55 protein-coding genes and 1 riboswitch (2 of these 56 cut by a window edge) are annotated in these 57,671 nt (G+C 44.7%); of the genes, 10 read left to right on the top strand and 45 right to left on the bottom strand.

Going from position 1 to position 57,671, the window contains the following annotated elements; all coding sequences use genetic code 11:
* Positions 1-1,443, bottom strand: the 5' portion of a protein-coding gene (locus MKY99_RS06330) for an ATP-binding protein (RefSeq protein ID WP_339269367.1). It extends 1,683 nt beyond the left edge of the window; 1,443 of the gene's 3,126 nt are visible here — the first part of the coding sequence; it begins with the start codon at positions 1,441-1,443; its stop codon lies beyond the left edge, outside the window.
* A 440-nt stretch (positions 1,444-1,883) separates the two neighbouring features.
* On the opposite strand from MKY99_RS06330, the gene MKY99_RS06325 reads away from it, so the two are divergent.
* Positions 1,884-2,663 carry an alpha/beta hydrolase gene (locus MKY99_RS06325; RefSeq protein WP_339269365.1) on the top strand — a complete coding sequence of 260 codons (780 nt, stop codon included), beginning with the start codon at positions 1,884-1,886 and terminating at the stop codon, positions 2,661-2,663.
* 160 nt (positions 2,664-2,823) lie between these two features.
* Here MKY99_RS06325 and MKY99_RS06320 read toward each other — a convergent pair whose 3' ends face one another.
* The 10 genes from MKY99_RS06320 to MKY99_RS06275 form a co-directional block, all read right to left on the bottom strand.
* Positions 2,824-3,789 carry a nitronate monooxygenase gene (locus MKY99_RS06320; protein WP_339271517.1) on the bottom strand — a complete coding sequence of 322 codons (966 nt, stop codon included), beginning with the start codon at positions 3,787-3,789 and terminating at the stop codon, positions 2,824-2,826.
* Between the two features lie 6 nt (positions 3,790-3,795).
* Positions 3,796-4,599 carry an energy-coupling factor transporter transmembrane component T gene (locus tag MKY99_RS06315; RefSeq protein ID WP_339269363.1) on the bottom strand — a complete coding sequence of 268 codons (804 nt, stop codon included), beginning with the start codon at positions 4,597-4,599 and terminating at the stop codon, positions 3,796-3,798.
* A complete protein-coding gene (locus tag MKY99_RS06310; protein ID WP_339269362.1) occupies positions 4,592-5,449 on the bottom strand; it encodes an ATP-binding cassette domain-containing protein in 858 nt (285 codons plus the stop codon). Before MKY99_RS06310 ends, MKY99_RS06315 begins: the two co-directional genes overlap by 8 nt.
* Complete coding sequence (locus MKY99_RS06305) at positions 5,434-6,234, bottom strand: energy-coupling factor transporter ATPase (RefSeq protein ID WP_339269360.1); 801 nt, start codon at positions 6,232-6,234, stop codon at positions 5,434-5,436. Before MKY99_RS06305 ends, MKY99_RS06310 begins: the two co-directional genes overlap by 16 nt.
* Entirely contained in the window at positions 6,235-7,056 is an 822-nt protein-coding gene (locus tag MKY99_RS06300) for an SDR family NAD(P)-dependent oxidoreductase (protein ID WP_339269358.1), read from the bottom strand. It lies immediately after the preceding gene.
* A 2-nt stretch (positions 7,057-7,058) separates the two neighbouring features.
* Positions 7,059-7,400 (bottom strand): MaoC family dehydratase, encoded by a 342-nt coding sequence (locus MKY99_RS06295; protein WP_339269357.1) that lies wholly within the window; start codon positions 7,398-7,400, stop codon positions 7,059-7,061.
* Positions 7,375-7,776 (bottom strand): MaoC family dehydratase N-terminal domain-containing protein, encoded by a 402-nt coding sequence (locus tag MKY99_RS06290; protein ID WP_339269355.1) that lies wholly within the window; start codon positions 7,774-7,776, stop codon positions 7,375-7,377. Before MKY99_RS06290 ends, MKY99_RS06295 begins: the two co-directional genes overlap by 26 nt.
* Positions 7,773-8,924 carry a thiolase family protein gene (locus MKY99_RS06285; protein WP_339269354.1) on the bottom strand — a complete coding sequence of 384 codons (1,152 nt, stop codon included), beginning with the start codon at positions 8,922-8,924 and terminating at the stop codon, positions 7,773-7,775. The genes MKY99_RS06290 and MKY99_RS06285 overlap by 4 nt, the downstream gene beginning before the upstream one ends.
* Positions 8,921-10,402 (bottom strand): AMP-binding protein, encoded by a 1,482-nt coding sequence (locus MKY99_RS06280; protein ID WP_339269353.1) that lies wholly within the window; start codon positions 10,400-10,402, stop codon positions 8,921-8,923. Before MKY99_RS06280 ends, MKY99_RS06285 begins: the two co-directional genes overlap by 4 nt.
* A 209-nt stretch (positions 10,403-10,611) precedes the next feature.
* Positions 10,612-11,325 (bottom strand): queuosine precursor transporter, encoded by a 714-nt coding sequence (locus tag MKY99_RS06275; RefSeq protein WP_042185630.1) that lies wholly within the window; start codon positions 11,323-11,325, stop codon positions 10,612-10,614.
* 10 nt (positions 11,326-11,335) lie between these two features.
* Positions 11,336-11,381, bottom strand: a riboswitch (PreQ1 riboswitch).
* 343 nt (positions 11,382-11,724) lie between these two features.
* Between MKY99_RS06275 and MKY99_RS06270 the strand changes: the two genes are divergently transcribed.
* Positions 11,725-13,413 (top strand): methyl-accepting chemotaxis protein, encoded by a 1,689-nt coding sequence (locus MKY99_RS06270; RefSeq protein ID WP_042185629.1) that lies wholly within the window; start codon positions 11,725-11,727, stop codon positions 13,411-13,413.
* A 58-nt stretch (positions 13,414-13,471) separates the two neighbouring features.
* Here the strand turns inward: MKY99_RS06270 and MKY99_RS06265 are convergent, their stop codons facing one another.
* The 8 genes from MKY99_RS06265 to MKY99_RS06230 all read right to left on the bottom strand — a co-directional run bounded on the left by MKY99_RS06265 (position 13,472) and on the right by MKY99_RS06230 (position 20,721).
* Entirely contained in the window at positions 13,472-13,798 is a 327-nt protein-coding gene (locus MKY99_RS06265) for a YnfA family protein (RefSeq protein WP_339269350.1), read from the bottom strand.
* A 190-nt stretch (positions 13,799-13,988) separates the two neighbouring features.
* On the bottom strand, positions 13,989-14,804 hold the full coding sequence (gene cobS / locus MKY99_RS06260) for an adenosylcobinamide-GDP ribazoletransferase (RefSeq protein ID WP_339269348.1): 816 nt from the start codon (positions 14,802-14,804) through the stop codon (positions 13,989-13,991).
* Positions 14,801-15,349: a bifunctional adenosylcobinamide kinase/adenosylcobinamide-phosphate guanylyltransferase gene (gene cobU, locus MKY99_RS06255; RefSeq protein WP_076284100.1), complete on the bottom strand. Its 549-nt coding sequence runs from the start codon at positions 15,347-15,349 to the stop codon at positions 14,801-14,803. The genes cobS and cobU overlap by 4 nt, the downstream gene beginning before the upstream one ends.
* Positions 15,346-16,407 carry a nicotinate-nucleotide--dimethylbenzimidazole phosphoribosyltransferase gene (cobT, locus tag MKY99_RS06250; protein ID WP_339269346.1) on the bottom strand — a complete coding sequence of 354 codons (1,062 nt, stop codon included), beginning with the start codon at positions 16,405-16,407 and terminating at the stop codon, positions 15,346-15,348. The genes cobU and cobT overlap by 4 nt, the downstream gene beginning before the upstream one ends.
* A gap of 92 nt (positions 16,408-16,499) precedes the next feature.
* Positions 16,500-17,663 (bottom strand): aminotransferase class I/II-fold pyridoxal phosphate-dependent enzyme, encoded by a 1,164-nt coding sequence (locus MKY99_RS06245; protein ID WP_339269344.1) that lies wholly within the window; start codon positions 17,661-17,663, stop codon positions 16,500-16,502.
* Positions 17,656-18,588: a D-alanine--D-alanine ligase gene (locus tag MKY99_RS06240; protein ID WP_339271515.1), complete on the bottom strand. Its 933-nt coding sequence runs from the start codon at positions 18,586-18,588 to the stop codon at positions 17,656-17,658. The genes MKY99_RS06245 and MKY99_RS06240 overlap by 8 nt, the downstream gene beginning before the upstream one ends.
* A 19-nt stretch (positions 18,589-18,607) precedes the next feature.
* Positions 18,608-20,059 (bottom strand): PLP-dependent aminotransferase family protein, encoded by a 1,452-nt coding sequence (locus MKY99_RS06235; protein WP_042185623.1) that lies wholly within the window; start codon positions 20,057-20,059, stop codon positions 18,608-18,610.
* Positions 20,060-20,184: 125 nt separating this feature from the next.
* Positions 20,185-20,721, bottom strand: coding sequence for an ATP-binding protein (locus MKY99_RS06230; RefSeq protein WP_042185621.1), 537 nt, complete (start codon positions 20,719-20,721; stop codon positions 20,185-20,187).
* A gap of 177 nt (positions 20,722-20,898) precedes the next feature.
* Between MKY99_RS06230 and catA the strand changes: the two genes are divergently transcribed.
* Complete coding sequence (catA, locus tag MKY99_RS06225; RefSeq protein ID WP_076298268.1) at positions 20,899-21,558, top strand: type A chloramphenicol O-acetyltransferase; 660 nt, start codon at positions 20,899-20,901, stop codon at positions 21,556-21,558.
* Positions 21,559-21,664: 106 nt separating this feature from the next.
* Here the strand turns inward: catA and MKY99_RS06220 are convergent, their stop codons facing one another.
* From MKY99_RS06220 to MKY99_RS06195, 6 genes are all read right to left on the bottom strand, one after another.
* The gene (locus MKY99_RS06220; RefSeq protein ID WP_339269342.1) at positions 21,665-22,345 is read right to left on the bottom strand and encodes a histidine phosphatase family protein; all 681 of its coding nucleotides are present in this window, start codon (positions 22,343-22,345) and stop codon (positions 21,665-21,667) included.
* Complete coding sequence (gene cbiB, locus MKY99_RS06215) at positions 22,330-23,289, bottom strand: adenosylcobinamide-phosphate synthase CbiB (RefSeq protein ID WP_339269340.1); 960 nt, start codon at positions 23,287-23,289, stop codon at positions 22,330-22,332. Before cbiB ends, MKY99_RS06220 begins: the two co-directional genes overlap by 16 nt.
* Before the next feature lie 49 nt (positions 23,290-23,338).
* Positions 23,339-24,118 (bottom strand): adenosylcobinamide amidohydrolase, encoded by a 780-nt coding sequence (locus MKY99_RS06210; RefSeq protein ID WP_339269338.1) that lies wholly within the window; start codon positions 24,116-24,118, stop codon positions 23,339-23,341.
* Between the two features lie 574 nt (positions 24,119-24,692).
* Positions 24,693-25,781 carry a threonine-phosphate decarboxylase gene (locus MKY99_RS06205; RefSeq protein WP_339269336.1) on the bottom strand — a complete coding sequence of 363 codons (1,089 nt, stop codon included), beginning with the start codon at positions 25,779-25,781 and terminating at the stop codon, positions 24,693-24,695.
* Positions 25,782-26,041: 260 nt separating this feature from the next.
* Entirely contained in the window at positions 26,042-26,788 is a 747-nt protein-coding gene (gene map, locus MKY99_RS06200) for a type I methionyl aminopeptidase (protein ID WP_339269334.1), read from the bottom strand.
* Positions 26,789-26,795: 7 nt separating this feature from the next.
* Positions 26,796-27,380, bottom strand: coding sequence for a TetR/AcrR family transcriptional regulator (locus tag MKY99_RS06195; protein WP_339269333.1), 585 nt, complete (start codon positions 27,378-27,380; stop codon positions 26,796-26,798).
* Between the two features lie 282 nt (positions 27,381-27,662).
* On the opposite strand from MKY99_RS06195, the gene MKY99_RS06190 reads away from it, so the two are divergent.
* Positions 27,663-28,664: a lipoate--protein ligase gene (locus MKY99_RS06190; protein ID WP_042185606.1), complete on the top strand. Its 1,002-nt coding sequence runs from the start codon at positions 27,663-27,665 to the stop codon at positions 28,662-28,664.
* An 85-nt stretch (positions 28,665-28,749) separates the two neighbouring features.
* On the opposite strand, the gene MKY99_RS06185 is transcribed toward MKY99_RS06190, so the two are convergent.
* Entirely contained in the window at positions 28,750-29,463 is a 714-nt protein-coding gene (locus tag MKY99_RS06185) for a metal-dependent hydrolase (RefSeq protein WP_076298272.1), read from the bottom strand.
* A 229-nt stretch (positions 29,464-29,692) separates the two neighbouring features.
* On the opposite strand from MKY99_RS06185, the gene MKY99_RS06180 reads away from it, so the two are divergent.
* Together MKY99_RS06180 and MKY99_RS06175 are read left to right on the top strand one after the other, a co-directional pair.
* On the top strand, positions 29,693-30,640 hold the full coding sequence (locus MKY99_RS06180; protein WP_076284092.1) for a DMT family transporter: 948 nt from the start codon (positions 29,693-29,695) through the stop codon (positions 30,638-30,640).
* Between the two features lie 12 nt (positions 30,641-30,652).
* On the top strand, positions 30,653-31,456 hold the full coding sequence (locus MKY99_RS06175) for a Cof-type HAD-IIB family hydrolase (protein ID WP_060624902.1): 804 nt from the start codon (positions 30,653-30,655) through the stop codon (positions 31,454-31,456).
* 176 nt (positions 31,457-31,632) lie between these two features.
* Here MKY99_RS06175 and MKY99_RS06170 read toward each other — a convergent pair whose 3' ends face one another.
* Entirely contained in the window at positions 31,633-33,399 is a 1,767-nt protein-coding gene (locus MKY99_RS06170; RefSeq protein ID WP_339269329.1) for an ABC transporter ATP-binding protein, read from the bottom strand.
* Between the two features lie 321 nt (positions 33,400-33,720).
* Here MKY99_RS06170 and MKY99_RS06165 point away from each other — a divergent pair, with 321 nt between their 5' ends.
* Positions 33,721-34,938, top strand: a complete 1,218-nt coding sequence (locus MKY99_RS06165) for a sugar efflux transporter (protein ID WP_339269327.1) — start codon at positions 33,721-33,723, stop codon at positions 34,936-34,938.
* A gap of 29 nt (positions 34,939-34,967) precedes the next feature.
* Here the strand turns inward: MKY99_RS06165 and MKY99_RS06160 are convergent, their stop codons facing one another.
* The 5 genes from MKY99_RS06160 to cysT all read right to left on the bottom strand — a co-directional run bounded on the left by MKY99_RS06160 (position 34,968) and on the right by cysT (position 40,033).
* On the bottom strand, positions 34,968-35,759 hold the full coding sequence (locus tag MKY99_RS06160; RefSeq protein WP_339269325.1) for an MBL fold metallo-hydrolase: 792 nt from the start codon (positions 35,757-35,759) through the stop codon (positions 34,968-34,970).
* A gap of 209 nt (positions 35,760-35,968) precedes the next feature.
* Positions 35,969-37,036, bottom strand: coding sequence for a sulfate ABC transporter substrate-binding protein (locus tag MKY99_RS06155; protein ID WP_339269323.1), 1,068 nt, complete (start codon positions 37,034-37,036; stop codon positions 35,969-35,971).
* Between the two features lie 321 nt (positions 37,037-37,357).
* Entirely contained in the window at positions 37,358-38,422 is a 1,065-nt protein-coding gene (gene cysA / locus MKY99_RS06150) for a sulfate ABC transporter ATP-binding protein (RefSeq protein ID WP_042124940.1), read from the bottom strand.
* A 1-nt stretch (position 38,423) separates the two neighbouring features.
* The gene (locus MKY99_RS06145; RefSeq protein ID WP_042124938.1) at positions 38,424-39,221 is read right to left on the bottom strand and encodes a sulfate ABC transporter permease subunit; all 798 of its coding nucleotides are present in this window, start codon (positions 39,219-39,221) and stop codon (positions 38,424-38,426) included.
* Positions 39,218-40,033 (bottom strand): sulfate ABC transporter permease subunit CysT, encoded by an 816-nt coding sequence (gene cysT / locus MKY99_RS06140; RefSeq protein ID WP_042185592.1) that lies wholly within the window; start codon positions 40,031-40,033, stop codon positions 39,218-39,220. Before cysT ends, MKY99_RS06145 begins: the two co-directional genes overlap by 4 nt.
* 206 nt (positions 40,034-40,239) lie before the next feature.
* Between cysT and MKY99_RS06135 the strand changes: the two genes are divergently transcribed.
* Positions 40,240-40,641 (top strand): secondary thiamine-phosphate synthase enzyme YjbQ, encoded by a 402-nt coding sequence (locus MKY99_RS06135; RefSeq protein WP_339269321.1) that lies wholly within the window; start codon positions 40,240-40,242, stop codon positions 40,639-40,641.
* A 141-nt stretch (positions 40,642-40,782) separates the two neighbouring features.
* Here the strand turns inward: MKY99_RS06135 and MKY99_RS06130 are convergent, their stop codons facing one another.
* The 3 genes from MKY99_RS06130 to MKY99_RS06120 form a co-directional block, all read right to left on the bottom strand.
* Positions 40,783-41,364: a TetR/AcrR family transcriptional regulator gene (locus tag MKY99_RS06130; protein WP_339269319.1), complete on the bottom strand. Its 582-nt coding sequence runs from the start codon at positions 41,362-41,364 to the stop codon at positions 40,783-40,785.
* A 4-nt stretch (positions 41,365-41,368) separates the two neighbouring features.
* Positions 41,369-42,001, bottom strand: a complete 633-nt coding sequence (locus tag MKY99_RS06125) for a YigZ family protein (RefSeq protein WP_042185585.1) — start codon at positions 41,999-42,001, stop codon at positions 41,369-41,371.
* A gap of 131 nt (positions 42,002-42,132) precedes the next feature.
* On the bottom strand, positions 42,133-43,488 hold the full coding sequence (locus MKY99_RS06120; RefSeq protein WP_042185583.1) for a glucose-6-phosphate isomerase: 1,356 nt from the start codon (positions 43,486-43,488) through the stop codon (positions 42,133-42,135).
* Between the two features lie 234 nt (positions 43,489-43,722).
* On the opposite strand from MKY99_RS06120, the gene MKY99_RS06115 reads away from it, so the two are divergent.
* Positions 43,723-44,622, top strand: coding sequence for an NAD(P)-dependent oxidoreductase (locus tag MKY99_RS06115; RefSeq protein WP_339269316.1), 900 nt, complete (start codon positions 43,723-43,725; stop codon positions 44,620-44,622).
* Between the two features lie 189 nt (positions 44,623-44,811).
* Here the strand turns inward: MKY99_RS06115 and MKY99_RS06110 are convergent, their stop codons facing one another.
* Positions 44,812-45,129 carry a pyrimidine/purine nucleoside phosphorylase gene (locus MKY99_RS06110; protein ID WP_042185578.1) on the bottom strand — a complete coding sequence of 106 codons (318 nt, stop codon included), beginning with the start codon at positions 45,127-45,129 and terminating at the stop codon, positions 44,812-44,814.
* A 33-nt stretch (positions 45,130-45,162) separates the two neighbouring features.
* A complete protein-coding gene (gene tkt, locus MKY99_RS06105) occupies positions 45,163-47,205 on the bottom strand; it encodes a transketolase (RefSeq protein ID WP_339269314.1) in 2,043 nt (680 codons plus the stop codon).
* Positions 47,206-47,507: 302 nt separating this feature from the next.
* Here tkt and MKY99_RS06100 point away from each other — a divergent pair, with 302 nt between their 5' ends.
* Entirely contained in the window at positions 47,508-48,140 is a 633-nt protein-coding gene (locus MKY99_RS06100) for a hypothetical protein (RefSeq protein ID WP_042124922.1), read from the top strand.
* A gap of 66 nt (positions 48,141-48,206) precedes the next feature.
* On the opposite strand, the gene MKY99_RS06095 is transcribed toward MKY99_RS06100, so the two are convergent.
* From MKY99_RS06095 to MKY99_RS06060, 8 genes are all read right to left on the bottom strand, one after another.
* Positions 48,207-48,986, bottom strand: coding sequence for a GNAT family N-acetyltransferase (locus tag MKY99_RS06095; protein ID WP_339245651.1), 780 nt, complete (start codon positions 48,984-48,986; stop codon positions 48,207-48,209).
* A gap of 95 nt (positions 48,987-49,081) precedes the next feature.
* Entirely contained in the window at positions 49,082-52,912 is a 3,831-nt protein-coding gene (locus tag MKY99_RS06090; RefSeq protein ID WP_339269312.1) for a hypothetical protein, read from the bottom strand.
* Positions 52,913-52,925: 13 nt separating this feature from the next.
* Complete coding sequence (locus tag MKY99_RS06085; RefSeq protein WP_339269311.1) at positions 52,926-55,196, bottom strand: PKD domain-containing protein; 2,271 nt, start codon at positions 55,194-55,196, stop codon at positions 52,926-52,928.
* 3 nt (positions 55,197-55,199) lie between these two features.
* Positions 55,200-55,865 (bottom strand): hypothetical protein, encoded by a 666-nt coding sequence (locus tag MKY99_RS06080; RefSeq protein WP_339269309.1) that lies wholly within the window; start codon positions 55,863-55,865, stop codon positions 55,200-55,202.
* 34 nt (positions 55,866-55,899) lie between these two features.
* Complete coding sequence (locus tag MKY99_RS06075; RefSeq protein ID WP_339269308.1) at positions 55,900-56,397, bottom strand: hypothetical protein; 498 nt, start codon at positions 56,395-56,397, stop codon at positions 55,900-55,902.
* Positions 56,398-56,417: 20 nt separating this feature from the next.
* Positions 56,418-56,798, bottom strand: coding sequence for a hypothetical protein (locus tag MKY99_RS06070; RefSeq protein ID WP_339269306.1), 381 nt, complete (start codon positions 56,796-56,798; stop codon positions 56,418-56,420).
* 166 nt (positions 56,799-56,964) lie between these two features.
* Positions 56,965-57,174, bottom strand: a complete 210-nt coding sequence (locus tag MKY99_RS06065; RefSeq protein ID WP_042185565.1) for a hypothetical protein — start codon at positions 57,172-57,174, stop codon at positions 56,965-56,967.
* Positions 57,175-57,230: 56 nt separating this feature from the next.
* Positions 57,231-57,671: the 3' portion of a hypothetical protein gene (locus MKY99_RS06060; RefSeq protein ID WP_339269304.1), read on the bottom strand. The gene runs 429 nt beyond the window's last position; only the last 441 of its 870 coding nucleotides appear in the window; its start codon lies beyond the right edge, outside the window; its stop codon occupies positions 57,231-57,233.

Genomic DNA, 57,671 nt, shown 5'->3' with positions numbered 1-57,671 from the left:
TCGACGTCCTACAGATAAACCTGTTTCAAGCTCTTTGATACTCCTTTCCTGCAACAAATGCCGCTCCCGTTTTAAAACGGATTGTGACATATTAAGAATACTATGAAGCGGATTTTTAAATTCATGAGAAGTATTTGCTAGGAATTGATCTTTATGGTCATTCATCCTTTGCAATGTTGTCGCAAGCTCTTTCGTGTTCGCATGCATGATAAAATAATCTTTAAACCATACAGAGGCTAAACAAGCTATCGCAATAATCAAATCGAACGGATAATAGACAAGACTCAAACCGCTATCCAGCAAGATTAACGACCAAAGAGCATAGTTCATCAACGCAAGAAAAGAGAAAAGCAGTAAAAGATTGCTCTTTAAATCTTTAATTACTTTTTTAAACATCGTAATCAGCGTTATAACTGCAGCAGTACCACCTAATACATAATAAATAGGGAAGAGCATGATCACCTGAGTTGGATTTAAAAACAACGTGATGCCGGCAGTCCCTAGATTCATTATTTTATAGACAGGGTACATCCTACGCCAATATGGAAGCTCGCGATGATTCGTACACTGGAGCAAAGCATAGGCTGCAATAACGAAAGCAATATTAGTCAGCCTAAAATCCCAATCAATTCCAATGTAAAATAACTGATGGAACAACTTCTCATCCGTACTAAAGACACTCGTGATCGTTACACATAATGCAAGCAAACTAAAATAAAGCAGCTTCTTTTCCTTATTTCCTATTAAATACAAAATAAGTGCATAGACAGCGTGCATAATAAAAATAATTGCTGCTAAAAACTGCATAAAAATGGAAGCCTTCATCTCTTTGGCAATGGCTTCTTCTGAACCGAATTTTATGGATCGGACAATGCCCCCGCTTCGACTATCCACATAATTTGCCGCCTGAATCACGAGTTCGATTACACCGTTGTCATCTGCTGTAAAGGTTGTAGAATAAGGTAGGTCCTTCGAAATATATTCATCCTTTGTTGTCGCCACCTGTCCGGATTTAGTAAGTAATCGACCGTTTACATATAATTCTGATGCAGTGCGAACACTGGGTACACGAATACTATAATTAAGATGCTTCGCCGGGTCTACATAAAGAAGCAAACGATAAGAGCCATACCCGTATGGAGATGGCTTGTCAGCATGCAAAACTTCACTCCATCCTCCCGGTACCTGAATGTGTCTTGGCGCATTATCGCCTAACATTTGTTGCCGACTACCATCTATCAACCATTGCGAGGGATAAAACTCCCATTCCCCATCAAGTAAGTGAATGCTGCCATCTTCTGCATTCCAATTGCGTAAATCGAATTGCCCATTATGAATTGACGCCTGTTTGGGATATTGAAACGCTTCCATCCATAAAATGCGAAAACCGGTTAAAATAACTAATATGAAAACTAGCAATAATATTATATAGCTCTTTTTCATTTGATATTTGGATGAGTGAGTTTCCACGAAGTATTTCTCCCCTAGTCATTTTCTTCTAAGACATTTAAATAAGTGCTCTCCATAATTTACCACAGTTAATATAGGAGAAACAGACGATAAAGACATCTTGATGTCTATTATATAGAAATACCGACTTGGAATTTCGCGAGTTTGTTGTTCACAAGAAAACTATAGCATGTTCTTTTCAACTAAACTGCCAGTTAGTTGAACAAATAAAAAAAACGGCTGCCTAAGCAACCGCTGTTCCACTAACGTACCCCGTGAGCTCAATGATCTGAAGAAATTGTTTCACTCAAGCTATTCCTCAGAAATCTCTACGTACTATCTTAACCCAATTTGACGCTGAAATTAGGCATTAACCTTGCCTAGGGCGAATATCTTAACGGGGGAAATACATTAAAAAAAATGAGGCGATACACTTGGGATACTTCGTTACTGTGGAACCGGGCGTAAAAGTATTTATAGAGGACATCAATCCGAAGGGAAATAAAACGATACTTTTTATTCATGGCTGGCCGCTAAACCATAACCAGTTCGAATATCAGTTCATTTTCCTTCCTAAGCTCGGATATCGTTGTATCGGAATGGACTGGAGAGGATATGGCAATTCGGATAAACCATTCGATGGTTACGGTTTCGATAGATTAGCAGATGATCTTCGTATGGTCATCGAAGCGTTACAGCTAAAAAACATAACACTGGCAGGACACTCTACCGGAGGAGCGATCTCAATTCGTTATATGGCTCGTTATAAAGGGTACGGGGTATCTAAACTCGTCCTGATCGACGCTGCGTCTCCATCAAGCGTTCCAAAAGAATTTACGAATAAAATCATCGAAGAGACAAACAATGACCGTCCGAAAATGCTGCAAAACCAAACGGAGAGCTTTTTCTTTCAGTACATTTCTGAAGCGAAATCCGAATGGTTCTTTCTAATGGGTTTACAAGCTGCGAATTGGTCGACCTCCGCCATTATGGTCACGTTAAGAGACGAGAATGTTTACAACGATCTTGGACAAATCGATGTGCCCACATTAATTATTCATGGAATTCATGATAAAGTCGTTCCGTTTACCCAAGCTCAGGAAACTAATAAGCTGATTAAAAATTCGCAATTAGTTCCATTCCAATACAGCGGCCATTGCCCTTTTTTGGAGGAGCGTGATAGATTCAACCAACTATTATCTTCTTTTGCATAACGCCTCGGATTAGCCGCACCATCGCTCCCCATAAATATAGTCCGATAATGCCCGATGATTGAGCAAACCTGCTCGTTAGCTTAATAAAGCAGCGTCAATCTGATACCTATCTTTCAGTTCATTAATTCATCTTTTGGATACAACTGCTCTGCTGACATCTTCACGCCTGCATTCCCCACATCCCGCGAATCGACTCTGCGTCTTTGACCATCCTGCCGACTAGTTCCGAGACCGTAGGGGTATCATGGATCAACCCTGTCACTTGGCCTGCCCAGCCGATGCCCTCTTCTTTGACATCATCATAAATCCAGCGCTTATTGGCTGCACCGCTAATATATTCTTTTAAGGCTTCATAAGTCGGAGTCACACGCTCAATTTCGAGAATCTTATCTATGTACTCACTACGCAATACTCGCGCGGGCGCTCCGATAGAGCGTTTGATTACGACTGTATCTGACTCGGAGCTTTCTACTAGGGCTTTTTTATAAGAAGCAGCCGCATGAACACATTCAACCGTAGCAACGAATCGTGTGCCCATTTCAATTCCCTCAGCCCCCAGTGCATGGGCCGCCATCCATCCGCGGCCATCCCCGATCCCGCCTGAAGCAATCACAGGAATATCAACCGCATCAACTACTTGAGGAACGAGCACCATAGTCCCTACATCATCACGTCCCAAGTGGCCTCCTCCCTCCTGCCCAACAACAATAACTGCGGAAGCACCTAATTGTTCAGCTTTTTGGGCTTGTCTACGTGAAGAGACGAGCACGAGCGTTTTAATATCAGTCTGCTGTAGCATTTCCAGTATTGGGGCCGGATTCCCACCGGTGAGACTCACCACGGTAACCTTCTCGTCGATGGCGACCTGTACCCGATCTTCATAACCGATACCATGTACACCGATGGCAAAATTAACGCCAAAAGGCTTGTCCGTCAAAGTACGTACCCGTTCTATTTCTGAACGTAAAGCCTCTGCACTTGGAAGACTCATCGCTGTAACCTGACCCAATCCACCGGCATTCGAAACGGCAGCGGCGAGGTCTGCGTAACCTAAATAAGCAAGTCCACCTTGAATAATAGGATACTCTATGTGCAATAACTCCGTAATACGGGTGTTCCATTTCATCTTCATCTACACCTTTCCTATCTTTAACCACAGCAGAATCATAGCAAATAAAAGAGCAATTCCCCCTGCCAGATAATCCATTTTCCGGAATTGCAAAACCCTATAAGAAGTTCTTCCTTTACCATTTCCATAAGCACGCGCATCAATCGCATAGCTCAGCTGTTCAGCACGTTGAATCGTCGTGAAGAGCAAAGGAATAATGATCGGGACATAAGCAAATATCCGTTTAGGTAGTGATAATGCTGTAAGATCATAACCTCTAGCCTTTTGTGCGAGAAGAATACGATCCAGCTCCTCCTTAATGGTAGGAATAAACCGGATCGCAATCACTATCATTAAGGAAAATTGTTCTACGGGTAACCCCATTTTGGATAGGGGTTCAAATAGCTTTTCAAGACCATATGCTAAGTCTAGCGGTTTAGTCGTTAACGTTAATACTGAGGCTAATAAGATGAGCAATATAATACGCCAAACAAAACGTAATCCTGTTCGCAGTCCCTCTTCAGTTACCTCAATAAAGGACCAAGACCAGAGAATCGTTCCTTTGGTGAACACAGCATTATACAGAAGGGTAAACAGCAAAACAAATAATAACGGCCGCAGCCCCCGCCAGAAGAAATGAATAGGAACCTTCGACAGCAGCAAAATTCCGAATACAAAAACAGTTGCAACTGCATAGCTAAGCCATGTTCCAAGCATCAGAAAGCTAAGCATGAGAATCACGATACTAACAAGCTTTATACGAGGATCTAAACGATGGAAAATCGAATGCGTCTCCACATATTGACCCACTATTACGGAATCAGCCATGTAGACGCCCCCTCGAATGCCAAATTGGCTGAACAGCATCGAAGATATCCTGCTCTTTACAGCTAGCAACCTCTATTTTTTGGCCAGATAGTTCCTCTACTAGCTTCAAAAGCTGTACGGGTTCAGGCATGGACAAGCCCAGCTCCACCAATAATTCTTCCTTTTCCATAAATAGTGTTCTGGGGTCAAAATGTCCTTCTAGCTGACCTTTATGGAAAACCAAAACCTCATCCGAGTACTCAGCAACATCCTCCATCTGATGCGAAACGAAGAGAATGGTGCGCTGATTTTGTTGCTGCCAAGTCTTCAGAAGCTTCAGCAAAGATACTTGGCTAGCTGGATCTAGCCCCGCTGTCGGTTCATCCAGAATTAGCAGCTTCGGATTCGTCATCAGCACGGAGGCAATGGCCACACGGCGCTTTTCTCCACCGCTTAATTGGAATGGATTTAACGGGAGAATGCCCTCTGACAGACCCACTTGCGGTAAAATCCTTTCAATCGCCTCCGTGATTTGCTGGCGTGAAGCACCCTGCAGATTCAGTGCAAAAGCAAGCTCCTTTTGCACCGTGGTTTCGAATAGCTGATGCTCCGGATATTGAAAAACAAAGCCCAGCTCCGGGACCACCTTTAATTGTCCCTTGGCATCTCTTGGAGCAGGCTGCTGATCAATCCAATACTCTCCTTTTACGGTGGGAATCAAGCCCTTCAGCACTTTGACAAAGGTAGACTTTCCTGCACCCGTGGGACCGATGATCGAAATCCATTTGCCCGCAGTAATGGTGCAGTTTATATTGTGCAAAGCCACATGATCAGCATAGTTTACACTTAAATTATCTAATTTGTAGACCATTGTGATCGAATTATCCCCTTCCAATCGGCTGTTGGCGGCACTTCTGAATGGAGCAATGCATGTATACGCACGGCAAAAGGCAGTTGTAATTGATAGTCCGCAACAGGCATCGTTTCAAAAAAAGCCAGTGGAGCACCATCATACTCAAGTCGCCCTTGATGCAGGAGTAATAATCGTTCTGCTGAAAGCACTTCCTCCATATGGTGAGTGATCTGAATAATGGTCAGACCTTGACGATGCAGCTCTTGCATAATGGCAAGCACCTGCTGCCTTCCCTGAGGATCAAGCATAGAGGTGGCTTCGTCAAAAATAATGACTTGCGGGCGCATCGCCAATATAGCCGCAATAGCGACACGTTGCTTTTGACCTCCAGAGAGCTGATGTGGCATGGCATCCAGATAATCCTCCATATGAACGGCCTGCAAGGCATGCTCCAACCGGCTGCGCATTTCCTCCCTTGGCACACGGATGTTCTCCAAACCAAAAAGCACCTCATCCATAACGGTTGTGGTGATAAATTGATCCTCTGGATTCTGAAAAACAAAGCCAATTTGCTGATGAATATCTGCAAGATCAGCTGGCTTTGTGGTGTCTAGGCCCTTAAACTGTACAGCCCCTTTTCGCGGCAGTAGCAGTCCGTCCATGAGCTTTGCAATGGTGGATTTGCCAGAGCCATTCGCGCCAACAATCGCCACAAACTCCCCCGCTTCTATCGTAAAGCTGATATCCTCTAGGACAGGCTGACTCTTTTTATAATAAAAATGAACTTGATCGAAGGTAAGCATTTATTCACTCCCCTTTTGACGATGCCAAGCAGCGAAAAATGCCCCAATGCTGTTCTCGGAAAATGCAGGTGCAGGCCTCTCCCATTTCGTCACTTTTGATCCATTCACAGCAAAGATTTCACCGGTTAAATCCGCGTCAGACTCACTCAATAATGCTGTCACAAAGGAAGCAATATCCTCCGGGCCACCTATTCGCCAAAAGTCTGGGAACGGTTCAATACGACTGGCATGTTTCGCTTTCAAATGATCAATGACAGGTCTGGTCATATCTGTTAAAGCGGCTGGCGAAATCGCATTGACTCTAATTCCATCACGTTTCAGCTCCGCTGCTAGTGTCCACGTCATTCCGAGTATTCCAGCTTTGGCTGCACTATAATTCACCTGACCCACAGAACCTGTTAGTCCAGCCGTAGAGGTCATCAACAGGATATCGCCACCTGTCTGGCGCATATATGGAAGTACGCGTTGAATGCTATAGTAGGTGCCATTTAGATGCACGTCCAGCACAGCCTTCCACTCTTCATCCGTCATCCGTAGACATTTCTGATCCTGCAAATTCCCAGCGTTAGCTATCAATACCTCAATACGGCCATACCGTGTAATAACCTCATCCACCATTGCAGTGACCGCAACTGGATCTGCTACATTAGCAGAGTATCCTGATGCCTCACCACCCGCCTGACGAATCTCGTGGACAACCTCATCGATTAAGACTTGTTTTGTACCATTTACAACTACTATATAACCGGACTTGCCGAGCTGCACGGCAATACTACGCCCGATCCCTCTGGTTGCTCCAGTAATTAAGGCTACTTTGTTCATCACTACACCTCTTTCACTGAAAAAGCCCCCGAAGCAATAACATCGCCAGCTTCTGTTGTAAGGGTCACTTTAACCATGCAGTCATCCTCCGAAAAATCAAAAATCACGACATTATCGACCTCTATAGGCTTATGAAATTTCATATCATATTGAGTGATCCACTGTGCCTGATGCGCCTCGATATATAAGGATTGGGCTAATCCCATTAGATACATCCCATGCGCAATGGGCCGCTTAAATCCAGCCTCAGCTGCAGCATCCTCATCTAGATGAATAGCGGCCAGATCTTGGGAAGCTGCTGCATATTGCCGGATAGCCTCAGCCGTTATGCATTTTCTCATCATGTTCATCACCTACCCGAATTAACACCGTTTCTGCGGTGACTATAAGCTCGCCTTCACATTTACAAACCAGCGTATGTGTGTAAAAGGTCAGCTTGCCTTGCCGGCCATCTTTTTGCACCTTGCTCGTTAATGCTAATTCACAATCTAACGTCATCCCTGCCGTAATCGGAGCTTGATATGAGAATTTCTGAGTACCGTGAAGCAAAGGCTCTCCCTTGCTAAGCCAAGGAATTTCGAAGGCTTGCCAAAAAATAATTGGCATCGTAGAAGGAGCAATCAGATTGCCATTAGTCGTCTGCACGGGTGCCTCAATACTCTGTGCGTAATCCGATATCCACTCAGCAGTCATAAGAATCTGATGTCGGACACTGTTCATTCCGTAATCTCCACAAGCGTTGCCAGCCCCAACCCGCCGCCAATACCCAAAGTGGCAAGTCCCCTTTTATAAGGCGTATGCTGCATTTCAGCACATAAACGCGTCATTAAAATAGCTCCGGACGCCCCATAAGGATGACCGATAGCTAATGCGCCTCCTCCAAGATTGACCTTTTCCTGTGGGATCTGAAGCTCATTCAGTGAGGCTAGAACTTGCGAAGCAAAGGCTTCATTAAACTCTACGATATCTAAATCGGCTATGGTCAGCTGTTGACGATGTAACACCTTTTGTACAGCTGGAACTGGGCCCATACCTAAATAATTCGGATCTACACCTGCTGCTTGCGCATCTACGACACGCAGGATAGGTTTAAGCTTGAGTTGCCGACATTTCTCACGGGACATCATTAATAGAAGCGCCCCACCATCATTAATAGGACAGGCATTTCCAGCGGTGACAGTACCCTTTTCTTCAAAGATTGAAGGTAGCTTTCGCAGCTTGTCCAGGCTCGTATTAGCCCTTGGACATTCGTCGGTGTTCACCCACTCCCCCTCAACCAGAAGAGGTACAATCTCCTGCTGAAACCTACCACTTTGCTGAGCATGAACGGCCTTCTGATGGCTTTTCAAGGCATATTGATCCTGCTCTTCTCGCGAAATCCCATACTTCCGCGCTACATTTTCCGCAGCAATTCCCATATCCGGATCACCGTAAGCGCTAGGTGTAAAATGAGCACGGGTATATAGCTGCGGAACCCCCATCAAGGTTTGAGGCTTAGCCATTTTCCAAGGGGCACGACTCGTGCTCTCAACACCGCCCGCTAAATAAATCTCACCTGCGCCACTTTGAATAAGCCGTGCTGCTATATTAATGGCCTCTAGCCCAGAACCGCACTGCCGATCCACAGTAACGCCCGGAACCGAAACAGGCAGTCCCGCTTCAAGCGCAGCTACCCGGGCAATATTTCCACCCGGACCGACCACATTTCCAATAATCACATCATCGATCATATCGACGGGCAGGTTCGTCTCTGCCACAATATGCTGAATAAGCGGTGCCAGTAATGCTTCCGGCTCAAATGTACTTAATAAGCCGCCCATCCTGCCAATCGGTGTACGTTTTGCCATAACAATTACTGCTTCTATCATAGCATCGCTCTTTTCACATAGTCTTTCATCGCTTGCCGGGCAATTTTTCCACTGCTTGTATAGATAAACTCATCAACTGTCAGCAGCAGCTTCGGCGCTTTGTAACTTGCTAAATACTGGCGACAATAATTCTTTATTTCGTCTATAGATAAATGTTTTTCACCATTCCATTTCACGAGGACTGCCAGCTGTTCTCCCCAATAATCGTCAGGGATGCCAAGCACCATTACTTCTTGTATTTCCGGAAGATGCTCCAGTACTCGCTCTATTTCCTCTGGATAAACGTTCAGCCCACCGGAGATGATTCTATTTTTCAAGCGACCCGCCAGATATAAATAACCAGCTTCATCCTGATAAACATAATCCTCCAACACAAGCCATCCCTCTCGAAAAGCTGCTGCGGTCTCCTTCGGCAATTGATGGTAGCCTAGAAATATCATATCACTTCGCACATATAACTGCCCAATCTCCCCCGTAGGGACTTCACGGAACTCTTCATTACAAATGGAAATTTGCACTCCGGGATAGGGCTTGCCTACAGAGTTCGGATTATGCTCTTCCAGAACATCCAAATAACTAATATAACTCGCTTCTGAGGAACCATAGGATTCATAGAGACGCGCTCCAGCGAACACTTCTATGCCCCTTTTTTTGGACAACTCCGACCACTTTGCACCTGAGCTAATAATCGCATCAATCTGCGTCTGCCCAGGAACAGCCTGCTGCATCATGGATTCAAGCATTGTCGGTACAACAAACAACACCACACCCGGAATCTGCCTGCACAGCTCTAACACCTGTGTGGCGCTAAATTTTTGCGTAATATGAAAGTTTGCTCCACCATACAGACTCTGCATTACAGCGAACAAGGACAGCGAATGCACAAACGGACCCGGTGCTAAAACATCACTCATAGAGTTCAATTCAAAGGCAGCACTCGATACCTCAAAGCTCTTTAACCACGATAAATGGGTACGCATATATCCTTTGGGGAGCCCCGTTGTGCCTGAAGTAAAGCCGATAAATAATAACTCATTCGTCTCATCCAATTCAGCTTCTGGCTTCAGAGCCTTCAACCACTGATCATAGGAACCTGTTCGTTCATTTGAAAAAGTCAGCGTTGGGATGGCTTGGTCCTTGAAGACCAAATTCTGTGCAGCTTCCGGCTCGGCAAAAATCATTGTCGGCTGGCACTGCTCTATAATAACCCGCAGTTCATTTGCACTCCACTTGGGATCTAAAGGAATGGGAACACAACCTGCATAAATAGCCCCCAAGAAAACCTCGACAAATTCAATGCGATTCGTAGATAAAATAGCGATTTTGTCATGCTTAAGGCCCTTTTGCTGTAGACCATTGGCAATTCTCCGCATCGCTTGCACTAATGTTGCATAGGTATGCGTTGCTTGGTCATGGGTTAAGGCAATGCTGTCGGGCTGCTGTGCTGCATGACGCAGTATAGGAACTACTAGATTCATCCTTCACCACACCTATTCGTAATTTCTGTGACTACCGATTATGTACACTCTCTTCGCTCGGGATACAATTAGAATGGCTACGATAGCTTATTTTAGCTTTATATTAATTTTATGTACATATTTATATGGAACGATTAAGCCCTCTTACGACTGGAAAAATCAAACAGCGCGCATCGATTATGATCGGTACGCGCTGGCTGTATTGTTGTTTATTCCTTCTTATGAGCGGATGATGGTATTCCATCTTCAGCAAAAGTAAAAGTTCGGGCGATATATAAGATAGGTGTGCTTACTGCGGTTAGTAAGAATTTCGCTAGATACGTTGTAAGCAAAATTTCAAACCACACACTCCAGTTATACAACCCAGCAAATGCAATGGTACAGAAGATTAGTGTATCCACAAAGGAGCTAACCATCGTACTGCCGTTGGAACGAATCCACAACTGACTTGAAGTGCTGTAATATTTGCGAATCCAGGAGTACAACCGAACGTCTAGGAACTGACTAATGAAGTAAGCAGTTAGACTACCCAACGCTAGTCGAGGCATCAGACCAAAGATCGTCTCCAAAGAAGACTGAGCAATATCGGTCTCTTGCGGCTTAAATACTAGTACCATTTGCATAATGACTGTCGTCATAAGCAAGGTGAAGAAGCCAAACCAAACCGCTTTACGTGCTTCTGCTCTTCCATACTTCTCATTAAGCAAATCGCTGGTCATATACAAAGTGACATACATCGTATTTCCGAGTGTCATCACGATATCAAATGGCATAGCAATCGTCTTAGCTACCTGAATGTTTGCAATTACAGTAGCGATACCTACCCAGGCATACATTCCACTTTTGCCGAACAGGCGGTAACAGAGTAGAAAAAAAGCAAAATTGACAATAACAAATAAAACTCCCCACATCAAATTAAACATATTGCTTAAACTCCTCCTAGTTTTGTTTACGCGGGATGGTTACGAACCGCGGCTTACATTAAGTTTTGGAACAAAACATTAATACTCTATCACACTGTCGTCAAACAATCCATAAAAATAAACAATTTATGAAATGGGTATTTATACCCATTTTTATTAACTAAAAATAAAAGTGTCAGTAATAATTCATCTTTTTCAGAAAAATATGCTATATAAACTAAAACTTTCACTATTCATCCAGAGGTTAATTCTATAGAATAGTATCAAACACTTCATTCCCGATCCATTTAGTTGATATATTACATAACTATGGAATATATTGCAGGTTGCCAGTCAATAGCAGTCGGTAGGGATATAAAGAAATGGGGCTTCGCTGCCCATAAAAAGGGGGAGAACAATATGTTTCGTTTCAAGCAGTCGATCAGTCGCAGATTTACGCGTTTATTATTTGTAGTTCTATTACTCACGTCTCTTTTGTTAAGTACCAGCTTCTACTTTATATCCACCAGTATTTTCAACAGCTATGTCATGCCACAAATCAATCAAATTCTAACTGCAGCTGCTCAGGACGTATATAAGAATATAAATACAATGCATGCTCAGCAAGCACTAAAGAAGAACGAACAAGCAGCCACCAATCTTGAATTCTATTTTCAGGATAAGAGAAAGCAGCATGGGGTTGAGACTATTTTTCTACTCAATCTAAAAGGCAAGGAAGCTGAGGTTCTGTCCGTAGATCATGATGCAAAATTAAAGCCGGAGGAAATTGTTAAGGTGTCCTCTGCAATGCAGCAAGCTCTTAAAGGAAAGAGCGGACTAAGCGATACATACAAGGACTCGCATGGTGTACATAAGTCAGCTTATATCGGAATTCCCGGAAGTACGATGGTTATCGGAATCAGCAGTGATGTAAGCTTTATTCAAGAAAAAACAGACAGTATTCTGTGGACCAGTGCCGGGATCACTCTGCTAACGCTGATCATAGGCTCAACTGGTGCCTGGTTTATGAGTATGCGGATTACTCGTCCTATCTCAAAGCTTGCAGCTTACAGTGCCCGTCTCGCAGAGGGAGATTTCACAGAGGAATTAACGGTTAAAGGCAGTGATGAGGTAGCTCAACTGTCCAGAAGCTTCCAAGCAATGACCCTGCGCTTAAAAGAAATGATTGGACATGTACTCGTCACCTCAAATACTGTGGTCACCGATTCCAATTCTTTAAGAGAACGTGTTGAGGTCTTAAATGAAATGGCAGACCACTCTAGTACATCTGTTGTAGAAATTGGCAAAGGTAGTACGACCATCGCGAGCAGCGCTCTAGATAATTCAAAAGCTATGGAAGAAATCAATTTCGGCATTCAGCATATTGCTTCAGCAGCCACCGAAGTCACTGAGCAGATCAGTGAAGCTTCCGCTGAAGCGATTGGCGGTAATGAGATTGCCCAAAGTGCCGTTCTGCAAATGCGCCATGTTGAACGTGCCTCCCTGCAGTCGCTGGAGCAATTACAAGTTATGAATGAACGTTCAGTAATGATCGGAGAAGTCGTTCATAGCATTACTGAAATTACGAAGCAAATCCAAATGCTGTCGCTCAATGCTTCGATCGAAGCAGCACGTGCAGGAGAACATGGACGCGGCTTTGCCGTGGTTGCCGGAGAAGTACGCAAGCTTTCCGAACAATCCCGTAATGCGAATGAGCAGATTCGTGATTTCCTACTCGGACTTCAGGAAGATATGAATCGCTCCGTTACTGAGATGAACCATGTGAATTCTGAGGTAGCCTCCGGGGTAGGCAAGGTGGCAGAAGCGGGCGATGCCTTCAATCACCTTCTGATTCTGATCCAAAGCATCAATCAGAATATTCAATCCGTATCTGCGGCTACGCAGCAAATCTCAGCAAGTACAGAAGAAGTTAGTGCTTCCGTCGAGGAAACCGCACAAATCACTTCAAGATCCCAAGAAAGTGCGGACACACTATCCGAGAACTCCGAGCGCCAACGTATAGAGCTTGAAGGACATGCAGTAACCGTGCAGCATCTATATGAGCAGGCTAAGAAGCTTCAGGAAGCTGTGCAACAATTTAAGATCTAAAGCTTAGGCTTAAATAAAAACAACCCGTTCACACGAAAGTGTTGAACGGGTTGTTTTGTTAGTGTCTCGGCGCCCAAAGAATGACCGAAACGCCGATCACACAAATACCAGCACCAACCCAGTCATATACATCGGGTGTTTTCTTGTCTACTAGCCAGCCCCATAACACAGCGAGCACGATAAACACCCCGCCGTAGGCTGCGTACACTCTTCCGAAGGACGGAAACTTCTGCAACGTAGGGATGATGCCATAGCTTATCAGAATCAAAGAACCTACCAAACCGTACCAGAGAGGTCTTGATTCTCTTAGCCATAACCATACTAAGTATCCGCCTCCGATCTCAGCAAGGCCGGCAATTACAAATAGTAGAATGGCAGCAACCATGTCATCCCTCTTTCCTATTAAACTCTAAAAATATCAAATGATTCGCAAAATATGATACAACGTCATCACGGTTAGCAAGTATGTGTACAAGCAAGCATCCGGGCCACCAAACAACTGGACCCACAAGCATCAGCAGTGGATATAAACAGATTGAGCCAGCTGGCTACTATGCGTCACCCGCAGGAGCCACTCACATGAAATTGTGCTGGAGCAGCACTAATACTAGTAGGAGCACAGCCTCTAGCAGCTCATTCAGCGCGCCATACACATCGCCGGTGAGCCCGCCGAGCCGGCTGCTAATCCGCCGCGCAGCAACGGTGCCGCTGGCCAAGGCCGCATCTGGCAGCAGTAACGCTGCCGCCAGATGCAGCGGCCACGCGGCTAAGCCCGCGCCGAGCGCCAGAGGCGCACCGGCTGCGGCTAGCGAGAGCAGCGCGGCTATCGCCAGCGCGCGCCGCTCATGCGAGGGAGCGAGGCCGGCGAAGCTCGCGGCCAGCCCCTCGTTCCCGCGGGCAATGGGATAACGCACCATTGCCCGCACCATATACCAGCGGCTCCAGATCGCTGGCAGCAAGAGCAGTGGTAGCTCGTAATAGGCGTAGCCTTCGATTAATGCTGCCACTAAAGAGGCCTTTAACAGCAAGAGCAGCACGCAGGCGAGCACACCCATCGCACCCACACGGCTATCCTTCATAATCTCCAGGATCCGTTCCCTCGGTCGGTAGCTTAGCAGACCATCCGCACTGTCCATCCAACCATCGAGGTGCAGACCTCCGGTGAGTCCTACCCATAGAATGAGGGTAATGACGGCGGCTGGCCAAGCTGGTAAAATCAATCCCGTCAAAGCTGCCCCAGCAGCTACGCAAAGTCCGATAGCTGCACCCACCACGGGATAGAACATTACACTTCGGCGCAGCAGCTCAGGAGAAAATCCAGGGTCACTCTTTACAGGAAACCGGGACAAAAACTGAAAGGCAGCCGCGGCAGCATCCCTGCGCTCCCTCATAAACGATACTCCCTGCTCTTGAGTTCAATTGGAATGCCAGCAGTCACTAAAAAAACCTGCTCGCATTGCCGAGCAAGCAGCGCGTTCATACGTCCTGCCAGATCACGGTACAATCGGCCAAGCGCATACTCCGGAACAATACCGTCTCCAACCTCATTAGTGACCAAAATGAGATTTCCTTGAAATGTGCGTACACTGTCTTCAAGTCTTGTAATCTCGCTCTCAATCAACTCTTGCCTATCCGTAAATCCTTCCATGGCTAGCAGTACATTCGATAACCACAACGTTAGACAATCTACGAGAACCGCCTTTTCACCAGATAAACGCTTAAGAAGATCTGGCAAATCATAAGGCTCCTCTAACGTCTCCCAAGCATATCCGCTTTGCGAGCGCTGTTGCTGATGCAGTGCAATCCGTTCATTCATTTCATCATCAAACGCTTGTCCGGTTGCAACATAGAAGGCCTGATCTGCCAGTGACGACATCAGTTTTTCTGCAAAGCCACTTTTCCCGCTACGCGCCCCTCCCGTTACAAGAATACTCATTGTTTCCCAGCTCCAGAGATGCCTGCACTTTCAAAGGTGGCCATTTCGCTCAAAATGCGGCATATCGCCTCAATTAAATGAAGGGACAATACGCCTCCAGTTCCTTCACCCAAACGAAGACCCAGGTTAAACAACGGTTCAAGCCCAAGCCGCTCCAGCATCAGCTTATGTCCTTGTTCTCCTGATAGATGGGAGCCTATCATATAAGCAATGGATTCTGGCGCAAGCGCCTTCGCTACAAGAGCTGCCGCACCCGAAATAAAACCATCCAAAATGACAGGTACCCTGGCAGCAGCTGCGCCAAGAATCAGACCCGTCAAACCGGCGATTTCCAGTCCCCCTACTTTGGACAATACATCCAGCGGATCTGCCGGATTCGGTTGATTCACCTTTAAAGCGCGTTCCACAACTGCAATCTTATGTAGTAGACGTTCATCATCGATTCCCGTTCCTCTTCCAACGGCTACTTCAGGTGCTATTCCTTTTAGAGCACACAGAATGGCTGCGCTAGCCGTTGTATTCCCAATGCCCATTTCACCTGTAATAAAAATCTCTGTCCCGTTCTCAATCGCTTCTTGTGCGATTCTTATACCTACAAGCATAGCACTCATCGCTTCCTCACGACTCATCGCAGGTCCCACGGCTATATTATCCGTTCCTCGGCGCACTTTACGATCAATCAAATCTTCATGACTAAGATCGCCGTTAACACCGATATCAACGAACTTCACCTCAGCACCAGCTTGGCGTGCCAGTACATTCACAGCCGCTCCTCCGCTGAGAAAATTATAGGCCATCTGCATTGTGACTTCCTGTGGAAATGCACTAACTCCCTCGCAGCATACACCGTGATCGGCAGCCATCACAACTACCGTTCGTTTGGTGAAACTAGGCTGCTCCGTACCCGAAATTCCGGCGAGCTTAACGGCCAAGGTCTCCAATTGTCCCAGGCTGCCTGGCGGTTTGGTTAGAATGTTCAGGCGGTGCTCCGCTTTTAGGAAAGACTGTTCATCAGCCGGTGTGATTCGTTTAATTACTTCTTGAATAGTTGAAATCATAATTTAACCTCCAATTAAATAGATCCGTATAACCTATTCTATCTTATCTACACAGAAAAGCCCCCATCTATGATAGATGGGGACCACTAGAATTACAACTTCACTTTCATAAATCCTTCGATTCTCTCCAGCGCTTCCGTCAATTTTTGTAGGGATGCTGCATAAGAGCAGCGAATATACCCTTCTCCACCCGCTCCAAACACATGCCCCGGAACCGCAGCAACACCAACCTCCTTGAGCAGCTGCAAAGCGAAATTCTCTGACTTCATTCCGGTATTAGCGATGGAAGGAAAGACATAAAATGCACCCTCCGGCTCGTGGCAAGGTAAACCAATAGATCGAAATCCACTAACCAGCAGCTTTCTTCGCTCATCAAAGCATCGTTTCATGTGGTCCTTATGCTCCATACCGTTCCGCAGTGATTCAATGGCAGCGATTTGACCTAGTATCGGAGCACACATCGCAGTGTACTGATGGATTTTGAGCATCGCAGCAATTAATTCGTGATCACCACAAGCATAACCCACTCTCCAGCCAGTCATCGCAAAAGCTTTGGAGAAGCCACTAATGACAATCGTTCGTTCCAACATCCCAGGAAGGGAGGCAATACTGACATGCTGACTATCATAGGTTAACTCGGCATAGATTTCATCTGAAATGACAAGTAAGTTATTCTCTTTTACAATCTGTGCAATGGGTAGCCAATCCTCATAAGTCATTACTGCTCCTGTAGGATTAGTCGGAAAATTCACCATAAGAATCTTGGAACGCGGGGTAATCACCTGCCGCAACGCTTCAGGAGTAAGCTTAAAACCCTGCTCGGCTGAAGATTCAACCTCTACCGTAATCCCACCGTTCAAATGAGTAATCGGCGAATACGCAATATAGCTCGGAGAAGGGACGATAATCTCATCCCCGGGTGTAATAAAGGCCCGCAGAGCCAAATCCACGGCTTCACTGCTTCCCACTGTAACCATAATCTCGTTAGTTGGCTCATAGCGGAGATTGAAGCTTGTGTGCAGATAAGAGGCAATCTCTTCTCTAAGCTCCAACAAGCCGGAATTTGGTGTATACATCGTCTCCCCATTATTCAAAGCACGAATACAGGCAGCTCTTACATGCTCCGGTGTAACGAAATCAGGCTCGCCTACACCAAGCGATATAATATCCTGATTCCCTGTACTTAGGTCAAAAAAAGCCCGAATCCCCGAGGGAGCAATCTCCCGTACACGCGGAGTAATCCATTCATTATGCATGACTGAGCACCTCTTCTTTCGGGCTCTTTTCTGTTAGGGAAAGGGAAATGATCTCGTCCAGCAGTCCGCTGAAGGTGTAACCTGCCGCTTGCGCGCTTTTTGGTAAAAGACTCGCCTTCGTCATGCCCGGTAATGTGTTCACCTCCAGCACATATGGAATACCATCCTTAATGAGCATATCCACCCTTGCGTACACGCTGCATTTTAGTGTTTTGTAGCAAGTTAAGGCTGCATCACGTACTCGCTCATACACCTCAGCTGGTAGATCAATGACCCGTTCGTCTGCCCCGCCATCTTCGTATTTCGCACTGTAATCGAACCACTCCGCATGCGCCGAGGTGATTCCCAAAACGGGCAGCATCTCTCCATTTAGAATAGAGCAAGTAATTTCCTGGCCTTGAATGTAGCTCTCGATCAGAATCGACTGATCACAAGCAAAAGCCTTCTCTACTGCGCTCAACAGCTCCTCGCTGCTGCTCACCTTTTCCATACCAATACTCGAACCGCCTGCACATGGCTTCACCATAACAGGATATCCAATCCGCTCTACGGCTTCTTGAGAATAATCCTTCATACTATCCCAGCACAGCCAATCCGCCGTATTGACGCCTGAGCAGCGCATAAGCTTTTTGGAAAGATCTTTATCCATACAAATGCTGCTAGACAAAACGCCACTACCCGTATAAGGAATCCCCATCGTCTCCAGCGTCCCCTGAACCGTACCGTCCTCTCCGTAAGCTCCGTGGAGCGCAAGCAGCGCGATATCGATTCCTTTTGCCTGCTCAATAAGCTCTTCACGCTTGGTGATCACTATTGGAGTAACCTCATATTTATTGGGATCTAGATTCTTCAAAATCTCTCTACCGCTATTCATGGATACCTCATACTCTGAGGACACCCCGCCCATAATTACGCCTACCTTCATCTTCATCTCAAGCACCTCTTTATCCCATTAGTTGTCGTGCTGTTCTGCCAATAATCTCGATCCCCTTGCGGATATCCTCATCCGTCACTCTGGAGAAACCGATCCGTATCGTATTTTGACCTTTACCGTCTGTGAAGAATATATCTCCTGCTGTAAAAATAACCCCTTGTTCATGGCAGGCCGCCAGCAGCGTCCTTGTATTAAAGCCCTCCGCGAAGGTTACAAAAAGATGCAATCCGCCATCCCCTGATAACGCCGTATAAGGAATAAACTCCTTACAGCATTGCAGGGTTAATTCATATTTTCGTTTATATTCCGCTCTGGCTTTTTTCAAATACTTCTCTAAATGGCCACCTAATAAGTACTGATACAAAATGGATTGATCCAGCGTCGAGGTATGAATGGTACGTGCGCGCTTGACGCTTTCGAGAGAATAGATCAGCTCCTGGTCTGCCAGCACCCAGCCTACGCGTAGTCCCGGAAATAATACCTTTGAGAAGCTACCTAGATAGATCACGCTGTTGCCGCTCCCTGCTGCTGCGATAAGTGGAGCCACATGTGAGCCCGAATAGCGTAACTCCTCGTTAAAACCATCCTCGATCACTGGTATTTGGTACCGGTTCATCAGCTTCATTAGCCTCTGTCTTTTCTCGGGAGACATTACAATGCCGGTCGGATTATGATAAGAGGGGACAAAGTAGGCACAGTCAAAAGCTTGCTCCTGCAATGCCTTCTCCAGCTCAACCAGATCAATCCCATCACGCTCCATAGGAATCCCGGTGATCTCAAAGCCATTCAACTTCAGATTTTTGATCGCCGTATGATGCGTTGGATTCTCACAGATGACCGAACCATTCTTTTTGCTAAGTGCAGACAATACAATATCGAATCCCTCTGTAAAGCCATTGGTGATCAATATATCCTTGCCTTTCATTTCAACGCCTTTGTGCTCCATGTACTGCTTCAAATAGTCTATTAAAGGCTTATACCCTTTGGCATATCCATAATTTAGTAAGACATTGCCTTCCACCGACATACGATCCATAAAGGAGCGTTTCACATTATCTAGATCAAAAAGACTCTCATCAGGTGCGATGCTCGTGAAGGAGATCGTCCCCTTCTCCGCTCGTATGCCGCGCTTCATGATATCCAGATCCTCCGCCAGCCGCGCATGATCATTGATACGCGTCTTCCAGTCCATCGTCCAGGAAGAGATTGTTTCACTGCCGGGAGGTGTAGGTGCCACATAACTTCCCTGACCCTGCACGGCATACGCAAATCCATCATCCTCAAGCTCTGCATAAGCAGAGATTACGGAGTTGCGGCTAACCTTAAGCAATGTGCTGAGTTCTCGTGTGGAGGGCAGCTTTTGATTGCCTTGCAGACCGCCTTTTATGATTAAGTGCTTCATATAGTCTTTAATTTGTATATACACCGGCCGTCCGGCTATGAGCTTAAAATCCTTAAACATCTCTCAATCGCCCCCATGACTATCATGGCACAATCACTCGCTTAAAAAAAGAACCACAGCCATGGGATTTTAATCCGGCTGTGGTTCTATGAGAGGACAAATGCCCAAAAAATCAAGTTATAGATCTATGCTTCGATCACAAGCTCCCCTTCTCCAGCAGGGATCTCAAAACCATTTAAAAACCGGGTTAGTATGTCCTCAGTAATCGGAAATGCGGCATTAGCGTCAAAACGTTCACTCCGGATAAGCAGTCTCTGACGCAATTCATCTGGCTGAATTTTTAAGTGAATCAGTTCCCACACGCCACCATAACTCTCAATAAGTTGCTTGTAATCGTTCCGTCTCTGACGTTGCCAGAAGCTGAAATCGATGACAACATGATGTTTTGCCTGAAGCAGATTCACCAGCTCCCCCCGCAGCTTTATCTCCGACTCTTCTTTATAGGACTCATAATTCTGCTCTGGATAATCCACCCCGAAACGTCCGTGCGTGGCCCAAATATCTTCATCTATCGAAAGTCTGGCGAATCCCTCTTTCTCCAGCTTTTTAGCAAAGGTTGTTTTACCCGACCCCGCTACACCGCACATCATTACTACGATGGAAGCAACACTCGTACGCTTTTGCTGAAGCAATTTTTCAATAACCAACTTTTCACTCAACATAATAAATGCATCTTCCTTCCACTTGATCTAGTAAATATATTTTTAATTACGGCGATGATGATGGTATACTCATCGTTACAAAATACTTTCTCAAAGGATTGTGATAAGGATATGGTGAAATCAGTCCAGCAGACCTCCTAAAATGAAAAATGAAATAATTTTAGGAGGTCATAATAAATGATTTTTAACCCGATTGTCATTGATAACTGGAGTAGAAAACCCTATTTTGAACATTATTTAAACAATGTCAGATGCACCTATAGCATGACCGCAAATATTGATATCACCCTTCTACTATCAGAGCTTAAGCATAAGGGAATTAAGCTGTACCCAGCACTAATCCACATGATAACTACGGTGGTGAACCGTCATAGTGAATTCCGCACATGCTTTGATTCTGAAGGTAGATTAGGTTATTGGGATAGCATGTCACCTAGTTTTACAATTTTCCATGATGATGATAAGACTTTTTCAAGCATCTGGACTTCATACGGTGAAAAGTTTAATGATTTCTATAACCGTTATTTGGATGATATGAAAATGTACGGAAGCGTGAAACAATTTATCGCTAAAGCAAACGAACCACCGAACACCTTCCCTATTTCTAGTATTCCGTGGGTCAGCTTCACGAGCTTTAACCTGAACGTGTATAACGAGGGAACCTTCCTACTTCCCATCTTTACTATAGGAAAATATTTTCATCAAGACAAAAAAATACTATTACCAATATCGGGGCAATTCCACCATGCCGTGTGCGACGGTTACCATGCCAGCATGTTGTATAATGAATTGCAATCACGTGCAGATACCTATAAGGAATGGTTACCTAACATCTAATTATCCACTTTATTCTGCTGAGGGCGAACGATAGTTTAAACATAAAGGGTTCCACATATTAGGTATGACTAATATGTGGAACCCTTTTTTTCATTTGATTTTCTCATCAATCTCCCGAAATATCTGCCGACCATTGCCCGTTCCGCCAAAATAGCCTGAGTACCATTGCTGTTCCCGGAGAAGGTGCAACTGCGCTGTAGAATGTGACACCAGGAATTAACTGTGCAAGGAAATTCCGAATAACACCACCATGTGTGACTACCAATACCCTGTTTGTTATTACCTCAGCCTTTTTTTCACTAATTGCAGCCTGCACAAATGTATCCTCAGCCCCTCGCCCCAGATCTGACAGGAAGCTACGCAACCGTTCGTCAAACTGCGCCCATGTTTCACCATCCGGTGGTGTAACTGTGGAAGGATTATCAATCCACCTTCTATATAGTGAGTTATCCTTCAATTCCTCATAAGTCCAGCCTTCGAAAGCTCCAAAATTCATTTCGCGCAGACGCGGATCGTAGACAGCCACCTTCTCTAAAGAAGGAGAAATGTAAGCTAGAGTCTCCCGACATCTAAGCAAATCGCTGCAAAATACACACCAAAAATCATTCGATACTTCAGACTGCTGCTTAAGCTGAGATAGCTGCTCTACTGCACTAGATAGCAACGGGAGATCCGAATGTCCTAAGTAACGATGCTCAGCATTCCACTGAGTTTGCCCGTGGCGAACAAGTACTAATTCTAGCTCTATAGAAGGAAACTCCATGTCTAGCATTAGCCCCCGATCCATATCCATGCCACCACCGCGCATAAGCCTACAAAAATTGAAGAGGAAAGCATCATCATCCGCGAGGTCTGAATAATATCGTCCGGCTCCATCGCTCGTACCGGATCACCCATATAGGCTCGGAAAGAAGCGACACCATGATAGACGTTCTCTCCTCCGAGACGGATACCAAGTGCGCCCGCAACAGCGGATTCTGGATAGCCGCTATTTGGGCTTGGATGGAGACGCGCATCCCTCTTCACCATTTGTAGACAATTGCGCCAATCCAGACGAAGCAGCCATGCACACAGTGCCAAGAGCAATGCCGTAATCCGTGCTGGAATGAAGTTGGCAACATCATCAAGCCGAGCGGATGCCCAGCCGAGATCTCGGTATTTATCATTCTTATATCCCACCATGGAATCGAGTGTATTTACTGCTCTATAAGCCATAGCAAGCGGCGCACCACCGATGAGCGCATAGAACAATGGAGAAATAATCGCATCGACGATATTCTCTGCTACAGTCTCTACCGTGCCGCGCACAATTTCCGGGGAATCTAGCGAAGTCGTATCACGCCCCACGATCATCCCCAACGCCTTGCGGGCAGCAGGGATATCGCCCTTCTGCAATTCCACGTACACTGCCATTCCTGCATCCTTTAGTCCCTTGGAGGCAATCGTGGTTGAAATCAACCAAGCCTCGGCTATCCAGACGAGCCACGGTGAGATATATGACAGCAGCCATAGCAGAATGGCTGTCAGTGCCCAAGCACCACCCGCCACACATAGCGGAAGTAACACCCCTGCTCTGCGCAGGCTTTGCGGGTGGGACCATAAACGACGGATCGCCCGCTCCAGAGCCGTGATTGCTTTGCCCATACCAATTACGGGATGGGGCAAGCTACGCGGATCACCTACGATCCGATCAATTACATAAGCCGCAAGCAGTACTAAAGCGATTGTCACAGGCGATCACCTCTGAACAATCTTCTGTTTCTCCAGCAATCCATTCTCATTAGCTGTCCTTCCTTGCCTGCACCGACAGCAAGCTGCCCGTCACTGCGCTGTATACAAGGCGTCCGATTGCACCACCAAGGTCGGTAGCGGTTCCGGCGTAAACATGCTCTGCCTTGTATCGCCCACTTTGGCTCACAGCGAGCACTATCGCATCTGTAGTTGTTCCGGTAGCGATCAGGCCATTCTCGGGATCGGTAATCCCGAGGTCTGCCAGTGCAGCAGCTTTGGCTTCGACAGCTGTCTGCACAGCATTGACCATGGCCGCCGGTGTCAGGCGGCCATCAATACCTAGCATTATGTTAATCGTACCCGGGCGATAAACAGCCAGCACATTGCGTTCCACACCCGCGCGCGCAGCATTTCCTGCGGCGGCAGTAACACAAACAAAAATACCCGCTGAGCCTGTGTCTTCCTCAGCTACCGCTGCATGCTCTAGCGGTACTGCCGTCATCAGACCGGCACAGCCAGACATTGAATAACCCCACTCGCGGAGCTTATTCTCCATATCCTGAACAGGATCACTACATTCATAATTGCGGTCAACATATAAATTGACGGCCCTCTCTAGCCGATTCATTCCTCCACCATAGAACGCACTCGATAAACCATCTGCTTCAGCAGGTAGCTCTAGTAGCAGATGGTTTCCCTTCCACTGTAAAGCAAGCCCTGGCCAGATGGCCGAATGGTACTCTTTTACGCCTCCTGCGAGGTTAAATGGAATCTTTATTTGCACCATATATCGATCTTGCTCCTTCCACAGCACATTACTTTTATCCATTCATCCAATCAGCTTCGCGGTCGCGCCTGTACTTCCCCAACCGCCTCACTTAGAAACTACCTAATTCTCTATCTCAGCAAATGACTATCTGCTCTAAAATCTACTCCAACACATACTCCGATTTCTACCTTAACAGCCGTCCCTCACCCATCTATTGCACTTTATACAACAGATTCAGTTAGATTTACTGGCAAAAGCCATTCTGCTGTATTTCTTGCAATAGAATGTCACGTAAAAACCTAATTCGCATCATTTTCCAAATTTCTATTGTACACAGTGCTATAGAATCGAATTGTTACGCCAGCAAAGCGAGTTCTGTTGTACGAAATACAACGAATGCACTTTGGAGGATGTCCATCAGAAGCTATCTCACCAAACTTTGTCACAACCCTAAGCATGCGAGCTGAAGCCCACTATCCGGTATCAAATCGCTCCTTCTGCGGCACTTGAGTCACTTATTCATTAGAATCCCTGCCTTCTCTACGCCGCGATTGTCACTTACAGTAGACTCCCATCCCCCTGCGCTACACCAGACACTTTAACAGCAAACCCGCTGCCCTCTAAGCTACACAGTTCACTTATCCGCCAGAATTTCCTTCATCTGTTTTAGCAGCCGGACATTATCCTCATGTCCCTTAACGGCTACTCGGATATGCTCGCCTCCTAGACCGGGGTACATGGCACAGCTGCGCACCAGTATACCGACACGCCCAAGACGGGTCTGCATCTCAGCCGCACTCCACGGCGAAGGCAGGCCACAGAGCAGAAAGTTGGCTTCGCCTGGCGGCACTTCGCAGCCTAGCTGCATAAGGGCTTGACGCAGCAGCTCCCGTTCAGTGGCGATCAGTTCGCGTGTGCGACGTCCATACTCGTGCCCACACTCAAGGCAGGCTTCGCCCGCCAGCAGCGCCAAACCATTCACGCTCCAGGTAACCTGCTTTCCGGTCATCGCCTTTGCCAGCGCCGGATGCGAAATGGCAAACCCGAGACGTAGTCCGGGAATCGCATAAAATTTCGTCATCGACCGCACCAAAATCGTATGCGGAAACTGATCCAGATCCGGCAAAAGCGTATTTCGTTCTGCTTCTGGAATAAAATCAATAAAGGCTTCATCCACAGCCAAATACGTCCCGTAGCTTTCAGCCTTCTGCGCTAACCAGCGCAGCTCATCCACACTATACTGAACGCCATTAGGGTTGTTCGGCTGGCCAAGGAACAGCAGATCAACCTTCTCCAGCAACCCGGCAATCTCGTTCACTCCAGCTTGGAAGTGCTGTTCCCTTGTCCCCTGAACAGATAATACTTCTGCACCGAATTGCACAGATAGCTGCCGGTACTCAGAAAAACAAGGTTCTACGATACCTACCTTTTGCGGAGCAATCGCAAGCAGCAACAATGCCATAGATTCTGCGGCTCCGTTGCCTACTGTCAACCAACTACTATGTATACCAAGGTCCTTTGCTAGCAGACTTTTGAAGCGCCGATGTCCAGGGTCAGGGTAGGCAACCACCGTAGACAATGCTGTTCTAAGTAGCTCTAAGACGGCTGGCGGAGGCCCGATAGGATTGATGTTTGCACTGAAATCAAGAAATGTGCCACCAGCCTCCTCATAAAGTTCCGCAGCTGTTAGCAAATCACCGCCGTGGCCGTATTTTTCAAGCATATTTACACTCCCTCTATCCACTTTCGTTTGTTCGATATGTATCTCATTGCCACCATTATTGCGTCTTTACCGGGATTACGTCAATGCTCACTAAAGGAATCACCTGAATACCCGTTTGCCTCAAATCGACATTAAAATCTACGAGATGTCAAAAGATAATAAAGTTCTAGACTGGCAGCCTCATCAGATCTACGGACACGCTGTCCCCGAACCCGAAAAAAAGAAGTCGACCATTTCGTTGGTCGACTTCTAATTTTTTTCTATTGCGCGGTCAAAATTTGTGGACCTTCAGCCGTGATGGCGATCGTATGCTCGTATTGGGCGGCGAGCTTGTTGTCCATCGTCCGTGCGGTCCAGCCGTCCGGATCGATTGTCATCAAGTAGGTACCTTCGGTGATCATGGGCTCAATCGTGAACACCATACCTTCCTTGATACGGGGGCCTTTTCCAGGCTTGCCGACATGCATATAAGTCGGCTCCTCGTGCAGGTCGCGGCCGATGCCATGAGCGAGAAGGTCGCGCACGACGCCGAAACCGTGTGATTCCGCATGCCGCTGAATCGCGCTCGTCACATCGCCGAGTCGATTGCCGGGCTGAGCCTGCTCGATGCCCAGATCAAGACATTCCTTCGTGACACGCATCAACTTCTCGGCCATCGGCGAGATCTGCCCTACCGCATAACTCCAGGCCGAATCGCCGAGCCAGCCATCGAGCTCAGCGACCGTGTCGATCGTCACGATATCGCCTTCCTCAAGTGGCTTATTGTTAGGGAAGCCATGCGCGATTACATCGTTGGCGGAGGCACAGGTCGCATATTGATAGCCCTTATAGCCTTTCTGGTATGGCTTTGCGCCGTGCTTCAACATAATGTCCTCGAATATGCGCTCAATCTCGTTGGTGGTAATACCCGGTTTGATAAGCGGGGCGATTGTACGATGACATTCAGCCACCACTTGGCATGCCTTGCGGATAGCCTCAATTTCATGCTTGCTTTTTAAAATGACCATGTTCGTATCAGGACCCCTTCGTAATAGCTTGGATAGCGAGTCGGGCGATTCGATCGACGTTCAGATCAGAATTGCTCGCATAGTAGTGCAGCCCACAGCAACCGACCAGCACGGCAAGCATATGGTCGACGCTGTCGTCTTCACACTGGGCGATCGATTGGAGTGGAACGTAAAGGCGTTCCATAAACCGTCTCTTGGCGTGGTGTCGATCCCTTTCAGACAAGCCTACATAATGTTCCGCCGCCATTTTGTAGACGAGATATGCACGGGCGTCCGACTGCCACAGCTGGAGCAGCGCTTTACAATACATCAACAACTGCCTGTCATCCGGTGGGCTGCCGCTGATGTTCGCCCATTTGGCGATAACTTGCTCACATCGCTCAAATCCGCTTTCTAACACATCTTCTATTAATAAATGCCGGTTGGGATAATAATGGTATACTGTGCCGTAACCAAGACCTGCCTCGCGGGCGACGTCGCGAATATCAAAGCTGCCGCCCGTGCGAAAGTAGGAGCGCGCGGCGACGTCCAGGATCTGTTCTTTGCGCTGTATGCGTATGAGCTCATTTTGTTCTTTGGTACGGGGGCACATAACGTGTAACCTCCTTATTTAGACCTGCAAATTTGTCAATATAAAAAATAGTAACCCATGGGCTGAAAAAATGCAAAAGATTTCTTGATTTTCGATATAATGAAGTACTTAACAATAAGACTGAGCGCTGGAAATTCTTCAATTTAAAAATCGCAATCATTCAACGAATCTAGTCTAATACTTTATTTCCACCGAAACACGAAGCGATCTCTTTTGTTAAAAAACTGCTTTTGGTTTAAAATGAGAACTGTAATCAATTTTGCTGCAACGGAGGAATTCACTATGATTTTCATTGATAACACAGGGATTACTGACGCTTCCATCAATTTGGCGATTGAGGAATATGCGCTGAAACACTTGCCGATGGACGAGAGTTACCTGCTTTTTTATATTAACAGCCCATCTATCATCATCGGTAAACATCAAAATACGATTGAAGAAATCAATCAGGAATATGTTAAAGAGAATGATATTAAGGTTGTGCGGCGTTTGTCCGGCGGTGGAGCGGTCTATCACGATCTCGGAAATCTTAACTTCAGCTTCATTACTAAGGACGACGGCCAATCCTTCCATAACTTCCTGAAATTCACCCAGCCGGTGATCGACTACTTACAAAGCATGGGTGTAAACGCTGAGCTTAGTGGACGGAATGATCTTCAAGTCGGCGAACAAAAAATTTCCGGCAACGCTCAATTCTCCACACGTGGACGCATGTTCAGCCATGGCACACTGATGTTTGACCTCAATTTGGACAATGTACAAGCTTCTCTAAAAGTAAATCCAGAGAAGTTCAAATCGAAGAGCACCAAATCCGTACGTAGTCGCGTAGCCAACATCAAAGAGCTGCTAGGTACTGACATGACCATTGAAGAGTTCCGCTCCGGTCTCCTACGTTCGATCTTTGGCATGGAGCCATCCGAGGTCCCTCAGTATAAGCTTCAGGAAGCAGACTGGGACAAAATCCACGAAATTTCCAAAGAGCACTACCAGAACTGGGACTGGAACTACGGTCTGTCACCAAAAAGCAACGTCAAACACACACGTAAATTTCCTGCTGGAATTATTGATATTCGTATGGATATTGAGGATTCCCTCATTAAGGACATCAAAATCTATGGTGACTTCTTTGGGGTTGGTGACGTAGTAGATGTTGAAAATGCACTTCGTGGCAAACGTTATAATGAGGCAGAGGTTAGAGAAGCATTAGCTGATCTGGATTTGAAGCATTATTTCGGACGTATTGAGCCGGAGGACTTTATCGGACTGGTTTTCCTAGAAGAATAGTTACACAAAAATAAAGGGGCCTGCTTATCCTATGCGCAAATTTGCGTAAAGAATAGACAAGCCCCTTTTTCATATTCATTTTAGTTCAAGTAGAAAGTATAAATACATAGACAACGAACGCTAGAGTCAGCATGATGCAGATGTTCTCTACGGCTCCACCTTTTTTCGTGCCTGTACTCATTAGCTTTAGACGCAGCTTAAAGGGTATTGGCGGCAGGGGTGTAATTCCTCGTTGGGTAAGAGAGTCAGCTAGTAGGTGAAGCGCATACGACATGCCCCCAGCTATCCATAGACTGCCACCGTCATTTATACCCGCTGAGGCAAAATACAATAAGGCGCTCCAGCCCGCAACTCCATACAGGGTATGTGTCAGTCCACGATGAGGAACAACCGATGAGACTACAAGCACGCACGCTGCAATGTAGTTCCATGGATCATAGGCTTCCCCGAAGGCAAAGAGTGCTATGGCAATCAAGATCATGACCAAATGGCGCAGCTTACGACTAGGCAGGAAAGATACACTTCCGACTAGCAATGCCAGCACAATGTTCCAAGGACGTTCCACGATTCCGGCAAAATAGAGATAAATCGCCGCACCTATCAAAGCAATTTGCAGCACTCTTAATAGAAATTCTGGAATCGCCTTACGCACGAGCAGTGAATTCGGTTCATCAATGTCAGGCAGCAAGGAACTTAATGCTGCGACCGCAATAACCGGAATCGTAATCTCATGCGACATCAAACTCATTACAGATAGGGTAACCCCAGTGCTGATTATTAAATGGGATCTGCCCATCATGGTGAAACCGCTCCTTTCTAAGATGCGAAAAACAAGAACAAATGTGCGGTTATCGAAGTATATCAAGACCCTGTTTTTTTGTCTAGCCTAATCCCTTAAATCCCTTTAAATATAAGCCTTTGAGCGATTCCTATCTTGTCCTCCCCATGAATATACGATACAATTTGGACAACTTGACCTTGTCGTTCTTACAAGGACGGCATTTGCCGAAGAGAGGATGACCTAAGAAGTGAAGCGTTCCCGTATGGCCGATTTCAGCCTGCTACTTGTGGCGATGATGTGGGGATGCACCTTTCTGATTGTTCAAAATGCTGTCAAAGTGCTCCCTCCACTCGCGTTTAACAGCATCCGCTTTACAGGTGCTGCCCTGTTGCTGGCTCTAATCACTTTTATTTTTTACCGCAAGGAGTGGAAACAGCTGAGTTTCCGCATGGTACGTGATTCTCTGCTGCTAGGCCTTTTTTTGTTTATGGGCTATGGCTTCCAGACCATGGGACTTCTATATACAACCACCTCCAATACCGGGTTTATTACCGGTCTATCGGTCGTATTGGTTCCGTTTCTCTCTCTGGCGCTACTAAAGCATGCCATTTCACGTTACACTTGGTTCAGCGCGGCGCTTGCCGCAGTAGGTCTTTATCTGCTAACCTTCACCGGCTCTGCTTTGTCCCTGAATAAAGGCGATGCTTTGATCTTGCTCTGCGCCATAGCTTTTGCGCTACAAGTCGCATATACTGGCGTTTATGCACCTCATTATCCGGCGTTGCCGCTAGCAACCTTGCAGCTCGCCTTCGTTGGACTGTTCAGCATTGTCGCTTCGCTTATCTTTGAAGGAGCTGCACCACTGGCACACAGCGCAGAGCTTATCAAGGACCCGGACGTTCTCTGGGCACTTTTAATCTCTATTGGTCCTACCAGCGCTTTTGCTTTCTGGATTCAAACCGCCTGCCAGAAATACACAACGCCTTCACGGGTAGCCATTATTTATGCCACAGAACCTGTATTCGCTGTTCTGACAGGCTTAGCCTTTGGCGGAGAAACGCTTGGTATGTCCGCTCTGCTCGGTTGTGGTTGTATTCTGGGAGCTATGCTTATGGCAGAGCTGAGTCCGGAACCGGGTCAGAATCAACATAAGAAGAATTATTTTTCCAAATTACATTTATTTAGAAAGAGATAAGGAGAGAGACAAATGTACAAATTGATCGCGATTGATATTGATGACACTCTAATTAACGATGACAAGGAAGTAACACCCGCTACACAGACTGCGCTTGAAGAGGCTGTAGCCGCTGGCGTTGTTGTGACCCTTGCTACAGGCCGAGCTTATGCTTCTGCGCAAGCCATTGCCCGTCAAACTGGACTTAACGTGCCAATCATCACTTACCAAGGCGCACTCGTTAAGAACTTGCTCGATGAAAAGGTACTATATGAGCGTTACGTACCACAAGATGCGGTACACAAGCTGTTCACTTACTGTGTGGAGCATAATCTGCATTTGCAAACTTACATTGACGACAAGCTGTATGCCCGTGAAGACAACCAGAAGATCAAAGATTATACAGACCTGAACAAAACGCCATATTATATTGAACCAGATTGGGAGAAGCTTGTCCCACAAAAAACACCAAAAATGCTTATTATCGATGATCCTGCATTCTTGGATGAGCTGGCTCCAATTCTACGTGAATTGCTCGGCGATTCCGTGCATATTACCAAATCCAAACCACAATTCCTAGAAATCATGCATCATGAAGGAACCAAGGGAATTGCGCTTGAATTCCTAGCCAATCATTTTGGTTGTGATCTCTCCGAGACTATGGCTATGGGTGACTCTTGGAACGACCATGAGATGCTCGAGGCTGCTGGTCTTGGCGTTGCTATGGCGAACGCTATTCCCGCGCTGAAAGAAATTGCTGATTTCATAACCCTAAGCAACAATGAAGATGGCGTAAAATACGCGATTGATAAATTCATTCTCAATAAAGTGAACTAAATCGGTCGAACTTAATAGTTTTATATACGTTAAACTTAAGATTTTTCTATTAAGGTAAGTGCGTGACTGCGTGGAATGTTTGGACTTCCCCTCCGTCACTTTTCCCTTTTTAGAATGTTTTAAAGTTCAAAAGGGTGTTGCTACGCCATATTTTATGACGTTGCAACACCCTTTTGTTATTTCAGCAAGCTCGGTACTCCTGTAGATGCAAACTCTAATGCCTCTTGCTCTTGCTCACCCTCCCCAACCTCTTCCTCTTCCAGCTGAGAATAGTACAAATTATGATATCTTCCTTCTGCTGCAAGTAGCTCCTCGTGGGTACCACTCTCCACAATTTCACTGTTCTCCATCACTAGAATGACATCAGCGTTCTGAATCGTTGATAGACGGTGAGCGATAACGAGTGTGGTTTTGTCTCCCATTAATTTACGAATCGCTTGCTGCACCAGCTTCTCCGATTCATTATCAAGTGCAGCAGTAGCTTCATCCAGCAACAAAATTGGAGAGTTCCTAAGAATCGCTCTCGCAATCGATAGTCGCTGGCGTTGTCCACCGGACAGGCGCGAGCCTTCCTCACCGATATCTGTATCGAGGCCCTCCGGCAACTCCATTACAAAATCATAAGCGTTCGCTTGTCGCAAAGCTTCCAGAATTTCATGCTCATCTGCATCTGGATTTCCATTTCGGATGTTATCACGGATACTTCCTGTATAAAGCCCGGACTCTTGCGGCACATAAGAGAAGTGACTCCTAAGTTTAGCTAAACTCATCTCGCTCGTCTTCTCATTATTTATAAACACTTCACCCTCATCAGGTTCATACAACCCAAGGAGTACCTTAAAAAGTGTAGATTTCCCTCCACCGCTCGGTCCCACAATTGCCATTTGAGCCCCTTTGTGAAGCTCTAAGCTGATTTTGTTCAAACTACGTCTCTCCGCTCCCGGATAAGAGAAGGATACCGAGGACATGACCATACGCTCAAATTCAGGCTGTTTCGTAGCTGCTTCGGGTAAAGCCTCCACTTCTACAGGGCTATCCAACACTTCAAAGATCCGTCCCGCCGCCCCAAGTGATTGCTGCATCGAATTGATCAGTCCTGGCAATGCCGAGAACGGCATCACTAAATAATTCATGAGCTGAATGAAAGCAATCATCGCACCGACCTCAAGTGATCCTTTTGCCACAAAATAACCAGCCACGACCAGCGCCAGAAGAAACGTAAAGTTTCCCAAAAAAGAGGAGAATGAGCCAGTAGCTCCCTCAATTCTTCCCCGTTTTAATTCTTCGGAAGTGATATTCTCACTATGTTCCTGATACTGCTTCATTAGTCTGCGTTCAATGCTAAAGGATTTAAACACCATACTACTGCCTAGAATGTCATGTAAAAAGGAAGTAATCTTGCTCATATTAGTCTGAATCTTCACACTGTTCTCACGCATCGCTGAACCGAAGATTTTTCCCGTAAGGAACATCAAAGGCCCCATTGCAAAACAGATCAATGCCAGTAGCCAGTTAATATAGAGCAAATAACCAAAAGCCGCAAGAGCAAGCAAAGGGTTACGGATTAAATCAATCATTACCTCACCGGTAGCATTACCCACAGATTGATTATCATTAGTAAAGCGGGACAACAAATCTCCGGAGTGATTACGGTCAAAATAAGACTGAGGAAGAGCTAAAGCATGTCGCATCATATCTAGCCGCAGTTCATTTCTGATCTTGGCTGAGATTTTATTTTTGAGATAGCGATCGAAAAAACCGTTGATTGCACTCACTAATAAGTAGATTAATCCGAATATAACCAGCCCTTTAAAAGCTTTCACATCAAGTCTAACCGCCGCATCCGTAATTACTGAGAGCAGCCAAGCAATCGTTAAATCCAGAACAATCCCAAATAAAGTCGTAAACAATAAAACCGTATATAAGAGCTTGTGCCTTAACATGTATGTACTTAATCTTGAGAAAACACCTTTCTGCTTCAAAAAAATCAGCCCTCTCCCCTATTAGCTACTTATTACTCCCTTCCTGTCGTTGATAATTATTCTATATATGTAAATATAAGACGGTAATACTTTCTGATTATAAAGGATAAACATGATTCTGAATACCGAATCTAATAGATATCACAAAAGGGACATCAACAGTCTGAGATTTGTCCGAGTGATGCCCCTTAGCCAAATCGCATATATATTGTTGCTGTCTTTTTCATGTATACTAGAACCAGTTTGACTATCTTAACAATAATAGAGGAGTAACTTCACAACATGATCAAAAGACTTACTGCACTATTTTCAATTCCCTCTTATGCCTTACTCTTTTTATGTATGCTACTTCAGGGAATGGGGATTTCACTCAGTTCACCCTTCTTATCCATTTATTTCACGGAACAGCTTGGCGTATCTGTCGGATTGTTTGGTGTTTTTCTAGCCACCACGTTAATTGCCGGAATATGGATCAGCACACTAATCGGGAGACGCTCTGACCTCGGCTTAAATCGAAAAAACATTTACCTTGTTGCCACACTCTGTAATGCGCTGGCTTATAGCGGGTACTTGCTCATTCAGGATTTCACGATCTTGTTCATCTACATGATTGTGTTCACCGCCCTCGGTGCACCAGGGATGCCACAATTGTTCGCCATTGCTAGAGAAGCAGTGAATAAGAGCAATTTTACGGATACTGCGTTTGCTAATTCTACCTTGCGTTCTGCTTTCTCTCTCGGCTTTATTACAGGTCCTTTAATCGGCACGCTGCTAATCGCTGCTGTTGGGTTTAAGGGGATTTTCACGGGTACGATCGGAGTATTCCTGCTTGTTGCCTTACTCGTTTTCTTCTTTCTCAAATCAAATACAGACACAGAGCTGAGCAGCAACAAGGCTGAAGTAAAAGTGAAAACTTTCCGGCTCAGTCAGAACCGCAATATTCTGCTTCCTTTTCTGATTCTGATACTCATGTATGTAGCTCACTGGACGAGCAGCATCAATACGGCCCTCTTTATTACAAACAATCTAGGGGGATCGACAAGTGATGTCGGTCTAGTCAGCAGTATATGTGCTGCGCTGGAAATTCCATTTATGATTATGCTCGGTCTACTCAGTGCGAAGTACAGTAACCGAGCCTTGATGATGTGCGGGGCCATTTTAGGAGGAGCATATTATCTCGTTGTCATTTTCTCAGGCGCGATGTGGCAGATGCTTGCAGCCCAAGTTCTACTAGCCGTTTTCGTTGCTGTGATTTCAGCGATTGGCATTAGCTACATCCAGGATCTGCTTCCAAACATGCCTGGGTATGCTTCCACGCTTTATTCTAATTCATCCACGATCGGCAGACTGATTGGGAGTCTTGTTGGCGGTGGCTTAGCCAGTATTGTAGGTTACCGGTATTCATTTGTACTCTGTTTTATACTCATCATTATTTCCTTAGTCATGCTTGCGGTAAGCGGACGTCACCCTTTAAATGAACCAGAACAATTAACTGTTTAATCCGTTTATTTCTACTTGCCCATTCTCTTCTAAAGTGAAGAGAATGGGTTTTTGTATATTGGAATTCTCATACCTGTCTGGGCTAGAGTAACGTTCTCCGGTAAAATATATGCTTCTCTTATATCCACATCATGCGACATATGGGTATACACTGCCTTTTTAGGCTTCACGATTTGCAGTAGCTCCGCTGCCTCCGTCATGTCGTACACAGAGCGAGTGGATAGCTCCGCCGCTTCGTAATAGAAGCTTGTACCAAGGACCAGCAAGTCCGCCCCATGCATCAGGCGTGTCTCCTCGGCCCCAAGAGATATGGAATCAGGACAATACACCCATGTATAATCCTCCTTCTCTAGCCGAAAGGCGTACGAATATCCATTCTTACCATGGTTTACTTTCCAGGTATCTATCTTCCAGCCGTCCAGTTCTATCCCTTCATCACAGGGAATCATCTCGATGTAATTTCGCAGCCAAGGGTATTGCCGTTCGATAATAGGAATAACTTCTGCTGGAGTATAAAGTTCACCCTTAATGCCTGTCCATCGACAAGCATCTGCCCATTCAGGTAGCCCACCAATATGATCAAAATGAGCATGCGTCACCAGCAGTCTTCGCATATTCCGAACTCCCTGCGCCTCCATCTGACGTCGCCAATCTGGCCCACAATCAATCACTAGAAAGTCACTGCCATTATCTATAAGTACAGAGGAACGCAGCCTTGTATTGCTTCCATGCTCCCTTGCTTCTGTGCAGGTCTCGCAGCTGCAATATACCCGAGGAACACCCATGGCATCCCCAGTACCCAAAAACACCAACGTATCCATAATCTATCTCTCCTCCAGTTCCCATCAAGGAAGTCTTAAATTACCATATGTCTATCTTAATGATGCTCACCAAAATATCCCCACAAAGTGAAGCTTTGCTTCGATGCGTACCCAGGTACTTTGCGGGGGCCCAAAATATATACTTTCGTCAAAAAAGTCATCCCTTAAGCAGTAGCCCTGCTAGGATGACTCTATTTTTACACTTCTACCTATATTCCGGCAAGTATCTGATACCAAATTCCCCGCTTGGAATAAAGCGTGCTTCGCACCTCATCCCAGCCCCCTAAATAATTAATATCGAAGAGACCCGCTGGATCGGGGTAGCGGCTTTTGTTCTCCGCATAGACCTGTTTATCTACGGGACGAAAGCCATATTTTGCAAAGATCTCTTGTGCCTGTGGGGTCATCAAGAAATCAACTAATGCTTCTGCTGCCGCGCGTGTCCCATGCTTATCCGCATACTTCTCTACAACAGCCGCCGGGTTCTCAATCAGCATTGTATTTCTAGGAATAATGACTTCATATTTAACACCCTGAGCAATCCGGGCCAGCAGTTCATTCTCATAGGTGACAATGACATCACCCACTCCATACTCGAAGGCAGCCATAGATGCACGTCCGCTCTTATCCAAAGACTCCACATTGGCATGTACACTTTCTAAAAAAGCTTTCGCTGCTGCTGGATCCTTAACGCCCTTTTGCTCCTCTGACAGCTTCAGACCAGCCCCATAGATCGCGTTAATATCCCACTGCGCACCACCGGATGTTTTGGGATTTGGGTATAACACTTTAATCCCTGGCTTGGCTAAGTCCGCAAAATCGTGAATTCCTTTGGGGTTTCCCTCACGGGTACCAAGTGCGACTACCGAACGTGTCACCATGCCTTGTTCACCCTGCTCTTTCCACGTTGGCGCTACGAGTCCAGCCTTAACCAGCTTCTCGACATCACCTTCCATGGCTAGCAGTGTAACATCTGCTTCGAACCCACCTACGATTGCACGTGCCTGTGTTCCGGAAGCTTCATAGGACTGCTGAAAACTAATCTCCTGTCCAGTATCCGCTTTCCACTGCGCTGCAAATAACGGCAAAATATCTTCCATCGCATCCTTAGCCACACTGTATGCGCCAACGACTAGCGTAACATCCCCTTGCTTCGAAGGATCTGCCATCGTCGTAATCGCCTTCTCATTCCCGCAACCGACTGCCGCCAGCGTGAGTATGGCCAGCATTAGGGCAGCAAAACATCCGTGCAGTTGTCTGCTCCTTTTGAAATTCATTGCGGCCCACATCCTTCGAGGTAATGATTTTAATATTTCCTTGAAAGTAGCTCTATGGCTGAACTAAAAATTCAAGTAACCAACGCTCGGTATTTGCCGTAATTACGCGGAATGTTTGGACTTTCGGCCGCTGTTATGCTCTAATTTCTTGATTGGAACCGTATTACGGTTGAAATTAGAGCATAAAGGCGGTCGCTACAACTCCTACAGTTCCAAACTTCCACTCCATTACTCTATACCAATACTTCAGTTCCTCTAATCCTAGCTCATCACATTCGCTACTCTTCAAAAAAAATTGAAAATCATATTATTTATTTTATATTAAATAAATATCGGCATCGGATCTTCTTTCAGGTTGTTCTCCTGGATCCAGCTTCGCTCATCATTAAACAGGTAAGCGCGGTGCACAAGGACTGAGATATCCTGTCCCGGCTGCAATGTTTCTTTCTCCAAAGAACGGTAAGTAACCAGCTTATGACCATTAACTTCAACCTCAACGAGCCATTCACTTCCACGGAAATGCAGATGCTTTACGACGCCTTTTTCCGTAGCTGAAGCCATCTTGAACTCATGCAGGTTACCAACTTCAATATACTCAGGACGAATTAGTGCTTTGGTAGGCTTACCATCTCCAGCGCCTTTAAAGCCTTTCACCTCAGAAGCATCTTCAATCAGTGTCGACTCCCCGATAAAAGTTGCCACAAATGGTGTTTTAGGCTCCTTATAAATATCCCAAGGTGTACCCTTTTGTTCCAACTGCCCTTGGTTGATGATCATAATTTCGTCCGCGACTTCAATCGCTTCATCTTGGTCATGCGTTACGAAGATGGAAGTGATGCCAACACGCTCAATCAGCTCACGTAGCCAAGCGCGCAGCTCCTGACGGATCTTCGCATCAATAGCTGCGAACGGCTCATCTAAGAGTAATAGCTGTGGTTCAGGCGCAAGTGCACGGGCAAAGGCCACACGCTGACGTTGTCCACCAGATAGCTGATGTGGATAACGCTTCTCGAAGCCTTTTAATCCCGTAAGCTCCACCAGTTCCATAACACGGTCACGAATGGCAGTTTTGCTGGCCTTCTTAACTTTTAATCCAAAAGCAATATTATCAAAAACAGTCATATGCTTAAATAATGCATAGTTCTGAAAAACAAAGCCGATCCCGCGCTCTTGAGGAGGAAGATTGTTAACTGTCTGACCATGAAAAATGATCTCGCCATTATCCGGTGTCTCCAGCCCTGCGAGCATACGAAGAATCGAAGTTTTACCGCCACCACTCGGGCCGAGCAGTCCGATCAGATGACCTTTTGTAATGGTGAAATTGACGTCCTTGACCGCATGAAAATCTCCAAAATGCTTATTTAATCCCCGCACTTCAACATGCATATTACTGCACTTCCTTTCTTCTCTTGGTCCATTCCATCAATAACAGTAGACCTGCGGAAAATGCAGCCAGAACTAGCGCTATTCCTCCAGCAGCCGTTACATTAAAATTCTCAACATCCTGATAGACTAGCGTCGTCGCCGTCTGGGTTTTGTTCATAATGTTACCCGAGACCACGAGCACCGCCCCGAACTCACCTAGTGAACGAGCCACCGTAAGGATGACCCCATACACAACCGCCCAACGAATCGAAGGCCAAGTCACCTTCCAAAAAATTGTCCAGCCACGAGCGCCCAGTGTAGAAGCAGCTTCCTCCTGCTGTGAACCAATCTCCTGAAGCACCGGCATTACCTCACGCACCATTAAAGGAAAGGTTACGAACAAGGTGGCAATGATCATTCCGGGAATCGCATAGACGATCTTCAGCCCAATCCCTTCAAAAATCGCACCCAAGGCGCTATCCGGACCCAGCAGCAGGACAATCATAAGCCCGCCAATGACGGGGGACACAGCATAAGGCAAATCAACAATACTGTTAAGCAAGCCCTTTAGACGTCTATTTATCCAGTTCGCCCGGACAAGATACAGCGCCATCATAATTCCGAACAACGTATTTAATAACGTAACTACGATCACAACAAGCCCAGTCATCATAAGCGCATGCAGCGCTTCAGGCCTAGTCAGAGCATTCCAGAAACCACCAAATCCTTCACTAAAAGCACCTATAGCCATTTTCCCTAGCGGTGCAGCGATTAGCAGAAAAAACACCAAGTAGGTGAGTCCGATCCACAATTTTCTCATGAGCGTCTCCCCCGCATCTGCAGCATATTAATGAGCCAAAGAATGAGAAAAGATAAGGTCAAGAGAATGACAGAAACCGCTGCTGCGGAAACCGGATTATCACTTTCAACTTCACCAAAAATAAAAACAGAAGATACGAGTGTACGACCTGGAATATTGCCTGCTACGAGGACTACAGCGCCGAATTCAGCAAGCGCCCGCGAGAATGCGAGCATTCCACCGCTGATCATCCCAGGAGCCATAGAGGGGAGAATAACATGCCAGAAGACTCTAGTTCCCTTGGCACCCATTGTATATGCCGCTTCCTCTTCGGAAGGATCAAGTTCCTCCAGCAAGGGCTGAACCGCTCGAATCACGAAGGGAAAGGTTACGAAGACCATAGCAATTACGATTGCCGGTTGATGAAAAACAATTTCAAAACCAAGCGCTTCTGCAGCCTTGCCGATAAGACTACCAGGTCCGAGCAAGAGCAAAATCATCAAACCACCAACTGCCGTCGGCAGTGCAAATGGTAAATCCACAAGACTATTAAGCAATGCTTTACCAATGAATTGATAGCGAATAAGAACCCAGGCAATCATTGTTCCTAAAAAGACATTAATTAAAGTAGCGATAATCGCCAGCTTTAAGGTTAACAGCACCGACTTCCAGGCAATCGGGTCGCTTATGCTTTCCACAAAATTACCGAAACCCAGTGAAAAAGAGTTGTAATAGACCCCAAGTATAGGCAGCACGATCAATACTACAAAATAGAGCAAAATTGTAGTTCGGAAACCCCAAGTCCAACCTTTGTGTCTAAGCAGCGAATTCAATGATTTTGCCCTCCCACCTCCGGATAACCGGTCGGTATACTAACCAACATCTCCATTGATTATTCCTATTTATATACTTGGTTTTATATTATTACTACTTTACCAAATCCTTCTCGTTGTCGTCAATTACTTTCAAGTGAATTTGGGGTAAAATATATATAACAAAGGTTAGGAAAAAGTGGCACATCACAGGAAGGGGAATGATTATGCTGCATACACTGGAGATTACTACAACGAAACGGGATGAATTACGGGATATTACTCGTGAAGTCATTTCTTTTGTGAAAAAAAGCGGGGTGCGTAGCGGGGTGGTCGTAGTTTATTGTCCACATACCACCGCAGGAATTGCAATCAATGAGAATGCAGATCCTGATGTGAGGCATGATGTTCTGATGCGTTTGGATGAAGTCTACCCTTGGGAGCACCCGAAGTATCGACATGCTGAAGGCAATACTGCCTCCCACCTTAAGTCTATTACATCCGGACCTTCCCAGAGCATAATCATCCATGATGGCGAACTATTACTTGGACGTTGGCAGGGTATTTATTTTTGTGAGTTTGATGGACCTAGACGTAGACAATGTTTCTTAAAAATTATTGAGGGATAATCGATGAATGGCCGCTTCCGTTATTGCTACGGAGCGGCCATTAAAATATAACTAGAATTAAATATTACTTTGACCAAGCAGAGAAGTAGCGTTATACCAATGCACAGCTTTAAAGTGTGAACTTATAAAAAAAACAGCATGTTAAAGGCTGCGACATAAAACCTTGATATGAGCTGATGCTGCCTCTTTTACATCCTCAAATGATACTTTATCTTGGATATAATAAGATATAAATCCGTGAGCGGATAAGAACAAGGTTAGCGGCACGTTCTGCCAATCCTCGGACACATATCCCTCTTCCTTCATATGACGGCGTACAATACTTGAGAATAATTCAAAACATCGTCCCTGCTCTGCCCTACAATAAGCCAGCAGCTCTTCATCACGAATCATGAACATAATTTCATACTGATAAGGATGATCTATTCCAAACCTTATAAACTCCATAATTAGCTGCTCTACTCGAGTCATACCCTCTTCAGGTGGCTTATTCATTACTTGACCAAGCAAAGTAGCCACATGATTAAAATCTTCGACAACAATGGCGTAGAACAATTCCGCCTTCTCTTTGAAATGATAATAGAGAGAGCCGTGGCTGTATCCCAAATGCTGACCGATGCTTCGCATTGAAATCGCTCGATACCCTTTGGTAATAAACAGATGCCTAGCGGCCTCTAATATTCTTTCCCTCGACAACTCCTGCTCCACTGCTCTCCTTGCCATATACCTAATCCCCTTCGCTGTAGTAAATCCGCCGCCCTTCTGTTACCAAGGCTTGCCCTTGGGTTAGATCTGTTATCCATGCCATAAATGCGTCTCCCTCATCATTTCGCGGTAAACATAACAACGTTACTTTATCGGTGAACAAAGTCTCGCCGGTCTGAATACCTCTTCCCCGAAGTTCGTTCTCAACCTTGCCTAGCCAAGTGTAATCAATTTCTACGAATACCTCTCGTCTTAGCACACGGGTGATTACTTCTCCTGCTTCAAGCGCAAGCACTGCCCCATCCGTATAAGCTCTAATCAGCCCTCCGGCACCCAGCATAATGCCTCCGAAATAACGGGTAACAACAATTGCGACATTTTTAACTCCCTGGTTGCGAATTACTTCCAAAATCGGTTTGCCGGCTGTTCCACTCGGCTCCCCGTCGTCCGATTGCCTCTGGATTTCGTCTCTCTCCCCAATCACATAAGCAGAACAGTTATGCGTTGCGTCCCGATGTTTCTTCTTGATGTCTTCGATAAACAACAATGCTTCTTCTTCATTCTCAACTGGCATAACATGACCAATGAAGCGAGATTTGCGGATTACGACTTCCTTAGAACCGGAAGAGCGCACCGTTCGATAATGTTCTAACATAATTATTCCAGTCCTTATATACATATGATGTCTTCATATAATGTCAGGAGCAGCCCCGGTATTGGATTACCTATGGACTGCTCCTGGTGACTTACACTAGTATGAATGGTCTCTAAATTACTGCTGCAATACTATTCTGTAAGTCTTGCTTCCAGCTCTGCTTTTTCTTTTTCGTAACCCGGTTTGCCAAGCAGCGCAAACATATTCTTCTTGTATGCTTCAACGCCTGGTTGGTCGAATGGGTTAACACCTAGCAGGTAACCGCTGATGCCGCAAGCTTTTTCAAAGAAGTAAACCAAATAACCAAATGTGTATGGTGTTTGATCAGGAATAGTAACGATAAGGTTAGGTACTTGACCATCTGTATGCGCAAGCATTGTACCTTGGAAAGCCTTCTTATTTACGAAATCCATAGTCTTTCCTGTTAAGAAGTTCAAGCCATCCAGATCATCTGGATCATTCTCAATGGTCACATGATGAGCCACTTGATCTACTTGGATTACCGTTTCAAAGATATTACGGTTACCTTCTTGGATAAATTGACCCATGGAGTGTAGATCCGTAGAGAAATCAACGGAAGAAGGATAAATTCCTTTGAAATCCTTACCTTCGCTCTCGCCAAACAATTGTTTCCACCACTCCGATACAAAGTGTAAGGAAGGCTCATAGTTAACGAGAATTTCAGTTGTCTTACCTTTGCGATACAGAGCATTACGAACTGCAGCATATTGATAAGCTTGGTTAGTAGCTACATCTGGATTATTGAACTCATCCGCAGCGGCAGCAGCACCTTGCATCATCTCTTCAATGTTAATACCTGCTACAGCGATTGGAAGCAAGCCTACGGGTGTCAATACGGAGTAACGTCCGCCTACATCGTCTGGAATGATGAAGGATTCATAACCTTCTTCAGTAGCCAATTTCTTAAGGGCACCTTTTTCCTTGTCTGTAGTAGCGTAAATACGTTTGCGAGCTTCTTCTTTACCATATTTCTTCTCCAGAGCTGCGCGGAAAATGCGGAAAGCAATGGCTGGCTCAGTCGTAGTTCCTGATTTGGAGATTACGTTCACGGAGAAGTCTTTGCCTTCTACTAAATCAAGCAAATGCGTGATGTATGTAGAACTGATGTTATTACCAGCGAAATAAACTTCTGGAGTTTTGCGCTTATCTTTAGAAAGGTTATTGTAAAAAGAATGCGAGAGCGCTTCAATCGCTGCGCGTGCTCCCAGATAAGAACCACCAATACCAATTACAATCAGTACTTCGGAATCGCTCTGGATCTTCTTTGCGGCTTGCTGAATGCGTGCGAATTCTTCCTTATCATAAGCTGATGGAAGATCAATCCATCCAAGATAGTCGGAACCTACACCAGTCTTATTATGCAACTGTTCGTGCGCTAACTTAACTGGAGCGGCAAGGTTGTCAATTTCTTGTTGGTTGAAGAAAGTAAGGGCTTTGGTGTAGTCAAAATTAATCTTCTTAGACATCGGTAATGGAAACCTCCTGTTTATCTCTTTAAATTTGAAACCGCTTGTTACAACTTTATAATTAGGATACTTTAATTTGCCTTGACTGGCAAGGTCTTAGGGCACATCCCGGGCTTTAGAACCAAGTTTTCGAAAGTTTCATGGAAGCGTTTCCCGCATCATTAGGCATGGCTGAGCTGTGGTGCTAGCCTAAGTGCCATGATAGAATGAAGAAAACGGAAGGTGGCTATACAAATGAAACAAATCGGTTTTATCGGACTTGGAACAATGGGAGCGCCAATGGCTTCCAACTTGCTTCGTGGCGGCTTTCAGGTGACGGTGTATAACCGTACAGCAGCTAAATGTAAACCTCTTGAAGCAGGGGGTGCCCAGACTGCCCTTACGCCACGTGCCGCCGCTGAAGGTAAGGATGTTATTATTACCATGATCAGTAATGATGATTCGGTTCGTGAAGTGTTTTATGGTCAGGATGGTATTCTTGATGCACTTAAGCCAGGCGGCTTAATTATTGATTCCAGCACAATTTCTCCAGGACTAGTTCACGAAATTGCCACTGCTGTAGAAGCTCGAGGTGGACATTTCCTTGACGCGCCAGTGACCGGAAGCAAGCCGGCAGCTATTGAAGGAACCTTGGTGTTCATGGTTGGCGGCAGTGCTGAAGTTATAGAACAGCATCGCGATATCTTCGATACTTTGGGCAAAAAGCTGATACATATGGGTGAGAACGGCAGTGGTGCTGTAGCCAAGCTGGCTCATAATGCTATGGTCGGCATTCACAACGTTGCCCTGGCTGAAGGATTCGCTATCGCTGTAAAATCAGGTGTTCCAGCTGACAAGTTCCTTGAACTAGTGCAGCTTGGTTCTGCGGGTAGCAAACAAGCAGAGCTTAAAGGCCGTAAAATCATAGAAAATGATTTCAGCAATCAGTTCTCCCTTGCATTAATGTTAAAGGATTTGAAGTTAGCCTCCGCCCACAGCGATTTCACAGGCGTCCCTTCTCCAATGCTGGGACTAGCTAAAAGCATGTTCCAAGCTGGGTTTACCCAAGGCTATGGCGACGAAGACCTCTCCGCTGTAGTGAAATGCTATGAAGAGTGGATCGGACAAAAAATGGGTTCTACTGTATCCGAATAACATTTCACTTACTCATGACCGTTTCCACATGATTTCCAATGTGAGAGGCGGTCTTTTTTAACGAATTAATTACTTATGTAGTAAAATTACACGAACGTTTGTTTGCATTAATAATACTAAATCATTCTTTGTAGTGCAAGAAAAAAAAGAAAAAGCCCTGCTTTTCAGCAGAGCTTTCTAGTTATCTCTTTATAGAACCGGGTAAGAACAGCAATAATCAGTTACTTCAAATACTTCCAACGCAAATTTTGAGTTGCCAGGGACATTGAACGTTGCCGCTCCCTTAATCTCCTGCCATACCTCAGTGCCGGGAAGCAGCACTTTAAGATCGCCGGACAGAATCTCCATAATTTCAGGACCATCCGTACCAAATTCATATACACCAGGCAACATGATACCAAGGGTGACCTTAGTTCCATCCTGCAAAATTACCGTACGGCTTGTTACTTGTCCGCCATAATATACATTGGCTGCTTTTTCAATCGTTGCGTTGTTAAACTGACTCATTACTTGTTCTCCCCCTAATGATTATTCAGTTAATTACAGAAGTGCTTTCACACGGCTAACTACGTTCTCAACAGTAAAGCCGTATTCTTTCATTACTCTGTCTCCAGGTGCGGAAGCCCCGAAAGTAGTGATGCCGAGGATATCGCCTTGATCACCAGTGTAACGTTCCCAGCCAAAGGTTTGTGCCATTTCGATTGCAAGACGAGCCTTAACTCCTGGAAGAATTACGGAATCACGGTATTCTTTATCTTGTTTTTCGAACAGATCCCAGCTTGGCAAGCTGATTACACGAACATCGATACCTTCTTCAGCCAAAGCAGCTTGTGCTTTAACAGCCAATTGTACCTCAGAACCAGTAGCGATCAGTTGTGCTTGTGGAGTGCCATTCTTGGAATCAGAAACAACATAACCACCACGTTTGATGTTTTCACGAACGCCATCAACTGTTCCAGCAAGAATTGGCAAGTTTTGACGAGTCAGAACCAAAGCAACTGGATTCTCTTTGTTTTCCATAGCATAAGCCCATGCTGCAGAAGTTTCGTTAGCATCAGCCGGACGAATAACAGTCAGACCTGGGATGATACGCAGGGAAGCCAATTGTTCGATTGGTTCATGCGTAGGACCATCTTCACCAACTGCAATACTGTCATGTGTCAGTACATAGGTTACTGGCAATTTCATGATCGAAGCCAAACGGATGGCTGGACGCAGGTAGTCTGTGAACACGAAGAATGTTCCTCCGAATACTTTAAGACCCGTGTGCAGTGCAATACCGTTCATTGCAGCAGCCATACCAAACTCACGTACGCCGAAGTAGATGTTGCGGCCATCATAAGATTCTGGTGTGAACGATGTCAAACCATTCAAATGTGTCATAGTGGAGCTTTCCAAGTCAGCAGAACCACCCACAAGCTGAGGAACGCCAGCAGTCAGACCGTTAAGCGCACTACCGGAAGCTACACGAGTCGATACTGCCTTATCTTCAGTAGTGTAAGTTGGGAGGTTAGCATCCCAGCCTTCTGGAAGATCGCCGTTGATTACTGTTTCGAACTGTGCAGCAAGCTCTGGATATGCTTTTTTGTAAGCTGCGAATTTGTCATCCCAAGCTTTGTTAGCTGCGATTCCGTTTTTCTTCACTTCTGCAAAATGAGCACGCACTTCGTCAGGTACATAGAAATCTTCTTCGTATACCCATTTGTAGAAATCTTTGGTAAGCTTAGCTTCTTCTGCTCCAAGTGGGGAACCGTGAGTACCGCCATGGCCGCCTTTACCTTGTTTGTTAGGGCTACCATAACCAATTACAGTTTTCACTTCGATCAAAGTCGGTTTGCTAGTCTCATCTTGAGCTTCAGCAATCGCTTTGGCAATAGCCGGAAGATCATTTCCGTCTTCAACGCGAAGTACTTGCCAACCATAAGCATCAAAACGTTGAGCCACGTTCTCGGAGAAGGAAAGGTTCAATTTACCATCAAGGGAAATATCATTTGAATCATACAATACAACCAATTTACCTAGTTTCAAATGACCAGCGAGTGAAGCGGACTCGGAAGAGATCCCTTCCATCAGGTCACCATCACCACAAATAGCGTAAGTATAGTGGTCAACCACTTTATGTTCATCTTTGTTGTAGGTAGCTCCCAATTGAGCTTCAGCCATAGCCATACCAACAGCCATACCAATACCTTGTCCAAGTGGACCTGTTGTTGCATCGACACCAGCGGTGTGACCTACTTCTGGGTGACCCGGAGTCAAGCTGCCCCATTGACGGAAATTTTTCAATTCTTCCATAGGAAGATCATAACCACTAAGGTGCAACAAGCTGTACAGAAGCATAGAACCATGTCCTGCGGACAATACAAAACGGTCACGGTTTACCCATGTTGGATGATCAGGGTTGTGTTTCATTGTTTTTGCAAACAATTGGTAGCCCATTGGTGCAGAACCCATTGGCATACCTGGGTGGCCGGAGTTTGCTTTTTCAATGGCGTCAATCGCCAAAGTACGAATCGTTGTAATGGACAGGTTATCTACAGTTGAGTTTTCTTCCTTTTGAATCGCTTGTTCTTGTTCACTCATTTAATAGTTCCTCCTCTGAAATCTCAAGAATGTCATTTTGACTCTTATTGTATCATTAGTGTGGAAGCAATTCCAATTGTTTTTAAAAACTCTTTATTTGAACAGCTTATCTTTTGCAATATCGACGTATTTATATACACACAAGAACTATGAGACAAGCCAGAATTGCACTAGTCTATGGTCTAGTTTTTAATTGCGACTAAAGATTGTTTTACAATGCTCAAATATACAGTAAGATGGAGTTAGTTAAGCATAATTTTCATTCATTACCCAACATTTCCTAGTGGAAAGGAACTTTGAACATGAGTTCGAATAAGGACATCTTTATTGTGCTTACCGGTACAGGTACGGCCTTTAGTGGTTTTATTAAGTGGTTTACAAAAGCCGATCTGAATCATGCTTCGATCGCCTTTGACTGTGAACTGCGGGAGGTATACAGCTTCGGAAGAAAAAAAATGCACAATCCATTTGTGGCAGGACTAATCCAGGAGAACTTTATCGACCCTTTTTATAGCAGTGCTAATTGTTCCATCTATCAGTTGCGTGTTAGCGCTGAGGAATACGATACGATGTACAATCACGTCCAAGGGATGATGCAAAATCAGGAGCGTTATAAATACCATCTTTTAGGACTAATCGGTGTGCTTCTGAATATTAAAATCGATAGAGAAAATGCTTATTTTTGTTCCCATTTCGTTGCCTCTTTATTTGAAGAAACTGCAGTTCAGCCTGTGAATAAGCCTTCCTGCTTCGTTACACCGGAAGATTTCGCGCTTTCACTCTGTGCACATAAGATTTTTACTGGCAAGCTATCCTATTATTTACGTAGAGCTCAGAGAGCCTCTGCGCGCCCATCCTCTTTACCATTACATACTACTTCGGTTGCCGCACGAATGATGCGAATGAATGAAGACCGGACTGAAGGGGTCGTATAAAAGGTTCTATGCTTGTGAAAAAGGACTAAGCGGATTTAAATCCGCTTAGTCCTTTTTCATTAACCATCAAATAACAAATTGGACCATGTACTGTTTGCACATAAGCTCAAAGCCGATGGATTGATATAGAGAAATTGCGCCTACATTTTCCTCAAGGACATTCAAATACACGTTAGAGGTAACCCTTCCCCCCGCTCGGGTAAGCTCGGCACAGATCTTTTTCCCGTAGCCTTGCCTTCTCCATCTTACATCCGTTCCGATGTTCCCCAATTCAACGTAATCTTCGCTATAAATATGGTATCCACCTACCGCAATCAGCTCATGTTGTTCCATCACACCATAGAACGGATACTGTAATTCTTCTTTTGAGAACGCCATTGTATCTAAATCGGCCATTTTCGACTCAATGAGTTCAAAATAAGGGGGACCCAAATGTAAAACGCTTGTATCCACCGGTGGTAACGCTTCTTGATGGATATGCTTCATTAGAAGCAGTTTTTTGGGTGACTTAACAAGTTCAAGCTGTGAAGCGAGTACAGCCATAACTTCTTCATTCACGATTACATTACCGACAGCATTGTCAGGTAAACTCAATTGATCTTTCATAAATGCAAGCACGGACCGGAGACAGAATGACTTCTCCACAGGGAATACGGAAAACGCATAGAACGAAAGCCCTCTAAAAAAAGCCAATACGCCGAGCAGCTCCCCCTGCTCTGTAAACTGTCCATAGTGTACCGTATTATGCTTACGAGCTGTAAGGTATGAATAGTATAAAAAGTGCTGTTCCCTATTAATCGAACTCAAGATTGATTTCATTTCCGCTGGTGTTAACTCTCGAATCATGTCCCCTACCCCTATCAATGTTTGATACAATGCTTCAACATTAACATGATCCTGTGAAGTCACGCAAAAAAGATAGGGTGATATAGGCTCCTACTCTACTTAATTCGATGACTCTGGAAATACTCCGACCAATCCGATGATATAACAACGGTAACTGTATCCGTTTTGGTGTTATACGCATTCTGAGCCGTAAAGGTAAAAGTAACAGGGCCATCTTGTAGCTTTTCAAAAGAGCTATCGTACATTTCACCTGTCCAGAAGGTTTTATCGTCGTTAGTTGGGCTGAGCTGCGTAGTGAACCCTCCGTTCATGGTTACTTGGACAGTATCTGGGAGACCTGTTGCTGTACCTTGCAGAACAAAACGTTCTCCTGCCCAAAATACGTTGTATCCTCTTGGACTCTCCTCATTGCCGCTCTTTTTCAGATTGTAGCCTTTACGATTGTTGTTCCACTCTTCGGTGTGCTTAACACCACCTTTAATACTCAGTAGATTCACCATGAAGTATTTACGTGGAGAGATATTGCTCCAGTTGTAACCATCAAAGACTTCCACTTCAACGGCATATTTTTCATTCTCAATCAGTGAACCGACTGGAATCTGCCATTGCTTAGCGCTTGATACTTGTTCGCCGGATTGGACCTTGATTGCACCAGTGGCCAAGTTAATAATTCGCACCTTATAACGTTGCTGCATATCTCCGTCCTCATCTTGATAATCCCATTTAATGATCGGTGTAAGTGTACTTGCGATCGTTGGTTTTGACGAGTCCGTACTGGTTGGATACGTAATATTAACTGTTGGAATTCTATTCACAACTGTTATACTATGGGATATTTCACGGTACAGCCCCAGAGAATCCGTTACAAGCTGTCTAAAGGTGAATACACCATTACTACTAAACTGCTTCGTAAAGTCCTTTTGAATGCTTGCTAGGGCTTCTGTTCCACTTGATGGTTTTAAGAAATACTTGTGGCTTATTGTATCTCCTTTTGGTTCGTCCGGATCAGAGGCGGTACTCTTAATGTTCAGAACGTCCGTCCGGTAGATCGGTACCTTAGTCGCATCTTTACCAGTATCTGTGATCATAGTGAATCCCGGATTAGGTGCGTTATCGATGATGAATGTTTTTTCATTTGATACATCTGACCATGAAAATTTGGAGTATGCCCGACTTTTCACTGTAAAGTATTCAAACCGTTCAAATGTATTATTTGGGATTTGATATTGTCTGAGTAGGCCAGTAGGATCTGGATTTTCTACAGTGGAAACTAATAGATCATCCTTCGTAAAAAACTCTAATCTATATTTCTCCTGTGGATCATTTTCTGGATCTGCGTATGTCCACTTAATTAATGGATCGCCTTGGTCTGAGTCAATCACAGATGGGTTCGAAGCTGTACCTGAAGGACTAGTTAAAGTCATAGAAGGTGCCAAATTCTCTTTTACTTGGACTTGCAATCCAGCGATATTCGACTTATCTCCTATTTGATCGATTGCCCAATGTTCTAACGTATATACCCCTGGATCTGAGAAAGTAAGCGTAATATCCCGAGTGAGATATGATTTCATTTCACCAGTACTGTTCGTTACTTTCCAGTAGTATTCTAACGAGCCTTGATCTGATGTATCCTCATCGATATCTCCTGATGTAAATTGTTTCGTATCATACTGATTTACGGATGAAGGTCCGTTAATCTTAGCGACAGGAACATGATTCTTAACCATAAATGTACGCGTCGCATAAGAGCTTAACCTTCCATCAGAGGCTGTGAGCTGCATTTCCCAACCATCAGAAATGGCCTTTTTATGTGAGATACCGTTACGATTTATAAGATCACGAATGGTCATTGATTGATAACGGTTGTTTCCTGCCCAGTAGTAAGGAGAATCATTAAATTTTGCATTCCAGGCATAAGATAAAACATCTCCATCTTCATCCGGATCTGGTGTTAAGTTATCCATTGTGATGATCGTGTCGCGGTATATTTCGTTAGGCATTGTAAATGCTGCAGCCGGTGGATGATTAACTACCTGTACATTTTGACTGTACCAATCCGACCACAATCCACGATTATCATGTACTTGTAGATTGAGTTGATAGTTCCCTTCACCGAATGATGCGATATTCGGCGGTGTTGTCGCTCCACCCCAATGTTCCCATACTTTATTCCATCCGTCTTTGATTACAGTCCAGTAATATACATCTAATGGATCATTATCTGGATCGAAAGATTTGTCTGTAATGGTCGTAGATTTACGATAGGAAACGATATTCGGATCAACGGTAAATAACGCAACGGGTGGTAGATTAACAGCAGCATTCCCCACAGTACGTTGACACCAATCGCTCCATACACCGACTCCATTATCTCCATCCACATCACGGACTCTTAAACGTATATCGTAACTGTCCTTTTCAAAAACTCCCCCAGGCGGCTGCCCGTCGATCCACATCTCATCTACACTCTTTTTATATTGCCATTGCCACTGCATAATCCCTTTATCAGAACTTGTAATATGATCTAAATCGTAGGACGTATCTGTTAATTGAACATTTCCGTTGATAAGCCTTGCTGAAAAAAGCGCTATTGGCTTGCGATGGACTTTAAAGCTCATCGTAGATGCGGCATCTTTACTCCACATCTGATATTCAGCAAAGCGAGCATCCTGTTTCGGTATATCCTTAGCTTGATAACTCACTACATATTGTCCGGTATACGGAAATGAAGTGTAAAGGCTCGTCCTCCATAGTCCCGAATCCCCTATAATCCCCATTGAGTTATCAAAGTAGTTCGGATCGTGATCATATCTCACTCGATCAGCGTACTTAGCATCCCACTCATAATCTTCGTAGGTGGTACCGCTATTCTCTATTGGACTATTAACGAGAACAAAAGCGTTTCGCTTCAGTCTGTTTGTAACTTTAAAGGTCATACTCGCGGATTCTGACATATTTGAAGGATCTGCTACTTTTACAGTCATCGTATAATCGCCCGGCGGGATCGAATCAGCCACAGCGTCTACAGGGATAGAGAAATACTGATACCCTTTCGTTTGGGATACTACCGTCTTCCTATAAAATACATTTGGTATCTCAGCACTTACGATAAGATCATCATTATCTGGATCGTGAACATATCCCTCGATGTTAAGTGTGTTGCGTCCAGGCTCGTTCTGCAGGACTTGATTATTAGGTGTATTTAACGAAATGGTAGGTGGACTATTAGGTATCAAAGGAAATACTCTCTGAAAACTCCAACCAATATACGGCCCTCCATATCCTTTATCTGGACTATATCCACCAAATGGGTCCTGTTGACCTGCACCAAAACTGTAATTAATAACTAATCCTTTTGGAAGTTCACCGTAACTTAAATTCCCTATATAGTTGTAGTAAGGAACATCTGTCACAAGATTAAATGTATGATCGAATGTATTCTCGTCAAACGGTCCATCAAAAAAGCTCCTATACAATGGGGTCCAATTGGTATTTGGATTTGACCAGTGGCTCGGACAATTATATTGGTAGACTGGTAAATCTAATGGTGCCCCCTCTGGTATTGCCGCCACACAGAGATCCGCTCGAACAACACGTCTATCTAGAGCACTGTTTGAACGATACAAGTTTACTCCTACAGTCAATGTTGCATCTGAACTAATATCAAATGTTAGTTGCTTAGTGGTACGATTATATTTAATATTCGTTAGCTTTTGGTTATTTATTGTCCCACGCATAGTACCATAGTTCCAACCAGCGTCATAAAAATCACCATCAGCAGGTATATTTATATCTTTATACGTGATGAAATTTGGATCACCCGTCGCAGCCTCTGCTGTCTGAAGATACACTCCCTGACTCGGGAAAACTCCGAATAGGATAGTGATTATAATTACTAGTGAAAGTATTTCTTTTGTCTTCTTCATTTAAGCACCTCTCCTACCAGGACCAATCAACTTCTGGCGCTCGATTTTTCACTTCTACAATCCGTGAGCTTAACTTTTGTCCATCTGAATTTGTAGATTTCCGATCAGCTTCTGTCACAAACTCATCAATAGTTGGTTGACCAAACTCTTCAAACACAGTAAGTCGGACTTCATATTTCCCTACCTCGCTCAGCTCTAAATTTAAGCGATCTTTGTTCTCATTACTGAAGGTCACCCATGCTTCTCCGCTAAAACTCCCGTCATTATTAGAATCATAGCGATACTCCCAGAGTCTCCGACCCACTACATCTTTATCAGGTGAATAGGATATATCATCCAATGAAACCACCGCTTTATTACCGTAATCAGGACTTCGATATACCACTCCAGGCAGAGTAAAATAGTTGTACGGCGCTTCATCTGGCACAATATCAAAAGTAATCTCATCATTATCAGAATACCCAAGCGTATTTTCCACATAAATCGTAGCCTTATATTTTCCAGCTTTTTTAAATAAGATGTCTTTGCTTTCAAGTTCAGATAATGTACCACTATATTTAATATCTGCGTTCGTACCACCAGATACAGCAGTGATGGTAACTCGTGTTTTCGATGGTATTAACGGAAAGCGTGTTGGACTCTGGCTTCTATTAAACAATGTCGTTTTACGATTTTGTTTAAGTATTCCTTCTATATTTAAAATTGCTGCTGGCTTCGGCTCAATGACGGTAACTTCTGTACTTGTACTACCTATTTGTCCATCATTGTCAACGACTGTGAGAGCTATAGGAAATGTCTCTCCAACTTGCTCTATGGTATACCATACATACCCCCTTGGGACATTTCCGATTTCTCCCTGCGCTCCAGATGTGCTCCAAGCATAATCAGTGATATATCCATCCGGATCATAGGAAGCATTTCCACTAACGAGCATATCAGACCCTGCTTTTATGTATCTAGCTGTTGATATTCTTGCAATAGGTGGCTTTCCTTCAGGTTCTGTTGGAATAGTTGGATTTGGAGGAAAAGTAACTTGAGGATTGTTTTTATAAACACCTGCTGAAATCTGTAGAGGCTGTTCCAGAGAGGTAATGGTTCCACTCTTTGTGACGATTGGCTTTTTAAAGCGGACGAGAACGGTTAAAGCATATTCCTGAGTAAAATATTCGCCCGTTACACTCGACTTTTTGATCTCAAAATCAAATAAAGTACTTACGTTAAATGTCTTTGCAGACTCCTTTTTCGTTTTGAGTGTGTTGTTCCTGTCTTTCTCTTTAGCATAGAACACCCACTCATCAATGTTTGAAGCATCATTGTAGCCTTGCAGCTGCCCCATTAATGAAATTTGTACGGGTTCGTCTTTATCTCCCAATTTTGTTGGATTGGGATTAGGTTTATTTAGAGTTACCGTACCGGTAAGTGTGGGTTCTGTAGGGAGAGTGTAATCAAAGGAGACATTCCCACTATATTTGTACGTAGTTACATTAGCAGAGGCTGTGTAGGAGTAATACAAAAAAGTCTTATATCTTCTTCCTAAGGCATTACCTCCCTTGCCAAAACTTTCACTGACTTCTTCAGAATCGTAATCTACAAGATCTTTATCTAAGCTGTAATAGATTACAAAGCTGTTCTTATTTACGATATTATGATTAACATACGTTGGTGGAAGATTCTTAATATCCGTATCCACAATAATCCGAACGGTTGACTCAATTATGGCAGAAGGATCAATAACTGCGTTCACACTACCGTTGTACCATTTGATTCCACTTCTAGATGCATCGGATTTCGTCACTACAGTTATCTTCGGTGGATCCATCGATGGGAATTCCCACCCTGTTCCATTTCGATCATTATGTTTTTGAGTATTATTGTTTGGGTCCCACTCGTTAATTTGCCAACGTCTACCGTCAGAGTATCTCCAAATAGAATTACCAGGATTAGTATAAAATTTTGTTGTGAAAGAGGCATTATAACCCGTTAGATTATCAATCCTTTCTTTCTTCTCCATACCTTTCAAGGTCAATTTTATTTTTCCATTCTCTATCGAAAGATTCATTTTTTGATTGGTACCGTTATATTTTAATGAAGATGTTAAAATTGAAGAACTAGACACCCCACTTGGGATATCTAGATAATATGTTTTCTGACTATTTGAAGAGCCAATCAAAGTCTCAGTTGGTATGGATACGGTTTTACTCATTGAATCTGCAGCTTCAGTAGATTCAGGTATAAAGGAAAGGACTAAAGAAAGGATTAGTAAAGTTAAATATATCTTTTTCATTTTTTATTCCCCTTGACGTTTTACAATCGTTTTTTCTTCAAAAGCACCACCGTAATATATGATAATAGACATATCTTTAAAATCCTCTAGCGCTCCAAACATCTGATACGTTGATAATTTCTTACCTGGATCAATCTTCCAATTCCAAAGAGCTTCCTTACTGTTAATTTCATCAGCTTTAAGCTTTGGCATTGAAGGGGTAAGTATTGAACCGTTCACATTAATAACCCATTTCATTGCCGGACTTTTCGAGGTAAGTTGTACTATATTTTTACTATTATTTGTAATAGTTATTTTAGTCCAAACCATGTACTTGGTATCCCCCAAAGTCACCTTCTCACGATATCCATACTTTTTAATTAATTCCTGAGCATCTTTGGATTTCACATCATAAACCATCAATTTCTCCAGCGTATAACTCAGACCTCCAGCGCTGATAGTCACAGGCAGCTCCAAGTCTTTCTTCAATCCAAATTTACTCAGATTATCCCTCATAATAGGCACTGGCGTTGCTATAGGTTTCACGGTTGCTGTGGGTACCGCGGATGTGGTTGGCTTAGCCGTAACTACTGGTGTAACCGTTTCCGCATTTACAACCACTCCCTGCCCCAAAACCACACTAAATAACATTGCCGCTACCAAAGTCGCCTCTACAACTCTCTTCTTCATCCCAAATCTCTCCCTAGTCTCAATTGAATTTTTCCTACTTATTGAACTTATACTCCTGAACTGCTGGTACTCTGATTGGCTCTTGTGTTTTGGCTCTGGAGATCAGCAGCGGATGTTCCGTCTCAATGACGGCAATAACCGAGGGACCCTCTATGTATTTGGTAATGCCATGTTCACTATCCTCGTATAAAAGTGGAAAAGTCACTCCGTCCGAATCATCAACAATATCAAACTTCACAATCTTTACTTGATTCTTAAAACGGCTGCCTACTTGGGGAGAAAGGCCGTTATCAAGCCCAAGATTCGCCTGCAAGGCATGTTGAAAAGTATCGTAAGCAAGCGCGGGATCGATAATTAGACGACCTCGTGTGAGTTCAGTTTCATCTAATTCCTGCGCGGCATCATGAACAGCAATATTGTTTGCATCTTTTAGCATGCTGCGCAGCATGTCCCACTCCTGATTCTGGATCTGAAAGAACCAGGAGTAGATAAAGATCAGTAGGACAAATGCCAGCTTAATAATGTAATCCATAAATTAGGCTCATCCCTTAATCAATCGAGATATTCACTCATAATTGACCCATGTCCATAATATCGGGTCGGCTGCGAAACCCCGGAAAAGTTATACGGAAACAAATTTATCCGTGGTGCTGTTACATACACATCAATTCGTTGCTTGCGTTCTTGAATGGTATCTGTACTGCTCGTAATTTCTATAGAATCCTCTGAGAACCCAATCGCCTTCAGATTTGAAATCACTTCGTTCCGCATAGACGCTGTGACCATCCCCTCCGTTGCAGCTTTTTGTGTGATGTAGGATGTATTAGCTTTGACCTGTAAATCTAGCAGATAATCAATATAGGTGAATATGGGCTGCAGGATAATAAACAGGACAAGCCACATGAATAATGCCCGGAGGACGGTCTCCTTCAATAGAAACGCCTCCTTCTAATATTGTTCTACTTGCTTAGTATGTGTGATGATATCGTCTTGACTGCTGCCAATGATATGCGTGGCTACTGTGATAAACATCCCTGCGATTACAAAGCCAATAGCCAGAAACATTGCTATGGAGATAGAGTCTTTTTTCATAATCGAATTAAACCGAAGGTTGGGTTAAGACCCGAGCAGTTGCCGTTTGGCTGGAATCCAGCGGTTGAATAAATGTCACACCCGGAATCGTCGGTTTGTTATCATCCGTAGCATCAATTACATCTCGAACTACAGGAATCAAAACGGCAATTACGATGGCCACACATAAAAATCCGATAGCAATAAACAAACCTGTAGAAATAGCGTCCTTTTTCATTGTTAAAATCTCCCTTTTATTTTATATTTTTTAAATAATATTGAATATACAATTTTTCACTGGAACATGCCGACCCCATTAAAATTCCCTTTGATCAGTAAAATGTACTGCATCGCCATCGCGACGATCATCAAAAAAGTAGCAATCGATGGGATAACATTAATGATCGTAGATAGATCACCGATAAAAGACCACTTTTTCAAATACTGATCGCTGGAGATTTTGGAGATAATCTTACTTTGCTCACGCAAATAATTCGCCGCTTCTGTGTCGTCATCCATACCCTCAGTAGCCAGCAAAATGGACCGAATGTCATTAATAAAACTATGATTATCCGGAAACTTTGCACAAAACCATTCAATCGCCCCCTCCACACCCTCATCTACTGCTCGTTCTGACAACTCGTACAAATCCTGACGTATATATTGAAAATGTCCAGCCGTACTCCCGCAAAAAGTGCCAAATTGCGCATATCCGCGCTTGCGTAGCCGATTATT

The sequence above is a fragment of the Paenibacillus sp. FSL R5-0470 genome (assembly GCF_037975205.1).
Taxonomy (GTDB): domain Bacteria; phylum Bacillota; class Bacilli; order Paenibacillales; family Paenibacillaceae; genus Paenibacillus_AQ.
Note: the sequence above shows the minus strand (reverse complement) of the source record. Positions and strands in the feature narration are given on the sequence as shown.

Excerpts from the sequence above, each read along its gene's own strand:
- MKY99_RS06320 (WP_339271517.1), bottom strand. The coding sequence starts at position 3,789 with ATGAAATGGAACACCCGTATTACGGAGTTATTGCACATAGAGTATCCT.
- MKY99_RS06315 (WP_339269363.1), bottom strand. The coding sequence starts at position 4,599 with ATGGCTGATTCCGTAATAGTGGGTCAATATGTGGAGACGCATTCGATT.
- MKY99_RS06310 (WP_339269362.1), bottom strand. The coding sequence starts at position 5,449 with ATGGTCTACAAATTAGATAATTTAAGTGTAAACTATGCTGATCATGTG.
- MKY99_RS06305 (WP_339269360.1), bottom strand. The coding sequence starts at position 6,234 with ATGCTTACCTTCGATCAAGTTCATTTTTATTATAAAAAGAGTCAGCCT.
- MKY99_RS06300 (WP_339269358.1), bottom strand. The coding sequence starts at position 7,056 with ATGAACAAAGTAGCCTTAATTACTGGAGCAACCAGAGGGATCGGGCGT.
- MKY99_RS06295 (WP_339269357.1), bottom strand. The coding sequence starts at position 7,400 with ATGATGAGAAAATGCATAACGGCTGAGGCTATCCGGCAATATGCAGCA.
- MKY99_RS06290 (WP_339269355.1), bottom strand. The coding sequence starts at position 7,776 with ATGAACAGTGTCCGACATCAGATTCTTATGACTGCTGAGTGGATATCG.
- MKY99_RS06285 (WP_339269354.1), bottom strand. The coding sequence starts at position 8,924 with ATGATAGAAGCAGTAATTGTTATGGCAAAACGTACACCGATTGGCAGG.
- MKY99_RS06280 (WP_339269353.1), bottom strand. The coding sequence starts at position 10,402 with ATGAATCTAGTAGTTCCTATACTGCGTCATGCAGCACAGCAGCCCGAC.
- MKY99_RS06275 (WP_042185630.1), bottom strand. The coding sequence starts at position 11,325 with ATGTTTAATTTGATGTGGGGAGTTTTATTTGTTATTGTCAATTTTGCT.
- MKY99_RS06270 (WP_042185629.1), top strand. The coding sequence starts at position 11,725 with ATGTTTCGTTTCAAGCAGTCGATCAGTCGCAGATTTACGCGTTTATTA.
- MKY99_RS06265 (WP_339269350.1), bottom strand. The coding sequence starts at position 13,798 with ATGGTTGCTGCCATTCTACTATTTGTAATTGCCGGCCTTGCTGAGATC.
- cobS (WP_339269348.1), bottom strand. The coding sequence starts at position 14,804 with ATGAGGGAGCGCAGGGATGCTGCCGCGGCTGCCTTTCAGTTTTTGTCC.
- cobU (WP_076284100.1), bottom strand. The coding sequence starts at position 15,349 with ATGAGTATTCTTGTAACGGGAGGGGCGCGTAGCGGGAAAAGTGGCTTT.
- cobT (WP_339269346.1), bottom strand. The coding sequence starts at position 16,407 with ATGATTTCAACTATTCAAGAAGTAATTAAACGAATCACACCGGCTGAT.
- MKY99_RS06245 (WP_339269344.1), bottom strand. The coding sequence starts at position 17,663 with ATGCATAATGAATGGATTACTCCGCGTGTACGGGAGATTGCTCCCTCG.
- MKY99_RS06240 (WP_339271515.1), bottom strand. The coding sequence starts at position 18,588 with ATGAAGGTAGGCGTAATTATGGGCGGGGTGTCCTCAGAGTATGAGGTA.
- MKY99_RS06235 (WP_042185623.1), bottom strand. The coding sequence starts at position 20,059 with ATGTTTAAGGATTTTAAGCTCATAGCCGGACGGCCGGTGTATATACAA.
- MKY99_RS06230 (WP_042185621.1), bottom strand. The coding sequence starts at position 20,721 with ATGTTGAGTGAAAAGTTGGTTATTGAAAAATTGCTTCAGCAAAAGCGT.
- catA (WP_076298268.1), top strand. The coding sequence starts at position 20,899 with ATGATTTTTAACCCGATTGTCATTGATAACTGGAGTAGAAAACCCTAT.
- MKY99_RS06220 (WP_339269342.1), bottom strand. The coding sequence starts at position 22,345 with ATGGATCGGGGGCTAATGCTAGACATGGAGTTTCCTTCTATAGAGCTA.
- MKY99_RS06210 (WP_339269338.1), bottom strand. The coding sequence starts at position 24,118 with ATGGATAAAAGTAATGTGCTGTGGAAGGAGCAAGATCGATATATGGTG.
- MKY99_RS06205 (WP_339269336.1), bottom strand. The coding sequence starts at position 25,781 with ATGCTTGAAAAATACGGCCACGGCGGTGATTTGCTAACAGCTGCGGAA.
- map (WP_339269334.1), bottom strand. The coding sequence starts at position 26,788 with ATGGTCATTTTAAAAAGCAAGCATGAAATTGAGGCTATCCGCAAGGCA.
- MKY99_RS06195 (WP_339269333.1), bottom strand. The coding sequence starts at position 27,380 with ATGTGCCCCCGTACCAAAGAACAAAATGAGCTCATACGCATACAGCGC.
- MKY99_RS06190 (WP_042185606.1), top strand. The coding sequence starts at position 27,663 with ATGATTTTCATTGATAACACAGGGATTACTGACGCTTCCATCAATTTG.
- MKY99_RS06185 (WP_076298272.1), bottom strand. The coding sequence starts at position 29,463 with ATGATGGGCAGATCCCATTTAATAATCAGCACTGGGGTTACCCTATCT.
- MKY99_RS06175 (WP_060624902.1), top strand. The coding sequence starts at position 30,653 with ATGTACAAATTGATCGCGATTGATATTGATGACACTCTAATTAACGAT.
- MKY99_RS06170 (WP_339269329.1), bottom strand. The coding sequence starts at position 33,399 with ATGTTAAGGCACAAGCTCTTATATACGGTTTTATTGTTTACGACTTTA.
- MKY99_RS06165 (WP_339269327.1), top strand. The coding sequence starts at position 33,721 with ATGATCAAAAGACTTACTGCACTATTTTCAATTCCCTCTTATGCCTTA.
- MKY99_RS06160 (WP_339269325.1), bottom strand. The coding sequence starts at position 35,759 with ATGGATACGTTGGTGTTTTTGGGTACTGGGGATGCCATGGGTGTTCCT.
- MKY99_RS06155 (WP_339269323.1), bottom strand. The coding sequence starts at position 37,036 with ATGAATTTCAAAAGGAGCAGACAACTGCACGGATGTTTTGCTGCCCTA.
- cysA (WP_042124940.1), bottom strand. The coding sequence starts at position 38,422 with ATGCATGTTGAAGTGCGGGGATTAAATAAGCATTTTGGAGATTTTCAT.
- MKY99_RS06145 (WP_042124938.1), bottom strand. The coding sequence starts at position 39,221 with ATGAGAAAATTGTGGATCGGACTCACCTACTTGGTGTTTTTTCTGCTA.
- MKY99_RS06135 (WP_339269321.1), top strand. The coding sequence starts at position 40,240 with ATGCTGCATACACTGGAGATTACTACAACGAAACGGGATGAATTACGG.
- MKY99_RS06130 (WP_339269319.1), bottom strand. The coding sequence starts at position 41,364 with ATGGCAAGGAGAGCAGTGGAGCAGGAGTTGTCGAGGGAAAGAATATTA.
- MKY99_RS06125 (WP_042185585.1), bottom strand. The coding sequence starts at position 42,001 with ATGTTAGAACATTATCGAACGGTGCGCTCTTCCGGTTCTAAGGAAGTC.
- MKY99_RS06120 (WP_042185583.1), bottom strand. The coding sequence starts at position 43,488 with ATGTCTAAGAAGATTAATTTTGACTACACCAAAGCCCTTACTTTCTTC.
- MKY99_RS06115 (WP_339269316.1), top strand. The coding sequence starts at position 43,723 with ATGAAACAAATCGGTTTTATCGGACTTGGAACAATGGGAGCGCCAATG.
- MKY99_RS06110 (WP_042185578.1), bottom strand. The coding sequence starts at position 45,129 with ATGAGTCAGTTTAACAACGCAACGATTGAAAAAGCAGCCAATGTATAT.
- tkt (WP_339269314.1), bottom strand. The coding sequence starts at position 47,205 with ATGAGTGAACAAGAACAAGCGATTCAAAAGGAAGAAAACTCAACTGTA.
- MKY99_RS06100 (WP_042124922.1), top strand. The coding sequence starts at position 47,508 with ATGAGTTCGAATAAGGACATCTTTATTGTGCTTACCGGTACAGGTACG.
- MKY99_RS06095 (WP_339245651.1), bottom strand. The coding sequence starts at position 48,986 with ATGATTCGAGAGTTAACACCAGCGGAAATGAAATCAATCTTGAGTTCG.
- MKY99_RS06090 (WP_339269312.1), bottom strand. The coding sequence starts at position 52,912 with ATGAAGAAGACAAAAGAAATACTTTCACTAGTAATTATAATCACTATC.
- MKY99_RS06085 (WP_339269311.1), bottom strand. The coding sequence starts at position 55,196 with ATGAAAAAGATATATTTAACTTTACTAATCCTTTCTTTAGTCCTTTCC.
- MKY99_RS06080 (WP_339269309.1), bottom strand. The coding sequence starts at position 55,865 with ATGAAGAAGAGAGTTGTAGAGGCGACTTTGGTAGCGGCAATGTTATTT.
- MKY99_RS06075 (WP_339269308.1), bottom strand. The coding sequence starts at position 56,397 with ATGGATTACATTATTAAGCTGGCATTTGTCCTACTGATCTTTATCTAC.
- MKY99_RS06065 (WP_042185565.1), bottom strand. The coding sequence starts at position 57,174 with ATGAAAAAGGACGCTATTTCTACAGGTTTGTTTATTGCTATCGGATTT.